The organism is Pseudoalteromonas sp. UG3-2 (genome assembly GCF_037120705.1).
Lineage (GTDB): Bacteria > Pseudomonadota > Gammaproteobacteria > Enterobacterales > Alteromonadaceae > Pseudoalteromonas.
On the sequence record NZ_JAWLJU010000001.1, the window covers coordinates 692,058 to 749,728 of the forward strand.

Annotated in this window: 48 protein-coding genes (1 of these 48 only partly in view); 24 read left to right on the plus strand and 24 right to left on the minus strand. The window is 44.4% G+C overall.

Going from position 1 to position 57,671, the window contains the following annotated elements:
• Positions 1 to 191: 191 nt before the first annotated feature.
• From R3P39_RS02765 to R3P39_RS02830, 14 genes are all read left to right on the plus strand, one after another.
• Entirely contained in the window at positions 192 to 2,105 is a 1,914-nt protein-coding gene (locus tag R3P39_RS02765) for a sensor histidine kinase (RefSeq protein ID WP_336565488.1), read from the plus strand.
• Positions 2,106 to 2,225: 120 nt separating this feature from the next.
• Positions 2,226 to 2,723: a YcgN family cysteine cluster protein gene (locus R3P39_RS02770; RefSeq protein ID WP_336565489.1), complete on the plus strand. Its 498-nt coding sequence runs from the start codon at positions 2,226 to 2,228 to the stop codon at positions 2,721 to 2,723.
• 302 nt (positions 2,724 to 3,025) lie between these two features.
• The gene (locus R3P39_RS02775) at positions 3,026 to 4,297 is read left to right on the plus strand and encodes a sugar MFS transporter (RefSeq protein ID WP_336565490.1); all 1,272 of its coding nucleotides are present in this window, start codon (positions 3,026 to 3,028) and stop codon (positions 4,295 to 4,297) included.
• A 428-nt stretch (positions 4,298 to 4,725) separates the two neighbouring features.
• The gene (locus R3P39_RS02780; RefSeq protein ID WP_336565491.1) at positions 4,726 to 6,615 is read left to right on the plus strand and encodes a methyl-accepting chemotaxis protein; all 1,890 of its coding nucleotides are present in this window, start codon (positions 4,726 to 4,728) and stop codon (positions 6,613 to 6,615) included.
• 247 nt (positions 6,616 to 6,862) lie between these two features.
• Positions 6,863 to 7,612 (plus strand): DUF3450 domain-containing protein, encoded by a 750-nt coding sequence (locus R3P39_RS02785; RefSeq protein WP_336565492.1) that lies wholly within the window; start codon positions 6,863 to 6,865, stop codon positions 7,610 to 7,612.
• A 15-nt stretch (positions 7,613 to 7,627) separates the two neighbouring features.
• Positions 7,628 to 8,995, plus strand: coding sequence for a MotA/TolQ/ExbB proton channel family protein (locus R3P39_RS02790; protein WP_336565493.1), 1,368 nt, complete (start codon positions 7,628 to 7,630; stop codon positions 8,993 to 8,995).
• A gap of 2 nt (positions 8,996 to 8,997) precedes the next feature.
• Positions 8,998 to 9,525 (plus strand): MotA/TolQ/ExbB proton channel family protein, encoded by a 528-nt coding sequence (locus R3P39_RS02795; protein ID WP_336565494.1) that lies wholly within the window; start codon positions 8,998 to 9,000, stop codon positions 9,523 to 9,525.
• A gap of 20 nt (positions 9,526 to 9,545) precedes the next feature.
• A complete protein-coding gene (locus R3P39_RS02800; protein WP_336565495.1) occupies positions 9,546 to 9,956 on the plus strand; it encodes an ExbD/TolR family protein in 411 nt (136 codons plus the stop codon).
• A gap of 7 nt (positions 9,957 to 9,963) precedes the next feature.
• The gene (locus R3P39_RS02805; RefSeq protein WP_336565496.1) at positions 9,964 to 10,569 is read left to right on the plus strand and encodes an energy transducer TonB; all 606 of its coding nucleotides are present in this window, start codon (positions 9,964 to 9,966) and stop codon (positions 10,567 to 10,569) included.
• Between the two features lie 20 nt (positions 10,570 to 10,589).
• Positions 10,590 to 11,894, plus strand: coding sequence for a tetratricopeptide repeat protein (locus tag R3P39_RS02810; protein WP_336565497.1), 1,305 nt, complete (start codon positions 10,590 to 10,592; stop codon positions 11,892 to 11,894).
• Positions 11,895 to 12,090: 196 nt separating this feature from the next.
• A complete protein-coding gene (locus tag R3P39_RS02815) occupies positions 12,091 to 13,776 on the plus strand; it encodes a hypothetical protein (RefSeq protein WP_336565498.1) in 1,686 nt (561 codons plus the stop codon).
• A gap of 77 nt (positions 13,777 to 13,853) precedes the next feature.
• Positions 13,854 to 16,541 carry a TonB-dependent receptor plug domain-containing protein gene (locus R3P39_RS02820; protein WP_336565499.1) on the plus strand — a complete coding sequence of 896 codons (2,688 nt, stop codon included), beginning with the start codon at positions 13,854 to 13,856 and terminating at the stop codon, positions 16,539 to 16,541.
• A gap of 437 nt (positions 16,542 to 16,978) precedes the next feature.
• Positions 16,979 to 18,097, plus strand: coding sequence for an aspartate-semialdehyde dehydrogenase (gene asd / locus R3P39_RS02825; protein WP_336565500.1), 1,119 nt, complete (start codon positions 16,979 to 16,981; stop codon positions 18,095 to 18,097).
• A 137-nt stretch (positions 18,098 to 18,234) separates the two neighbouring features.
• Complete coding sequence (locus R3P39_RS02830) at positions 18,235 to 20,037, plus strand: DUF885 domain-containing protein (RefSeq protein WP_336565501.1); 1,803 nt, start codon at positions 18,235 to 18,237, stop codon at positions 20,035 to 20,037.
• A 48-nt stretch (positions 20,038 to 20,085) separates the two neighbouring features.
• Here R3P39_RS02830 and R3P39_RS02835 read toward each other — a convergent pair whose 3' ends face one another.
• Genes R3P39_RS02835 through R3P39_RS02845 form a run of 3 tightly spaced genes read right to left on the minus strand, consistent with a single transcriptional unit; the run spans position 20,086 to position 22,863 of the window.
• Positions 20,086 to 20,586: a DUF4240 domain-containing protein gene (locus R3P39_RS02835; protein WP_336565502.1), complete on the minus strand. Its 501-nt coding sequence runs from the start codon at positions 20,584 to 20,586 to the stop codon at positions 20,086 to 20,088.
• Positions 20,587 to 20,644: 58 nt separating this feature from the next.
• A complete protein-coding gene (ilvN, locus tag R3P39_RS02840) occupies positions 20,645 to 21,142 on the minus strand; it encodes an acetolactate synthase small subunit (protein ID WP_336565503.1) in 498 nt (165 codons plus the stop codon).
• Entirely contained in the window at positions 21,142 to 22,863 is a 1,722-nt protein-coding gene (locus R3P39_RS02845) for an acetolactate synthase 3 large subunit (RefSeq protein ID WP_336565504.1), read from the minus strand. Before R3P39_RS02845 ends, ilvN begins: the two co-directional genes overlap by 1 nt.
• A gap of 360 nt (positions 22,864 to 23,223) precedes the next feature.
• Here R3P39_RS02845 and R3P39_RS02850 point away from each other — a divergent pair, with 360 nt between their 5' ends.
• Complete coding sequence (locus R3P39_RS02850; protein ID WP_336565505.1) at positions 23,224 to 26,208, plus strand: immune inhibitor A domain-containing protein; 2,985 nt, start codon at positions 23,224 to 23,226, stop codon at positions 26,206 to 26,208.
• Between the two features lie 24 nt (positions 26,209 to 26,232).
• Here R3P39_RS02850 and R3P39_RS02855 read toward each other — a convergent pair whose 3' ends face one another.
• The 6 genes from R3P39_RS02855 to R3P39_RS02880 all read right to left on the minus strand — a co-directional run bounded on the left by R3P39_RS02855 (position 26,233) and on the right by R3P39_RS02880 (position 33,307).
• Positions 26,233 to 27,240 carry an isocitrate dehydrogenase gene (locus R3P39_RS02855; RefSeq protein ID WP_336565506.1) on the minus strand — a complete coding sequence of 336 codons (1,008 nt, stop codon included), beginning with the start codon at positions 27,238 to 27,240 and terminating at the stop codon, positions 26,233 to 26,235.
• Between the two features lie 196 nt (positions 27,241 to 27,436).
• Positions 27,437 to 29,128, minus strand: coding sequence for a hypothetical protein (locus R3P39_RS02860; protein WP_336565507.1), 1,692 nt, complete (start codon positions 29,126 to 29,128; stop codon positions 27,437 to 27,439).
• Positions 29,128 to 29,514: a DUF3192 domain-containing protein gene (locus tag R3P39_RS02865; protein WP_336565508.1), complete on the minus strand. Its 387-nt coding sequence runs from the start codon at positions 29,512 to 29,514 to the stop codon at positions 29,128 to 29,130. The genes R3P39_RS02860 and R3P39_RS02865 overlap by 1 nt, the downstream gene beginning before the upstream one ends.
• Positions 29,515 to 29,617: 103 nt before the next feature.
• Positions 29,618 to 30,391 carry a flap endonuclease Xni gene (gene xni / locus R3P39_RS02870; RefSeq protein WP_336565509.1) on the minus strand — a complete coding sequence of 258 codons (774 nt, stop codon included), beginning with the start codon at positions 30,389 to 30,391 and terminating at the stop codon, positions 29,618 to 29,620.
• Positions 30,392 to 30,400: 9 nt separating this feature from the next.
• A complete protein-coding gene (ppnN, locus tag R3P39_RS02875; RefSeq protein WP_336565510.1) occupies positions 30,401 to 31,744 on the minus strand; it encodes a nucleotide 5'-monophosphate nucleosidase PpnN in 1,344 nt (447 codons plus the stop codon).
• Between the two features lie 30 nt (positions 31,745 to 31,774).
• Entirely contained in the window at positions 31,775 to 33,307 is a 1,533-nt protein-coding gene (locus R3P39_RS02880; protein WP_336565511.1) for a diguanylate cyclase, read from the minus strand.
• Positions 33,308 to 33,483: 176 nt separating this feature from the next.
• Between R3P39_RS02880 and R3P39_RS02885 the strand changes: the two genes are divergently transcribed.
• Complete coding sequence (locus R3P39_RS02885) at positions 33,484 to 35,262, plus strand: M61 family metallopeptidase (protein WP_336565512.1); 1,779 nt, start codon at positions 33,484 to 33,486, stop codon at positions 35,260 to 35,262.
• 126 nt (positions 35,263 to 35,388) lie between these two features.
• Here the strand turns inward: R3P39_RS02885 and R3P39_RS02890 are convergent, their stop codons facing one another.
• The 11 genes from R3P39_RS02890 to hisG all read right to left on the minus strand — a co-directional run bounded on the left by R3P39_RS02890 (position 35,389) and on the right by hisG (position 44,915).
• The gene (locus tag R3P39_RS02890) at positions 35,389 to 35,937 is read right to left on the minus strand and encodes a YkvA family protein (protein ID WP_336565513.1); all 549 of its coding nucleotides are present in this window, start codon (positions 35,935 to 35,937) and stop codon (positions 35,389 to 35,391) included.
• A 156-nt stretch (positions 35,938 to 36,093) separates the two neighbouring features.
• On the minus strand, positions 36,094 to 36,882 hold the full coding sequence (locus R3P39_RS02895) for a glycosyltransferase family 25 protein (protein WP_336565514.1): 789 nt from the start codon (positions 36,880 to 36,882) through the stop codon (positions 36,094 to 36,096).
• Positions 36,883 to 37,235: 353 nt separating this feature from the next.
• Complete coding sequence (locus tag R3P39_RS02900) at positions 37,236 to 37,745, minus strand: hypothetical protein (protein ID WP_336565515.1); 510 nt, start codon at positions 37,743 to 37,745, stop codon at positions 37,236 to 37,238.
• 157 nt (positions 37,746 to 37,902) lie between these two features.
• Positions 37,903 to 38,514, minus strand: a complete 612-nt coding sequence (gene hisIE / locus R3P39_RS02905) for a bifunctional phosphoribosyl-AMP cyclohydrolase/phosphoribosyl-ATP diphosphatase HisIE (RefSeq protein WP_336565516.1) — start codon at positions 38,512 to 38,514, stop codon at positions 37,903 to 37,905.
• Positions 38,508 to 39,284, minus strand: coding sequence for an imidazole glycerol phosphate synthase subunit HisF (gene hisF, locus R3P39_RS02910; RefSeq protein WP_336565518.1), 777 nt, complete (start codon positions 39,282 to 39,284; stop codon positions 38,508 to 38,510). Before hisF ends, hisIE begins: the two co-directional genes overlap by 7 nt.
• Positions 39,266 to 40,000 (minus strand): 1-(5-phosphoribosyl)-5-[(5-phosphoribosylamino)methylideneamino]imidazole-4-carboxamide isomerase, encoded by a 735-nt coding sequence (gene hisA / locus R3P39_RS02915; RefSeq protein WP_336565519.1) that lies wholly within the window; start codon positions 39,998 to 40,000, stop codon positions 39,266 to 39,268. The genes hisF and hisA overlap by 19 nt, the downstream gene beginning before the upstream one ends.
• Before the next feature lie 9 nt (positions 40,001 to 40,009).
• On the minus strand, positions 40,010 to 40,600 hold the full coding sequence (gene hisH, locus R3P39_RS02920) for an imidazole glycerol phosphate synthase subunit HisH (protein ID WP_336565520.1): 591 nt from the start codon (positions 40,598 to 40,600) through the stop codon (positions 40,010 to 40,012).
• Positions 40,597 to 41,658: a bifunctional histidinol-phosphatase/imidazoleglycerol-phosphate dehydratase HisB gene (gene hisB / locus R3P39_RS02925; protein WP_336565521.1), complete on the minus strand. Its 1,062-nt coding sequence runs from the start codon at positions 41,656 to 41,658 to the stop codon at positions 40,597 to 40,599. Before hisB ends, hisH begins: the two co-directional genes overlap by 4 nt.
• Positions 41,655 to 42,722 carry a histidinol-phosphate transaminase gene (hisC, locus tag R3P39_RS02930; RefSeq protein ID WP_336565522.1) on the minus strand — a complete coding sequence of 356 codons (1,068 nt, stop codon included), beginning with the start codon at positions 42,720 to 42,722 and terminating at the stop codon, positions 41,655 to 41,657. Before hisC ends, hisB begins: the two co-directional genes overlap by 4 nt.
• A 2-nt stretch (positions 42,723 to 42,724) precedes the next feature.
• Positions 42,725 to 44,011 (minus strand): histidinol dehydrogenase, encoded by a 1,287-nt coding sequence (gene hisD / locus R3P39_RS02935; RefSeq protein WP_336565523.1) that lies wholly within the window; start codon positions 44,009 to 44,011, stop codon positions 42,725 to 42,727.
• A gap of 4 nt (positions 44,012 to 44,015) precedes the next feature.
• Entirely contained in the window at positions 44,016 to 44,915 is a 900-nt protein-coding gene (gene hisG / locus R3P39_RS02940) for an ATP phosphoribosyltransferase (protein ID WP_336565524.1), read from the minus strand.
• Positions 44,916 to 45,249: 334 nt separating this feature from the next.
• Between hisG and R3P39_RS02945 the strand changes: the two genes are divergently transcribed.
• Positions 45,250 to 45,492, plus strand: coding sequence for a hypothetical protein (locus R3P39_RS02945; protein WP_336565525.1), 243 nt, complete (start codon positions 45,250 to 45,252; stop codon positions 45,490 to 45,492).
• A 66-nt stretch (positions 45,493 to 45,558) separates the two neighbouring features.
• Here the strand turns inward: R3P39_RS02945 and R3P39_RS02950 are convergent, their stop codons facing one another.
• Entirely contained in the window at positions 45,559 to 47,961 is a 2,403-nt protein-coding gene (locus tag R3P39_RS02950) for a PAS domain-containing hybrid sensor histidine kinase/response regulator (RefSeq protein WP_336565526.1), read from the minus strand.
• Positions 47,962 to 48,199: 238 nt separating this feature from the next.
• Between R3P39_RS02950 and R3P39_RS02955 the strand changes: the two genes are divergently transcribed.
• The 4 genes from R3P39_RS02955 (at position 48,200) to R3P39_RS02970 (ending at position 51,789) form a co-directional block, all read left to right on the plus strand.
• Positions 48,200 to 50,122: an ATP-dependent DNA helicase gene (locus R3P39_RS02955; RefSeq protein WP_336565527.1), complete on the plus strand. Its 1,923-nt coding sequence runs from the start codon at positions 48,200 to 48,202 to the stop codon at positions 50,120 to 50,122.
• Positions 50,112 to 50,798 carry a tRNA (adenosine(37)-N6)-threonylcarbamoyltransferase complex dimerization subunit type 1 TsaB gene (gene tsaB, locus R3P39_RS02960; protein ID WP_336565528.1) on the plus strand — a complete coding sequence of 229 codons (687 nt, stop codon included), beginning with the start codon at positions 50,112 to 50,114 and terminating at the stop codon, positions 50,796 to 50,798. Before R3P39_RS02955 ends, tsaB begins: the two co-directional genes overlap by 11 nt.
• A 48-nt stretch (positions 50,799 to 50,846) precedes the next feature.
• On the plus strand, positions 50,847 to 51,143 hold the full coding sequence (locus R3P39_RS02965; protein ID WP_336565529.1) for a hypothetical protein: 297 nt from the start codon (positions 50,847 to 50,849) through the stop codon (positions 51,141 to 51,143).
• A gap of 211 nt (positions 51,144 to 51,354) precedes the next feature.
• Positions 51,355 to 51,789 carry a hypothetical protein gene (locus R3P39_RS02970; protein ID WP_336565530.1) on the plus strand — a complete coding sequence of 145 codons (435 nt, stop codon included), beginning with the start codon at positions 51,355 to 51,357 and terminating at the stop codon, positions 51,787 to 51,789.
• Between the two features lie 77 nt (positions 51,790 to 51,866).
• Here the strand turns inward: R3P39_RS02970 and R3P39_RS02975 are convergent, their stop codons facing one another.
• A complete protein-coding gene (locus R3P39_RS02975; protein WP_336565531.1) occupies positions 51,867 to 53,162 on the minus strand; it encodes an alkaline phosphatase in 1,296 nt (431 codons plus the stop codon).
• 148 nt (positions 53,163 to 53,310) lie between these two features.
• On the opposite strand from R3P39_RS02975, the gene R3P39_RS02980 reads away from it, so the two are divergent.
• The 3 genes from R3P39_RS02980 to rnd all read left to right on the plus strand — a co-directional run bounded on the left by R3P39_RS02980 (position 53,311) and on the right by rnd (position 57,242).
• Positions 53,311 to 54,204: an alpha/beta fold hydrolase gene (locus tag R3P39_RS02980; protein ID WP_336565532.1), complete on the plus strand. Its 894-nt coding sequence runs from the start codon at positions 53,311 to 53,313 to the stop codon at positions 54,202 to 54,204.
• Between the two features lie 196 nt (positions 54,205 to 54,400).
• Positions 54,401 to 56,053 carry a long-chain-fatty-acid--CoA ligase FadD gene (gene fadD / locus R3P39_RS02985; RefSeq protein WP_336565533.1) on the plus strand — a complete coding sequence of 551 codons (1,653 nt, stop codon included), beginning with the start codon at positions 54,401 to 54,403 and terminating at the stop codon, positions 56,051 to 56,053.
• 61 nt (positions 56,054 to 56,114) lie between these two features.
• Complete coding sequence (gene rnd / locus R3P39_RS02990) at positions 56,115 to 57,242, plus strand: ribonuclease D (RefSeq protein ID WP_336565534.1); 1,128 nt, start codon at positions 56,115 to 56,117, stop codon at positions 57,240 to 57,242.
• A gap of 111 nt (positions 57,243 to 57,353) precedes the next feature.
• Here rnd and minE read toward each other — a convergent pair whose 3' ends face one another.
• Together minE and minD are read right to left on the minus strand one after the other, a co-directional pair.
• Positions 57,354 to 57,614 carry a cell division topological specificity factor MinE gene (gene minE / locus R3P39_RS02995; RefSeq protein WP_336565535.1) on the minus strand — a complete coding sequence of 87 codons (261 nt, stop codon included), beginning with the start codon at positions 57,612 to 57,614 and terminating at the stop codon, positions 57,354 to 57,356.
• 1 nt (position 57,615) lies between these two features.
• Positions 57,616 to 57,671, minus strand: the 3' portion of a protein-coding gene (gene minD / locus R3P39_RS03000; RefSeq protein WP_336565536.1) for a septum site-determining protein MinD. 754 nt of this gene lie beyond the right edge of the window; only the last 56 of its 810 coding nucleotides appear in the window; its start codon lies off the right edge, out of view; it ends in the stop codon at positions 57,616 to 57,618.

The following is a 57,671-nucleotide window of genomic DNA, read 5'->3' on the forward strand; positions in this document are numbered from 1 at the left end:
ACCGTTGAGCTTGGCCATTTTTTGCACTTCGGCAATAAGCTAACAGCTGATAATGTCGTTTATATGACTGATTTTAATGAAAAGAGTGACCACTTTCAGAAATCAAATAAAAACAAAAAAATGGCGTCCATATTTACTCCATGTTTGCGTTTTACTCTTTTGTATATCTAATTGCACACAGTGTTGTCATCATGCCAATTGTTATCTTGCTTATTAGCTTCATCTGTAGCGCTGCTATTGCCTCCGAGCAACTTGAAGCACAGTTTCAACCGTTATCACACTCAGAGCTACAAAATACAGTGCAATTACAACCAAATCAGGTGATTGAACTGCTATCCGAAATAAATACCAAGTCAGCCTTTATTACGGGTCAAGACTACCAATGGACCTTGATTAAGCGCAGCGATATAGCGCACTATGACAATGCAACGTTAGCGTTTGGCTTCTCACGCTTACCCTGGTTGGACATTATTGCAATACGAGATGGCGAAATTATTGCTCGCCAAGAAATGAACCCCTTTGCCAATTTCTCAGAGCGTAAAATTGTCGCGCCACTGTTTTACTTACCATTGCAATCATGGTTCTTACAGGCAGACGCCGTGTTGCTTCGCTATCAAACTTTTGCAAATGCCACAGCAGCGCTGACAATCCACGAGAAGCAGCAAGTGCAACAGCAAATCGCCCAGAGTTTGATAAGTAATACTGCGCTTGCAGGAGTAATATTTGCTGTGCTGTTGATGGTGTTCATTAATTTTATATTTAATCGCAATAACACCAACCTGTACTATTGTATTTGGACAGCACTGTTTTTGTTTATTGTGCTGGATATGTCAGGGCTTACCTTTCAGTATTTATGGCCACAACACGGCTTATTTGCCTGTGTTTTTAGTCTAACTTTGATGACCATAGCCCCAGTTTTCCATCTGTTGTTTATTAATGCCTTCTTACAACTAAAAAAACATCAAACCACCTTATGGCAGCTGTATCGTCTTTTTTGTCTGTTGTATGTGCTACTTATTCCTATTGCTTTTTACAAACAATCGGTCAGTTATAATTTAGTGTTAAGCTTATTAGTGATCCCACTATTGCTGGTAACGGCAGTGTGGGCTTGGCAACAACAAGCCCCCGGAAGTAAAACCTTTGCTTTGAGCCTGCTTAACCACGTTATTTTTGTCAATATCATCGCCATCGGCAGTGCCACATGGTCAGGCTTTGGCGATGTGGCCACCATCACCGCCGCAATCAAAATCGGTTACTTTATTGAGGTGATGTTGTTTTCTCTGGCCTTAGCTCAGCAGCACAACTCAGTGAGAAATAAACTCATCAATACACTGCAAACCAAAGTAAACTTATTACAGCAATCAGCAAAAACGCAAAAACAGTTTAGCAAACGCAGCACCCAGGCCCTACAGCATACTGAAACACGTTTATTTACCGACTTATCTCACGAATTAAGAACGCCATTAACGGTAATGAAAGTACAAGTTGAGTCGTTGCAATACAATGTGGTGGAAAATGTCGAAGCCAGTTATGACAAGTTAATGGCTAAAATTGATGAATTAAACGGCTTTATTAACCGCTTGATGCTGGTGGCGGACAACCAACAGTTAACGACGTTGCTGTGTTTAAAGCGAGTTTGTGCTGAGGAGTTAAGCAATAACCTCTACGCCCAAACAGTGACTATTTTCCCCAAAGGGCAAAAGCAATTTAAGCTGGTCGTGAATAATACGCCACATACCTATGTTAACGTTGACTTGGATTACATCGCCAATTGTGTGATTGAAATCTTATCTAATGCCGTTAAGCATGGTGGCGAGCACATAACGGTAACTCTCAGCTGTTTAACCACAGCAGATAAATTTATCATTGCCATCGAAGATAAATTGACTCAAGTTTCTTATGAGGCGCATAAAAAACTGTTTTCGCCATTGTTCAATGGCGACTTAGTCTCAAGCTCTGGGATCAACAAAGACACCATAGGGATGGCCATGTGTAAAAAAATCATCGCCGTTCATGACGGCATAATTACATCGAAAAACAGTCAACAAGGTGGCTTATATATTGAAATTCAATTGCCTCTTATGAGCCAAAGTGCCTGTGCTTAAGTCAATGACTTTGCCAAATCGACTGCTATCTTATACACTGCGCGACAAATCAGTAGCCGGCTTCACGCAGTGGCTATACTGAAGAGGTATTTTATTAATCGCCACGGGTAGGTAGCGCAAATGAGCTTCTGGCAAGAAAAAACGTTAGCACAGATGAATCAACAAGAATGGGAAGCCATTTGTGATGGTTGCGGTAAATGCTGCCTGCATTCGTTTATTGATAGCGACCAAGAAGACGATGACGACTTTTCCAGTACCGACTTTTTACGGGAAGGAGAGGAGCTGTTATACACCGACGTGATTTGCCAGTATAACGATCCTGCTACTTGCGGGTGTGCCCGCTATAGCGAACGGCAACGTTTAGTGCCAAGTTGTGTGCAATTAACCAAAGAAAACCTCAAAGACATCTTTTTTATGCCCAACAGCTGCAGTTATCGCCGCCTTTATGAGGGCAGGGGCCTTGCCAGTTGGCATCCATTAAACCATCAAGGTTCAAAACAAGCAATGATAGATGCTGGGATCAGCACCCATGGCAAAACCACTTCTGAACTGAATGTCGATTTAGAAACTCAATTTGAAAGCCATATTGTCGAGTGGCCGAAACACGATTGCGATTGACCTTATGTTCGGTGTTCTTGAGCGCTAACTAAGTAACACATCCAATTAACCATTGTCATCACAGGCAAGTACCATATTCAGCCTGCGCTTTTGGCTAAACTTATTTTTTAGACCTTTTCTAGTTCGTTATTTTTAGTAACGCCTTTAATAAATGACTCTATGAGCAATATTTAATGATTAATTACGCACTAATTAATTACGCACTAAAAGTTCAGGCCTATTGGAACGTTCCAAAAGAACAATTGTGACTTTCATGTAACACTGTGTAGAATCAAGGTGAAGAATCCAATGGAGTTACTCTTGTGAGCGAAATAAACACACAACAATCATTCGCAACCAGTGGCAATAATGAAAATAACAATTATCGTCTGCCGCTCATTGCGATGACAACCCTGTTTTTCCTATGGGGTTTTATCACTGTTCTTAATGATGTCTTAATTCCACGCCTTAAAGGTGTGTTTGATTTAAGCTACACCGAAGCCATGCTCATTCAGTTTTGCTTCTTTAGTGCCTATTTTATCGTTTCCTTACCAGCAGGCTATTTAGTAAAGCGCTTTGGCTATAAAAATGGCGTGTTAAGCGGCTTGGTCATTGCATCACTGGGGTGTTTAATGTTTTATCCAGCCGTGGTCGTGCATGAATACTGGTTGTTCCTCTCTGCTTTATTTGTCTTAGCGGCAGGTGTGACCATTTTGCAAGTCTCAGCTAACCCATACGTAGCCGCACTGGGCGACCCAAAAACCGCTTCCAGTCGACTCAACTTAGCGCAAGCGTTGAATTCACTCGGTACCACCGTAGGACCCATTGTTGGTGGCTTTTTACTATTTGGTGCAGCCGGCTCGCTCACTGTCGATGCCGCCACTGCCGACTCAGTGAAGATCCCTTACTTAATGCTCGCTGCAGCGTTACTTACCATTGCTATTGTTTTCGCATTTTTGAAACTACCGGTTATCAAAGAGCACAATGAAGCGAGCGATTGTAAGGCGCAAAACCACAGCTTAATGGAAGCCCCTCATCTCGTAATGGGGGTTGTTGGCATATTCTGTTATGTGGGTGCTGAAGTCGCCATTGGTAGCTTTTTAGTTAACTATTTCGCCGATCCGAATATTGCGGGGTTAGAAGAGCATACTGCAGCTAAACTCATTGGTTATTATTGGGGTGGGGCAATGGTTGGCCGTTTCATTGGCTCAGCCGTGCTTAAAACCGTAGCCCCATCTAAAGCTGTGGCGTTTAACGCTGTCAGTATTATCTTATTATTGCTCTTAACCATGAGTTCAAGTGGCAATATTGCCCTTATTTCCGTATTGGCAATTGGTTTATTCAACTCAATTATGTTCCCAACCATCTTCTCTATTGCCATCGAAGGCCTAGGCTCACTCACCAGTAAGGGCTCTGGCTGGCTTTGCCTAGCCATCGTTGGTGGTGCTTTGGTGCCTTTACTACAGGGGGTTGTGGCTGATAATTTTGGTATTCAAATCAGCTTTTTAGTGCCGTTGGTGTGTTATATCTATATCGCTTGGTATGGACTCAATGTGGTTAAGCTATCACAACTATGGCAGCAAAAACTCGGCTAAATACCACGCTGAATCTATTTGCTTAAAAGGTGAGCTTAGCTCACCTTTTTTATTGCCGTAAAAGCAATGAACCCAAACACTTTAAATGGTTATAAACCAAACCCTGAATACGTATTCATGTTAAAATACCGCAGAGCCATTAGGAACGTTCCAATAAAGTAAGGCAATAAACAAGTGCAGCAACTGAGGTAAAAACAGCCGTTTGTTAAGCAACATCAAAACCTAACTAAACTTTTCAGTTATCAAGTCGATAAACAAAGACAATAACCATAATATTTGGTAAAAGTGGAATTAAATCGCATTAACAGCATACGCAGCTCGTTTAGATGCGCAGATAATAATAACTCTCTGAACCGTTTTTTTGATTGTTGGGCAATCTTCAAACGCTCGTCAAAATCAGGTTCGAAACTAACGCATGCAGGATCGGAATGTTTAAAGCGCTCAAATTTACAACTAAGGTCACCGTAGCCGCCTCGCTGGTATTAGTACTCGTTCTTGGCTTGTTCACCGTAAATAACTTTTTGGTTATGCGCGATCAAACGCAAACTCGTTTAACCTTGGTGCTGCAAGAAATTTCCAGCTCAGTATCACAAAACATCGCCAATTGGCTTAACTCACGATTAGACATTGTGGTTTCGGTGGCCGAGGGACACCAAGGCAACGACCGTCTGGAACAAGTGAGACGCCGGCTCAAAACCGCCGATCAAGCGGGTGACTTCAAAAATGTGTACATTGGTACTCAAGATGGCACCTTTATTCTTGATGACCCAAGTATTGTGCTACCCAGTGACTTTAATGCCACAACAAGGCCTTGGTATCGTTTAGCGCAGCAAAAACAAGACACTGCCTTCACTGCGCCATACATCGACGTTACCACCAATGAATTTACCATTTCGGCTGTGGTGCCAATTAAGCAACAAGGTCGTTTTGCCGGTGTCGCTGGTGGCGATATCGACATGAGTACCATTACCAAGATAATCAATGAAATCGACTTCCTCGGCTTTGGTTACGCCTTTTTGTTAGATGGTTCCGGTAAAATTCTTAGCCATCCTAATACCCAATTAAATGACAAACCCATGACTGAGCTGTTTGGCAGCAAGTTAGCATTGAGTCGCGAATTCAGCGAACTTGAAATCGATGGCCAAGAAAAACTGGTTTCTTTTGTGCGCATGAAAGGCATTAAAAACGTAGATTGGTACCTGGGTGTGGTGATCAATAAAGAAATTGCTTACTCATCAGTATCATCGTTCCGCAATATGGCAGCTATTTATATGTTGCTTGGGGTGATAGCCATTGTCGCCATGCTGCAGTTCTTATTACGCTATTTAATGCGCCCTATGTATAACTTAACCGCGGCCATTAAAGACATAGCACAAGGGGAAGGGGATCTCACCCGGCGCTTAGAAATCGACAATCAAGATGAATTTGGTGAACTGTCGGACTATTTCAATCAGTTTGTCGATAAAATTCACGGCTCGATTACTCAGGTTAAAGACACCACAGTCACACTTGAAAATGTCGTCAATAGTCTGGTGGCACAAACACAAGACACACTGTCAATGTACACCGATCAATCAAAGCGTACTGACAGTGTCGCCACCGCAATCAATCAATTATCATCCAGTGCACAAGAAATTTCAGGCAACGCCAATCATGCTTCTGAATTAGCCAGTAGCGCAAACCGCTTATCGGTGGAAAGCCAAAATGCCCTCACGGAAAATATTAACGAGATAGCGGCGTTAACGGATAAGATGTCACAAGCGCAGGAAACCCTAGATGGTCTGGATAAATTATCCGGCAGCATTGGCCAAGTGCTTGAAGTGATAAAAGGCGTCAGTGAGCAAACCAATTTATTGGCACTGAATGCTGCCATTGAAGCCGCAAGGGCTGGCGAGGCCGGTCGCGGATTTGCTGTAGTGGCGGACGAAGTGCGCCAGCTTGCCCAGCGTACCCAAGAGTCCACTCAAGAAATCGAAGACACCATTGTTAAATTGCAGCAAGGCTCTGCTTCAGCGGTAACGGTGATGAAAGCCAGCCTAGAAGATTCGGCTCGCAGTGCCGATCGCGCCAATGCCTCTGGTCAGAAAATGCATGAAGTCAGCAACTCCATCGATGCCATTGATGGCGTTAACCATGCTGTGGCCAGCGCCACCAATGAGCAGAGCTCGGTGATCCAATCTTTAGATAGCGACATTCATCACATTAGCGATTTAAGCGCACAAGGCAGTAACAACCTGAAAGCCACTTTGGATGAATGTAAGTCCCTAAAACAGCAATTTGATGAATTGGAACAAATGGTACTTAAATTTAAAGTTTAACGTACCTTGCAGTCATAGCAGCCGCTTTAACAAAAGCGGCTTTTTTATGATCATTTTATGACAAAGGAGCGCAAAACTTCCTGCAACAGAACAACACCATATTATAAATCAATAAGTTACCTCATTAATGCCACTTTTATTACAGGCGTAATATTTACGACACATTAGCGCAACACGGTTGTCATGTTCGCTCTTTAGACTGCCCTCAGTTTTTAGCAACTAGCAATAATTTTATAAGGTGTATGCGATGAAGTGCGTTAATCACTTGCTTATAGCAGGTATGCTGGCAACGGCATCAGCCGGTGCAAACGAATTAAACCAAGTCATGGATAAAAGTGCAGCCATTAATGAGTCTGCAGCAAAAACACAAAGCAAAATCGATGGCATTGCCGATAGCATGCAATCGCGTTTACAAAAGTTCAAGACGCTAAATAAAGAGATTGATGGCTTAGCCGTTTATAACGCGCAATTGGATAAGCAGATCCGTAGCCAATTAGAAGAAATGGCGGCGATTAATGAATCCATGGATCAAGTTTCCGTTATTGAGCGTCAAATCACACCATTAATGCTGCGCATGATCAAAGGCCTAGAGCAATTTGTTGCCCTTGATGTGCCATTTCTACCAAAAGAGCGCGCTGAACGCATCAGCCAACTTAATACGTTAATGGACCGCGCCGACATTTCTTCCAGTGAAAAGTTCCGCCGCGTACTAGAAGCGTATCAGGTTGAAGTCGACTATGGTCGTACCATTGAAGCCTACACAGCACTGCTCGACATTAATGGCCAAGAGCGTGAAGTCGATTTTCTGCGCATTGGCCGCTTAGAATTACTTTATGTCACCAAAGATGGCAAACAAGCTGGGTTTTGGAATAAAGACAGTAAGGCATTTGAAACCCTACCAGATACCAATATTGGCCAAATTAACAAAGGCATTCGTATCGCACGCAAGCAGTTGGCACCTGACATGCTAACACTTCCCGTTCAGGCTGCAGAGTAATAGGTAAGAGTAACAATGAACTTCTTAAAAAAATTCACTAAGACAGCAATTATTGCAACAACATTCACACTGTCAGCCAATGCCTTTGCGGAGCAAGCACTGGATTTAGACTCACTATTAAAAACGCTCGAACAAGGTCAAGCAGCACAAAGTGCTCAAAACCAACAACGTGAAGCGGAGTTTAAGGCGAAGCAAGATCAACAAATGCAAATGCTTAATCAACTGACAGTCGAGCGTAATGAGGCATTAGCGCGCTCTGAACGGTTAGAGACTTCGTTTGAAGAAAATGAAATTAAGCTCGCCAACTTGAGTGATACCCTAAGTCGCCGTATGGGGACATTAAAAGAGCTATTCGGTGTGTTACAGCAAGTTGCCGGTGACAGCTCGAATAAGTTTGCCACCTCAGTGGTGTCGGCAGAAATTAACGGCCGTGACGACTACATGAATGAGTTGGCGAAGAAAATGGGTTCTACTTCTCGCCTTGCTTCCATCGAAGACATCGAAAAAGTATGGTTCGAGATGCAACGTGAAATGACTGAGCAGGGCAAAGTGTCACGCTTTAACACTGAGGTCATCGTTGCAGGTGGCGAAAAGCAAAGCAAAGAAGTCGTTCGTGTCGGTGCTTTTAACCTTATCTCTGATGGTAAATACCTCACATACAACAATGAGACAGAAACACTGTCTGAGTTAACGCGTCAGCCATCGTCACGATTTACAGCTACGGCGGCGGACTTACAAGATGCCAACAGCGGTGTCGTTGATTTTGCACTCGACCCCACCGGTGGTTCTATTCTGGGCTTATTAGTGCAAGCACCTAATACCGAGGAGCAGGTCCATCAAGGTGGTGCTGTTGGTTACGTGATTCTAGGTGTGGGTTTACTGGCATTACTTATCGCACTGGAGCGTTTTGTTTCATTGATGCTGATGGGCGCGAAAATCAAACGTCAATTAAAAGAAACCACGCCACGTGATGACAACCCGCTGGGTCGCGTAATGAAAGTCAAAGAGCAATACCCAGATGTTGCTTACGACACCCTTGAGCTGAAGTTAAGTGAAGCCATCTTACGTGAAATGCCAAAAATTACTCGTAACTTAACGCTTATCAAGATTATTTCTGTGGTCGCACCGCTGCTTGGTCTACTGGGTACGGTAACGGGTATGATTAATACCTTCCAAGCAATTACCCTGTTTGGTACTGGTGATCCAAAATTAATGGCTGGTGGTATCTCGCAAGCACTTGTCACAACAGTACTGGGCTTGGTTGTCGCTATTCCAACGGTGTTCTTATACACCTTGCTTAATACACGTTCAAAGAACTTATTACTTATCTTACAAGAGCAAAGCGCTGGCATTATTGCTGAGCGAAGCGAGAAAGGAGCGTAATCGTGGTTATATTGCTTGATGCAATTAACGCTTTACGTGAGTTCCTTGATACGGGTGGCCAGGTTCTCCTGGTCATCGGTTTCGTCACCTTCGCTATGTGGTTACTGATTTTAGAACGCTTTATGTATGTGTTTGGACGCTACAGAAGCTACAAAAAAGAAGTACTACACACTTGGAATTCACGAGCAGAGCGCAATAGTTGGAACGCCGAGCAGATCAGACAAGCGATGATCTCACGCGTTGGTATTAACTTACACGCCAACCTCTCATACATCAACGTGATGGTGGCACTGTGTCCGTTACTTGGACTGCTAGGAACGGTAACAGGCATGATTGAAGTGTTTAACGTCATGGCCATTACAGGCTCTGGCAGTGCACGTTCGATGGCATCAGGGGTATCCAAGGCAACCATCCCCACCATGGCCGGTATGGTTGGCGCGTTATCAGGGGTATTCGCTTCGACCTACTTACAGCGTAAAGCCAAGCGTGAAGTTGAATTGTTAGAAGATAAATTGCTACTAGACCATTAAGGGCTAGTGAGGAAAGTATTATGAGAGCTCCATTAGCAAAAGTATTCCAAGAAGAAGAGTCTGAAGAAATTAACATGACACCCATGTTGGACGTTGTCTTTATCATGCTTATCTTCTTTATCGTTACCGCATCATTTGTAAAAGAAGCGGGTATCGACGTAAACCGCCCAGAAGCAGCAACGGCGGTTAAAAAGCAAAGAGCCAATATTTTGGTGGCAATCTCCGATAGCGGTGAAATCTGGATCAATAAACGCCAGGTAGATATTCGTGCTGTACAGGCCAACATAGAACGCCTTAAAGCCGAAAACCCTCAGGGCAGTGTGGTTATCCAAGCAGACAAAAAAGCCACCACAGACACCCTAATTAAAGTGATGGATGCATCACGTGCTGCCGGCGCGTTTGATGTTTCAATTGCAGCACAGGAGTCATAAGACAGCCATGCGTTACTTAATTTCATTAGTAATTGCAGGTGTCGTCACCTTCTTTCTTTTCTTGGGTATGCAGGCGCTTATCCAAGGAGGGGAAGGGGCAATGACGGAGCCTGTAAAGGGTCAAGTGCTTGACTTTGTACGTCTCAAAAAAGAAGAGACGGTGGAAAAGAAAGAGCGAAAACCGCAAAAGCCACCTAAGCCTAAGGATCCACCACCACCGATGGACGCACCGCAAACGCAAAATAACAATCTAGATGCCGCTGCCGGTAACTTTGATTTTAGTGCCAATGTTGAGGCGGATGTTGACTTGGCGGGTGGCTTAGCGCTGGAATCCAGTGATGGTGAGTACCTACCTATTGTTAAGGTAGCACCCGTTTACCCCAGAAGAGCACTTTCTCGCGGTATTGAAGGCTATGTCATTGTGGAGTTTGTTGTGACAAAAAATGGCACCGTAAGAAATCCTGTGGTGGTACGTGCTGAACCTGAGGCAATTTTTGATCAGGCCGCTTTAGATGCTGCACTTAAGTTCAAATATAAGCCGCGGGTAGTTAACGGCGAGCCGGTTGAAGTGGCCGGTGTACAAAACAAAATATCATTTCAGATTAATGGGTAAACACCATTAAGGACGCGATTATGAATATAGCAACTAAATTAACGCTGGTATCTGCGTTATTTACAACAGGTTTAGCAGCGCCGAGCCTGCTTTCAATGTTACCCCAGATCAACGTATCTGTGGCCTACGCCGATACCAAAACAAAACGAGTGCCCGCACTTCGGGAAAAGGTATATAGCCAACTCGCTCGAGCACAAAAATTAGCAGACGAAGGACAAGTCGCTGAAGGTTTAGCCGCGCTTGATTCGGTAAAAGAGCGGGCATCGAGTATGAACAGTTATGAAATCGCCATGATGCATAACTTTTATGGTTTTATTTATTACAATGAAAACAAGCTCGATAAAGCCATAGCTTCGTTTAAAGCGGTAATTAGCGAAGAAGCCATTCCAGAGTCTTTGCGGTTATCGACTACCTTTAGCTTGGCGCAACTTGCCATGGCTAATAATGATTTTCAAGCCACACTGGAGTTTTTACAAAAATGGCAGGCGGTGAGTGAGCAAGCGCCCAAAGCAAACTTTTATTTGTTACGTGCACAAGCACAGTATCAATTAAAACAGTATCAAGATGCCATTAAAAATATTAATACGGCTATTAATTTAGCCGAAGCTGAAGGTAATACACCAAATGAAAATTGGCTGGTATTACAACGCGCAATATACTACTCGCTAAACCAGCCTAAAAATGTCGTTGCAGTGCTTGAGAAAATGGTAAAGCTGTACGACAAACCACAATATTGGATCCAACTAGGTGGTATGTATGGTGAAGTAGGCAGTGAAAAAGAGCAACTGGCCACCTTTGAGACCGCTTATCAACGAGGTTTTATTAAAACTAAATCTGACTTTATGCAGCTGGCGCAAGTTTATTTAATGAGCGGCTTACCTTTTAAAGCGGCACAAACATTAGATAAAGGCATTCAAGCGGGTGTGGTTGAAAACACAGCAAAGAACCTCACTTTTATCGCGGAAGCTTTTGTTCAGGCTCGAGAAGATGATAAATCCATTCCTTTTTTCATTGCCGCAGCGGATAAAGTAGATCATGGTAATTTAAATCAAAGGCTTGCTGAAATATACATCAACACCGAACAGTACGCTGAAGCGGCAGATCAAGCACGAATGGCGTTAGAGAAAGGGGACTTAACCTTTGAGTCTAATGCTTATGTTGCCCTGGGTATGGCACAATTTAATTTACAAAATTTTGATGCCTCTATACTGGCCTTTGAACAAGCAGAAAAACACAAAAAGTCAGAAAATTTAGCAAAGCAGTGGATTAAATACGTTAAGCGAGAAAAAGTACACGCTGAGACGTTAAAACAAGCTTTACTATAAAATTATAATCGCAACACCAAAGCCGCCTTCGGGCGGTTTTTTTATTTATAAACAAAATAAAAGTTCAATATTAAATATGAAACTTTGGTTACAACTATTTTATGTAATCTTGTCGTAATAAAACCCCTTTAATTTAGTCACATCAAATAAACACAGCAAATAATAACTTATTTTAAGTCTACTACTGGAGTTAGCAATGGAACTAAAAAACCTCTTTAAAGTGTCTGCAATCGTCGCAGCAATGGCCCTTACTGGTTGTGGTGGTGATATCGAAGTAACACCGACTGTCAATGACAACAGTGTTAATAATTCAAACAACACAACAAACAACGAAGGCAACGGCAATACTGGCGGTGACACAGGCGGCGACACAGGTACAACTAACCCTTGTACAGCTCGCACAGTTGGCAGCACTGAGGTTCAAGGTCAATTCCAAGCACCACACTGTGTGTACAGCACAGAGTTTGCTTCTAAATCACTCGAAATTGAATCAGACATCACCTTCTCTGCACTGGAAAATGGTGGCGCACACGTATTCAAGGGTGCACTTCTAATCGGTAAAGACTGTAATACATCCACCGGTTGTACTATCGATGAGAACGGTCCAACGCTAACCATTGAGCCAGGTACTGTAATGGCATTCACATCAGGTGAATCAATCGTACGTATCGCACGTGGCGCTAAAATTGATGCCGTTGGTACTGCCGATGCTCCTATTCGCTTTACATCTGCAGCTGAATTTGAAGCGTTTGACCTAGCTGGTACTGGCGCTCAGTTTGCTGACTGGGGTGGCATCATGGTAAACGGCTTTGGTCTAACTAACGAATGTACTAATGCCGAGCGCGATGCTAACAACTGTAACTCGGATTCAGAAGGTATCACCAGCTACTATGGCGGCAACAATAACGCCGACAGCAGCGGTCAAATCAAATACGCTCACATCTGGTATGCCGGTTCAGGTCCTCGTGATGGCGGTGCCGGTGACGACTTAAACTCATTGACGTTAAACGCAGTGGGTTCAGGTTCTAGCTTTGAATTCCTTCACATTCACCAAGGCTTTGACGATGGCATCGAGTTCTTCGGTGGCGCAGCTTCAATCAAGAACATCGTAGTAACAGATACACAAGATGACGCGGTTGACGTAGATGCCGGTTGGCAAGGTAAAGGCCAGTTCATCTTGGTTAAACACGGCACTATCAAAACGAAACAAGACGTTACATACTCAGATGATGACGGCAACGCTCAGCTAATTCCAGCAGGCACTGAAGGCTTCATGGGTAACAACGGTTTTGAAACCGATGGTGAAAAGAACGGTGGCGCAGATTATGACCAAGCACCAGCTTCTACTCTTAACTTCGCAAACGTGACGGTTCTAACTACAGACGGTTCATCTATCCGTGATAACAGCGCATCACAAGGTATGAAGTTCGACGATGCTATTCGCGGTATGTACTACAACGCGCTAGTAGTAAAAGCAGAAGCTGCTAATGGCACTGAATGTCTAGAATTTAAAAACTCTGACAAAGACGAAGCGGCCAATGCCGAAGCGGATAACCTAAACTTTGCTAACTCAGTACTGGCTTGTGCTGCGAACTTCAAAAATGGTTCTGAAACATTACCTCAGGGCGAAGGCAAAGAAGAGTGGTTCCGTAACGACGGTTCTAACTTAATCCTAGGCGGTGCTGAAGACGTACTTGCCGCTGACGGCTTTGCAACTAACACCAGCTCAACTGCAATCACCATTGACGCTAACGACCTAAGCGCTCTTAACGATAATTTCTTCACCACGGTTGACTACATCGGCGCAGTGTCTGACCAGGACACTTCTTCAGAGTGGTATCAGTGGGCTAAGAAAGCAATCGACGCTTCAAACGCTGACTAATAATCGGTAGTAACGCCCGTTATTACCACTGAGGCGCAGTCGTTGCGCCTTTTTTATGATTTTTGGCAGGATTGCAAATGGATACTCAAATGAAATTTAAAAAAGTAGCTTTAGCGATAAGTGCGTCGCTAACAGTTGCGACTTCTATGCCTAGTATCGCAGAAGAAGAGCAAACTATCGAAGAAGTTGTTGCGGTAGGGACTCGATTGCAAGGTAGTGCTGCAGCCGTGATTGAAGAAAGAAAGAACCAAGCGTTTGTTGCCGATATTTTAGGCGCAGAGCAACTTTCTCGCACCGGTGATAGTGATGCTGCTTCTGCTTTGCGTCGGGTAACAGGCCTGACCCTGGTAGATGGCAAGTTTATTTATGTGCGTGGCTTAGGTGAGCGCTACTCCAGTGCGCGCTTAAACGGTGCGGCAGTGCCAAGCCCCGACTTGACTCGAAACGTTATTCCACTGGATATTTTCCCATCCAGTATCATTGAGAGTTTAGCGGTACAAAAAGCCTATTCTCCTTCAATGCCAGCAGCCTTTGGTGGCGGTAATATTGATATTCGCACCAAGTCGGTGCCGTCTGAGTTTACCGCAGGGATTGAAGTGGGGGTAGGCCAGAACTTTAATTCCGACGAAGGGTTTGTATACAGCGGCGCCGCCGAAGGCGTGCCACAGGTATTACAAGATGCGGTTATTAAGTATCGCGGTGATTTTCGCCTAGGTGAAATCGTTGCAAAGGACGGTATTACGGATACGGCCGACGCCACTCGCGCTGAACAAGCAGCCAGCATTGTTAAAGGCTTGGTTAAGTCACTGCCTCGTGATTTGAAAGTAGAGCAAGAATCCCTAGATCCAAACTTTGATGTTAAAGCCAATATTGGCGACAGCTTCGACGAGCCTTGGCTTGGCGGTACGGTTGGCGTTATGGTGGCAGGGTCTTACGATAATGACTGGAAATACAGCGACCGTAAAACCGGCGTGATTGACGATACCTTGTTAGAAGGGTGTACTACTACCCTTGAGAGCGCAGAAGACGCATCGGCATCATGCTATGTGACATTAAAAGAGTCTAAAGTCACCACTGAAACCGAGCGCATGAATGGCGTATTCAACTTGGGCTACAAGCTTGATATGCACAGCGTCACTTATTCTAAGATTTATCTTGAAGATAATGAGCGTGAATCGGATATCTCGGTACTACAAAGCCCTAACGGCAGTACCGTGCGCACCATTGCTGGTACTGGTGAAGCACAACGTAGCCATGAGTTCGATTACGAAGAGCGCACGCTGAATATTGATCAAGTCATTGGTCAGCACACCTTCTTGGATTATTGGGGCTTAGGCATTGACTGGCAATACACCGAGTCAAAGGCTGAAACTGAAATCCCAACCGAAATCGACTACAAGTTTATCGACGGCTATGATGAGTCTGGTGCTTACCAAGATTCAATTGTTACTGGTGACGATAACCGAGTTTCGTATTCATTCACGGACATGGAAGATAACGTCAAGTCGTACAGTGGTAATGCCACTTTACCACTGACCTTCTCAGGAATTGAAGTAACACTGAAGGCCGGTTATGACTTTATGGACCGTGCTCGTGTCTACAACACCAGTAACTTTGTGGTGAACAATAACACCGGTATCCCAATTCCAATTAACTTTGATGCCAGCAACATTAATTCAATGACGGGCTATCTGAGTGATGAGTTTGTTGATAACAATAATTTCTTATTAACCTTCAACGAACCGCAAGCACCTGCTGCGGATGACTACTTAGCGGCGCAAAAAATTGATGCCGGTTATGCTGAATTTGATATGTTCTTCGATAACACCTGGCGTGTAAGTGGCGGTATCCGCTATGAAGACTTTAAACAAGTGTCTATCGGTACTTCAAGCTTGATCTTTGACCGCATAACCATGGAAACCATCTATGACCAAGATCGTATCCTTGCTGGTACGGTTAATGAAGATGACTTCTATAATGCGCTGTCGTTCACATACTTGTCAGATGGTGATTATCAAATCCGCTTGGGTTATGGTGAAACCACGGTACGTCCTGACTTACGTGAGCTGGTTCCAGTGGCGTTCTACGATCCGCTTACCGATATTCGTACTTTCGGTGTCTCTGGCTTACAAAGCAGTGACCTGAAAAACTACGATGCTCGCTTCGAGTATTATATGGATAACGGTGACAACTTCTCGGTAGCCGCTTTCTATAAGGATATCACCGCGCCAATCGAAACCGTTTTACGTGTTGGTGATGAAGACTACACCGCCACCTTTGTTAACGGTGAAGAGGGCGAAGTGTATGGTATTGAGGCGGAATGGTTATACGACTTATCCTCCGTAGTCAGTGGCGTATTTACTTCAGGTAATATTACCTTAAGTGACTCTGAAGTGGCCATTGACCCTGCTAAGGCAGGTAACTTAACCAACCCAACCAAGCGTATGACCGGTCACTCAGAATACGTGGTTAACCTACAACTTAACTATGATTCTGCTGACGGCCAACACAGTGGCTCGTTGGTATACAATGTCTTTGGCGAGCGTATTTTGGCTTCCGGTATCGGCGGTCGTCAAGATGCCTTCGAACAGCCGTTCCATTCCTTAGATCTTGTGTACACTTGGTATCCTGACTTCAACTCGAAAGTGAAGTTCAAAATCAAAAACTTGTTAGATGAAGATCAGGAAGTCACTCAGTCAGACATTATAGTTCGACAAAAGGATGTGGGTACTGGCATTAGCGTAAGCTACAGTTACGAGTTCTAATGAACAACTAAGCTTTAATCAAAGCCAAGGCCTGTCCTTGGCTTTTTTGTTTGAGATCAACTAGTGTTAAGTTTTTACGACAGTCATCATTTTTTCCTAGACGTGCAGATGTAACTATGTGTATAGTTGCTATAATAAAATATATTCAAATACTTCATTAAGTTACACAGATTTAAATGTCTGTGTCAGATACGCCTGCTAGGCTTTAGTTGATAAATATAAGAAAAATTTAGCCGTCATTGAACCGAGTTCTTTTAAACGCTAGGCGTTTAATTAGGACAACCTTTACATGTTGTATCCAAACCCCGCTCTGCGGGGTTTTTTATTGCAAATAATCTCTTTTTCACTCTGGCTCATCGAATTATTCCCTGCTATTGTAGACGTCTAGACATACGACTCACGCAATGATCCGTATTAACCAGAATGAAGGCATAAATATGAAAAAAGTAGGACTCGTCGGCTGGCGTGGCATGGTTGGCTCTGTACTGATGGAGCGTATGCAACAAGAAAATGATTTTAGCGGCATTGATGCCCATTTCTTCACTACCTCACAAGCTGGCCAACTTGGCCCTTGTTTTGCAGGTACAGGAGAAGCAAAACCACTGCTGGATGCCACTGATACCGAAGCATTACAGCAAATGGACATTATTATTTCTTGTCAGGGTGGCGACTACACCAACGCCGTATACCCGTCATTGCGTGAACAAGGCTGGGATGGCTATTGGATAGACGCAGCATCGGCATTACGAATGGCCAATGACAGTATCATTGTACTCGACCCGGTCAATCGCGATGTTATTGAACAAGGCTTGGAGCAGGGCGTGAAAACCTTTGTCGGTGGCAACTGTACCGTTTCACTGATGTTGCTTGCTCTGGGCGGTTTATTTGAACAAGACTTAATCGAGTGGGTCAGTCCAATGACCTACCAAGCCGCTTCTGGCGCTGGTGCTCGAAATATGCGTGAATTATTAACTCAAATGGGTGAAATTCACAGCTCAGTCAAAGCACTGCTCGATGACCCCAGCTCAGCTATTCTGGAAATCGATAAGCTAGTGGCCGATAAAATTAAAGACGAGGCATTACCCCAAGATCAATTTGGCGTACCACTGGCTGGTAGCTTAATTCCTTGGATTGACGTTGCCATGGAGTCAGGCCAAAGCAAAGAAGAATGGAAAGCCGAGGTTGAAGCGAATAAAATTCTTGGTTCGGCAAAACAGCCTATTCCAGTGGATGGCTTGTGTGTCCGTGTGGGTGCCATGCGTTGTCACGCCCAAGCGCTAACAATAAAGCTACGAGAGAATCGCAGCGTTGCCGAAATAGAAGCCATACTGGCCGAGCATAATGAGTGGGTCAAAGTCATTCCTAATGAGCGTGATGCCAGTACTCAACAATTAACGCCTGTGCATGTCACTGGCACCTTGGATATCCCCATCGGGCGCATTCGTAAGCTCAGCATGGGCGATATGTACATAAGCGCATTTACTGTGGGCGACCAATTGCTTTGGGGCGCCGCTGAGCCACTTCGCCGCATGTTAAAAATTATCGTCGGCGCGTAATTCTAGGGTGTCGCCTGTTGTGGCGGCACTGTCATTTTCTGCAATTCACCTAGCACATCTTGCGTTACAAAATAAGCATGCAATTTTGATTCAAACTCTGGCAAACTAGTTACTAACTTAGTTCCAAGAGAAAAACAATGAAAGCCATTTCCCTAACCGCAGCGGCCATTCTAGTGGCGCTAACTGGATGTCAAACCATCAATCACAACACGGAAGTTGTTGCCACACAACAACAAACAATCAGCCAAAATCAACTGGTTAATGACTTAAGTGAGCAATATTTTGCAGAGTCACTGGCGATGAGCCCAGTGTATGGTACTTACTTAGGTAAGCCTAATGTGAACCATAAATTTAACCCTCCAACCACAGCAGAAACACTGGCGCAGAGCAAAGCATTGCTGCAAAAGTACCAAGCCAAACTAAACCAGGTAGACGCCAGTAAACTCAGTGGCCAAGCAAAACTAAGCTATGAAATTCTTAAGCGCGATCTTGCTTTTAGTTTACAAGGCTTTGAGTTCCCAAGTCACCTAATGCCAATCAACCAAATGTCAGGCATGCATAACATTTTTGCCGGCTTTGGCTCAGGGCAAAGCGCGCAGCCATTTAATAGCGTAAAAGACTATCAAGACTTTATTCAACGTGCACAAGGCTTTGTCGTCTGGCTTGACGGCGTAAAGACTAATATGCGCCAAGGCATAGAAGTGGGCGTAGTGTTGCCAAAAGCGCTCACAAAAAAACTCATCCCGCAGTTTGAATCTCATGTGGTAAGCGACGCAACGAAATCCGTTTTTTGGGGCCCAATCAACAATTTCCCAGAAAGCTTCAGTGACGCTGAAAAACAACAGCTTAAGGCGCAATACCAAGACATGGTGGTGAACACCTTGGTACCTGCCTATCGTGATATGACCGACTTCCTTAAACAAGAGTATTTACCCAATAGTCGTGACTCTGTTGGTTACAGTGCTCTGCCGAATGGCAAAGCCTGGTATGAATATCAAATCGCTAACCACACCACGCTGCAATTAAGCGCCGATGAAATCCACCAATTAGGCCTAGAAGAAGTCGCGCGGATCCGCAGTGAAATGGAGTGGGTTAAAGAGCAGATGCAATTTGATGGCGATCTTCAAGCTTTCTTTACCTTTCTTCGTGAAGATGAACAATTCTATTTTAACTCCGCTGATGAGCTCATCGCCGCTTACGAAGACGTAAAACAAAAGATCGATGCACGAGTACCACAATTATTCAATATTCAGCCAAAAGCAGATTACGAGGTAAAATTGGTTGAAGCGTACCGAGCGCAATCGGCGGCAGGAGCATCCTATGCTGCGCCAGCACCAGATGGTAGCCGACCCGGCGTGTTCTACATCAATGCCCATAATTTAAAAGCACAGCCAAAATTTTTAGTGGAGACCCTTTCAATCCACGAAGCGGCCCCCGGCCACCATTTTCAGATTGCTTTACAGCAAGAAGTGGAGGGGTTACCGAGCTTTAGAAAATTTGGCGGCTACACGGTATTCGCAGAAGGTTGGGCATTGTATGCAGAGAGTTTAGGCAAGTCTTTAGGGTTATTTACCGATCCTATGATGTGGTATGGCCGTTTAGTCGATGAGCAACTTCGTGCCATGCGTCTTGTGGTTGATACCGGTATTCATGCTAAAGGCTGGAGTCGCGAGCAAGCCATTGAATTTATGCTCGACAATTCTTCCATGGCAGAGTCGGATGTTACCGCCGAGGTTGAGCGATACATAGGCTGGCCTGGTCAAGCGGTCTCTTATAAGGTAGGGCAATTCAAAATTCAAGAATTAAGAGACTACAGTGAAAAGGCCTTAGGCGACAAATTCGATATTAAGGCATTTCATAGCCAAATTTTAATTGATGGCGCATTACCCATGCCCATTCTGGAAGATAAAATTAAAGCCTGGGTACACAGCCAGATTTAGCCACAATTTGCCGCTAAGCCAGATCACGTTGGCTTAGCTGTTACGGCTTTACCCTAACCAAAACTGCGCATATAGCTTGGGAAGTTCGGCTTTGAGTTGCTTGGGTTTGTTTTTAAACTTTTTACCTTGCGGAGGAAAGTTGATCACACTGTGGTAGGGTAACTCTGCGTCGCTCTTTTGCTCATACAATAAACCAGCGACCAAATCGAGCTCGTCAATAAACGGGTAGGGTAGATCATCTTTATAAGCAATATTGAATTTCTCTGCCAGGTTATCAGGCTCTGCGGTTAACACACTGACGGCATCTGGCCCGCGGCTGATCACCCAATTGCAGAAATCAAGAAAATCATATTCACTGTTGCAGCCGGCAATCACATAGGCCACTTTCCAATTATCCCAATGCCATAAAGCTCTAAGCTCTTTACTGTAAATGCCATCGAACTTTGCGAGCTCTTCACTTGAAAGCACTTGCAGTCGCTCATTGAGGTAGCTGTTGTCGTTACATTGTGTTGGTGCTGTCACTAGTTGCCAAAATCGCGCAAGTTCCATGTTATTACCTTATTGCGAACAATTGCGCGATTATAGCCAGTTGTGCTTTTAGAGTAAATTAGCCTTTCAGTGCTTTGTCACCGCGACCAATACCTACGGCGCCAGAGCGTACCAATTCAATCAGGTCACTTTCATGGCGTAATAAATCCAAAAACGACTCGAGCCGCTCGCTGTCAGCCACCATTTGCAAAATATAACTTTGTTTACCCATATCGATGATCACAGCCTGAAAAACATCCGCGACGCGGTTAATGGCCGCGCGCGTGGCTTCATCGCGAGCAAATACTTTCACCAACAGCAATTCGCGCTCGATATGCTGCATTTCAGTTAAATCGATGACTTTGAGTACATCGACAATTTTGTTTACTTGTTTGGTGATCTGCTCAACAATTCTGTCATCCCCTTGCGTGGTAATGGTGATCCGCGATAAGGTTTTATCCGCTGTAGTTCCCACGGTTAAACTGTCAATGTTATAGGCCCGTTGCGAAAACAGTCCCACAATTCTAGACAGTGAACCCGGTTCGTTTTCAAGTAAAATGGACAAAATTCTTTTCATTATGCTCTTACTCCCTTTTTCAACCACATTTCGTCCACAGCACCTTGCTTTATTTGCATCGGATAAACATGCTCTGACTCGTCGACCAAAATGTCTAAAAACACCAATCTATCTTTGATTGCAAAGGCCCGTTCAAGTGCTGGCGCTAATTGCTCTGGTGTATCAACGCGGATCCCAACATGGCCGTAACTTTCTGCTAGTGCGACGAAATCAGGTAAAGATTCCATGTAAGAACTGGAATGACGACCTTCATACATCATGTCTTGCCATTGCCTTACCATGCCAAGGGAACGGTTATTTAGTGAAACCACTTTGACAGCCAAACCATACTGTAAACAGGTGGATAACTCTTGTATGTTCATCTGAATAGAGCCATCGCCAGTAACACAAAGCACTTCGTTGTCAGGAAATGCCATTTTCACGCCCATCGCGGCCGGCAAGCCAAATCCCATGGTGCCAAGGCCTCCGGAATTAATCCATTGCCGTGGTGATTTGAATGGATAATATTGCGCGGCAAACATTTGGTGCTGACCGACATCGGAGCACACGTAAGCATTGCCATCGGTTAACTGGTAAAGCGACTCAATGACAGTTTGTGGCTTAATTTTTTCAACCCCTGGGGTGTATGCCAAGCATTGTTGTGAACGCCATACCGTGATTTGTTGCCACCAATCCTCTTGCGCAGCTCTATCAATGCGCTTTTCACTGCGCTCTATCCCAGTAAGTAATTGTTCTATCACGGTGTCTAAACAACCCACCACGGGAATGTGCGCTTTGATGGTTTTTGAAATAGACGTGGGGTCGACATCAACGTGAACAATTTTAGCGTTAGGACAAAACTTTTTAACGTTGTTGGTGACGCGGTCGTCAAAGCGTGCACCGAGTGCCAAAATAACATCGGCATTGGCCATGGCTTTGTTGGCTTCTAAGCTGCCATGCATGCCTAACATACCAATGAAATTAGGGTGAGTGCCACTGATCCCCCCCAAACCCATCAAGGTGTTGGTGATAGGCGCATTAAGTTTTTCAACCAACTCGGTAAGCTTCTGTGAAGTGTTGGACAGTACTACGCCGCCACCGGAATAGATCACCAATCTTTTGGCTTCAATAATGGCATCAACCGCTTTGCGGATCTGTTTCGAATGACCTTTAACATTAGGGTTGTAGGTGCGCATTGATACTGTATCAGGCATGATAAAATCAAAACCTAGTGCGGGATTCAATATGTCTTTAGGCAGCTCAACCACAACTGGCCCAGGCCGGCCTGAACGAGCAAGGTAAAATGCTTTTGCTAACACCGCCGGAATTTGCTCAGCATCGCGACAGTTAAAACTGTGCTTAACAATGGGTCTAGAACAACCGACAATGTCTGTTTCTTGAAAAGCATCGTCACCAATCAGGTTAGATGGAACTTGGCCTGAAAGCACTACCATAGGAATAGAGTCCATATAGGCGGTAGCGATACCGGTAACACAGTTAGTCGCACCAGGACCGCTGGTGGCCAACACCACGCCTACTTCGCCTGTTGCTCTGGCATAACCATCGGCCATATGGGTAGCCGCTTGCTCATGGCGCACTAGTACATGCTCGATGTCATTTTGCTGAAACAGTGCGTCGTACAAGTCCAGCACCGAACCCCCAGGGTAACCAAAGATATACCTTACATTCAGTGCGCTTAGCGCTTTTACCACCAGCTCTGAGCCATTAAATTGCTCTGCCATTGCCTCATTCCTCGTTGCTGTATTGCTGTTATGTTTGCTTTTTCAATAAAAAACCCCGCTGGTTGCGGGGTTTGTGATTTATTTCAAGTAATAGCTCCCCGCTGAACTCTATGTTGAGACCAGTACCACCACGAGAACGATTAGTTGAAATAAATGTTGCATGACCATTACCTGTTATATTTGACTGTTAACTAGCCTACACAGTATTGAATAGTAATTCCAGTTAATACCATTTCAAATAATGAAATATAGCATTTCAATTTAAAATTAACTTTCCTGTGAATTTTTTATTCCTTTATCAAGGGTGTGGTTACCAATAACACTGCTAAACTAACAACAGGTTCATCAAGAGGCATACTCATGCAACTTTCACCTACTATCATTTTTTGGCTTAGCATCTTATTTAGCTCTGTTACTGTGGCACAAACAGTCAACCCTGAACGCATTATTTATTGGCACGAAAAGCAATTAGGCAGGTCAGTAAGCGACTATGAGCGTGAGCAAATTCTAAAACGCTACGTCGCCGACTTGACCCCAAAAGCAGCCATCAGACCGCCTTTTGTTGTCAAAGCCCAGGCAACAATAACTAATCGCTGGCAACAGCAAACTATCAACAGCAGTGCCACCGTTTTAAACCAAGCGCGAGTACTGGCCATTTTGGTGGACTTTTCCGATCTACCCCATGATGACAATCAGTTACAGCCGTCTGACACGGATATGTATTATCCAAGCTACCCCAGTAGTCATTATAACAATTTGCTTTTTAGCGATACTGGCTACAGCGGACCAAATGGTGAAGTGTTGCAAACGGCCACCCAATATTATCAAGCAGCATCTGGGGGCTCATTACAATTAACCGGCGCGGTAATTGGTTGGATCCGTGCTGACCAAAACGCCGCCTATTATGGTAAGCGAGAAGGCGAAACGCGTGATCTTAGAGCAGAAGAGTTGGTGTTTGAGGCCATCAGTAAGGCTGTTGCCAATAATGACATCGATTTAGCAAGCTTTGATAACACCGACCTCCATGATTTAGACGGCGATGGTAACCGCTTCGAGCCGGACGGTGTTATCGATCACGTAATGCTATTTCATTCCAGTATCGGCGAGGAGGCAGGAGGGGGAGTGTTAGGCACTGACGCCATTTGGTCGCACCGTTTTTTCGTCTTTAATAACAGCAATCAACCCCGCGATATACCGGGAAGTGACTATAAGGTGTTTAATTACACCATTAACCCCATTGATGCCGCGATTGGTGTGGTGGTGCATGAGTTTGGCCATGAGTTGGGACTTCCGGATGAGTACGACCTCAATGACAATACGATTGGCGAGCCAGTTGCACTATGGTCTGTGATGTCTTCTGGTAGTTACGTAGGGGCGTTATCAGGGGATAAACCGAGTCAATTTTCAGCAAAAAATTTAGAGTACTTACAGCAACAATACGGAGGAAACTGGTTAAATCAACGCACATTTACATTGCCAGAATTAAGCGCGGGCCAAACTCTCACTCTTTCTGACAGTAGTGTTAATAATGGTCAGGTCAATCAAGTTAAAATAGCACTTCCCCCATTGTTAGAAGAGTTTGTTCCGCCATTAGCAGGAGACTACCATTATTACTCCGGGCAAGGGGATGGACTTAACAATCAAGCTAGCTTTGTTGTTCGCCTACCCGACAGTGATGAACTTACCTTGTCCATGTTAGCCAACTACAGCATTGAGCTTAATTACGATTTTTTCCAAGTGCTGGTTAACGGCGAAGCCATTGCCGGCAATACCACTTCATCAAGCCACCCGATATACCCCAGCATTAAGCATTACATGGATGGTGAGTCTGCGGTATTTGGTGCCAACCCAGTAACATTAGAGTTTGATTTATCCTCTTATCGCACTCAAGAAGTGACGGTAACACTCAGATATCAGACCGACGCCATTGACACCCTCAAAGGGGTTTTGGTGGATAATTTGCAGATAAGTACAGCAACAGAAGTGATTTACAGCAATACCGCTGAACCCGGTTTCAACCTCAATTATGCTGGCTTTCGTAAGTTGGCAAGCTATCGTGCCATGGCGCCACACGCCTATTATGCCCAATTACGTTCACACCGTGGACTGGATGCGGGCTTGGCTCTGGCCAGTTATAATACAGGGGTGTTAGCTTGGTATAGTAATGATAATGTTGATAATAATTCAACTTCGCTGCACCCAGGTAGTGGCGATCTGTTAGTGGTTGATGTCGATCAACAACCGATATACAAAGCAGATGGCACCAGCCCAGCGAGCAGTATTATTCAAGTAAGAGATGCCGCCATGCGATTGGCTCAACAACGGCCGGGGCTCGGCGATCAGGATTTAGCAGCAATAAGCTTGTTTGACGACCGAGAAAATTATCAGTTTGCCATACAGCCAGAATCTGGGGTGAAACTGCCGGCATTCGGCGCCGCGATAGAACTCACTGCCATAACAGAGGATGCCAGCGCAGCTGAAATATTACTGAGCTACCAAAGTTCACCTAGCATCAACAGTGAAATAAACCAAAGCATCGTTGACTTTAGTACTTCGGGCTTACTGTTAAATGAAAGCGATCAGTTTTTATGGCGGTTTGGTGATGGTAATAGTAGCGATAGGTTAACGACGACACATAATTATCAATCGCCTGGGGTGTATGACGTTACATTTACCCAAACAGATCAACTGGGCAATGCTGAAACCTTAGCAACTCAGGTGACTATCACTGACGTTGTGCAGACGCCACTTAGCTTAAGCGATTTAACTGTGACGCAAAGCGGCCAAAGTGTGCTTTTCTCAATTGCCGTCTCTGGCGGATCCACTCCCTATCAAATTGAGTGGCAATTTGGTGAAGGCAATAACGCCACTGGTGCCGTAGTAGAACATACTTATAGCCTAAGCGGTGACTATCAAGTAGAGGTGACAGTTAGCGATGATGACAACCAATCACGCTCGCAAACCACAACCGTATCCATAGAGGTGCCAATTACTTTAGAAGCCAGTGCCACAACCAACAACCTTTCTGCTACTTTCATGGCAGCCGCCACTGGCGGGGATGGCAATTATCAAGCAAGCTGGGATTTTGGTGACGGCCAACAAGGGCAGGGGTTATCTACCAGCCACAGTTACGCCACTGCGGGGACATATAATGTAGTCTTGAGCTTAAGTGACGGTCTTGGACAAACGGTAACTGGAAGCGTAGAGATCACCGTTACAGCTGCACCAACAACGCCGCCGCCAACAGACGAGCAGGGCGAGTCAACGGGTTCATCAGGAGGGAGTATGAGTTTCGTAATTGCACTAAGTGCGCTGGTGGGCTTTATAAGAAGGCGGTACAAATAGCTACCGCCTAAGCTCTGACTTTTATTATAGGCGTTCAATTACCGCTTGAGTGAAGTCAGTTGTACCATGGCTGCCGCCAAGGTCACGGGTTGTGCGGTCACCTGTTTTAATTACATCCGCGACTGCCGCACGGATCTTCTCTGCTTTATCCGCTTCGCCAAGGTACTCTAGCATTTGGATTGCAGCTAAGATCACAGAAGTTGGGTTAGCTAGGTTCTTGCCTGCGATGTCTGGTGCACTGCCGTGAACCGCTTCAAAAATGGCAGCGTCACTGCCAATGTTAGCACCTGGAGCCATGCCTAAACCACCAACTAGACCCGCACACAAATCTGACAGGATATCACCAAATAAATTAGTGGTAACAATCACGTCAAACTCTTCAGGAGTCATAACTAATTTCATGCAGGTTGCATCAACAATCATTTCTGCTGATTCAATCTCTGGATAACGCTCACCTACTTCACGAGCCACTTTTAAGAATAGGCCTGAGGTCGACTTAAGGATATTGGCTTTGTGTACCGCAGTTACCTTTTTACGACCTTCACGTTTAGCCAACTCGTATGCAAAAGTTACGATCTTCTCGGCACCTTCACGAGTGATTTTGGACATGGCTTCCGCTTCGTTGCCGTCTTCTGACACTACTTGACCTAGACCTGAGTACATGCCCTGAGTGTTTTCACGAACCGTGATGATATCAATGTCATCATAACGTGCTTTAGTACCTTCAAAAGATTTAACAGGACGAACATTGGCATACAAACCAAAGTGCTTACGAAGTGTTACATTGATTGAAGTAAAGCCTTCACCCACAGGAGTCGTTAATGGGCCTTTTAGGGTGATTTTATTACGCTCAATCGCTTCAAGCGTGGCTGGTGGTAGTAACTCACCGGTTTTTTCTAACGCAGCAAGGCCGGCGTCTACGTATTCATAGTCATAGTCACAACCAACGGCTTTTAAGATCTCAATTGCAGAATCGATAATGCTTGGGCCAATGCCGTCGCCACGAATAACTGTGATGGTTTGCTCTGCCATGTTTTTTCCTTTATCAAAAGTAGTGTTACACCCAAGGGTAAATGCTGTCTAAGTGTAGTATAAATAGCGTTGGGTGTGTGCTCGCTTGTTTAAACCGCGTTTTATAGCAATTAATTTCGCCTTATTCCAGTATGGAATGACAAATAATCATATCTTATATTTATGCTTGTTATTAATTCTATTTATAGAATAAATATCAGCCTATATATGAATAAAAACCCGCCTCTTGGATGGCATTAGCAAAGGATTTACCATCGTCAAAGCGACTGTCTGCGATTACTTCAGTCATCAACTGCTTTTGCCAGCTACTTGGCTGCCAATCCGGGGATAAAATCTGCATCAGTTGTAACTTAATAAAGATAAAGGGCTTGGTTTGTGAGTTTACCTGTGAGCGAGCGTTTAACTCGCTGTCGAGTAGTGCTTTATGTAAGATACTGCCTTGAAAATATTGCTCAGTGAAATCCGTAAGCTGATCTTTGTTAAGCTGCTGAATGCCAAATAATTGAGCAATGGATATGACCTCATCGGAGAAATCTTTAAGTTGTTTGGCCATGGTATGCTGCACTTCAACCCCTTGCTTTAATACAATAAAAGCAACCACTGCAGCAAAAGGAGAGAGTAAACGTTCAAACTTTTCACCATAATTATCACCTACATAAAGCGCAATTAATTGGGTTAATTGGCCATATTTATGCAACACATCTTCACTAAATGGAAGTTGCTGCGCCGTCATTACCTGTTCTAATAACACCCGTTGTGATAATAACCCCGCAGCATCAAGCCCAACCATAGCCAGCGAGTGGCGAACTGAGGAAGCCTTGAGGTTTTCTCTGTTATATTGTCTAGCAGCCACTTGAATAGCACGGCTGACGCTATCAAATTGGCTTATTAGGTTTTCCAGCGCGCGGAAACTTTGAAAATGACTCTGCGATAAAGCCGCAACGGCCTGCAATAAATGACTCTGATCGATCCCAAAAGGCTGTTTCCTTTCTAATAATGCCCGTTGCCACACTTTAAAGCTTAGTTGTGGACCACTGACGGTGGTGCAGCCACAGTGAAAGTCAAAACGCCGATTGGCTTTTGCCAATTTTCGCGCTTCATCATTTTCAATTATCGCAAGCAATTTTTCTTTGCCGCTAACATGAACCAACAAGCCCGTCTGTTGATTAAGCTGGCAGAGTAATGCAGCTGGGTGCTGAGCGAAACGTTGTGCTATGGCACTGAGTATTTTCAATGCAAAGCTATAATGTTGATTGCAATATAAAAGCTTAATAGCTTTATCGAAAGCCAGTTGTTTGGTTTTGGCATTGGGCGTAATAAACATGGCCAGTCGGTGCGCGACGGCAACCACTAAAGAGGCATGATCGTTAAAGCGATGATGGCTAGAAGCGACCAACCTAGCATCATAGCTGGTTAACCGTGACAACACCCGTAAGCATTGTAAATTTGGCGTGTTGGCATCGGCGAGGATTTTTACGGCAAACTGATGACGCCGAAGCCAGAGTTTTTCTTGTTGTGGGTTTAGCTTTTTGCCTGCAGCCCGTTTGTCACTTTCCTTGGCGACACATAAATAATCGGCAAAACTGGCCAACAATAATTCTTCCGTCACTTCACGAGAGTACTTAAGACCATGGCAAGCCATGCAGACCAGCACATTTTGGTTGATAACCAAATTGCTACTGTAACCTAAATCTTTACTGTATAAACCCAATTGCGCATGCATGGCACCGGGTGCCGCTTCATAACAGTCAATGTAAAGCTGAGCAAGCTTGACTAGGGTAGGGTAAATGGTTGGCCACTTTTCTTTATGGTAATATAGACGCAATACTTTATGAGTGCCAGTGGCGATTGCGGCCAACGTTCTGCTGACAGAAAGACGTTTATCCATTAGTTCGACGCTTTATCAAAAGCAACTCGTGCTCCTGGCCCCCACAGTTTCAGTACGTTGTTTTCAAACAACATGCCCGTACACTCATCCTCTGTGGTAATGCCGTCAGGTTTCACCAATTGGGTGCGATAGAACAAGATTTGTAAAACCTCGCCATCCACCTTTTTTACATAAGTAAGATCTGGGCTGCCGAGCGTGTCTAAGACATCTGCTAACTCAGTTTGCTGTTCTAAGCTCAGGTTTTCTATAAAACGATTATTAAATGCCTCACGGTCTTGCCAAATCATCGCTTGTGGATCGTCTTTGTAGTAATTGATCACTAGAAATACCACAGTGACGTATACCGCCAAGCCAAGAAATATGTACTGTAAAATTTTTCTAATCATCTCACTACTCAGTTTGCTAAGGCATGGCCTTAGTTCCACTTATTTGCCACCACTATCACTGCCAGCCTAACCGACTCTGCTATGCTGGGCAACGACTATGCGATTAGCTAATACGAAGGTCTTTGAGGCTGAAGCCTAATTCGATGTCTTGTCGCAATGTCACCAATGCTAAACTCACAACGAAGTCATTGCCACCAGCTTGCAATTTGCCTCGCTGCGATTCAGTGAGTTGCTCGGCACTGAGCATAGCATCATAGTCATTAAAACGTGCCAATAATTCTTTAGCTGTTTTTATACCAATACCACTGACCCCAGGAATATCATTGGTTCTGTCACCGCTTAAAGCCCAAAATAGCGTCAGCTTTTCTTTGCTGACCGAGAAGCGACTTTTGACATCCTCGCTAGTAATAAATGATTTTTTAAAATGATCATAGACACTTATCTGCTCACTCAATAGTGGTAAAAAGCCTTTATCCGTGGAGACCACGGTGGCAGCAATTCCAGCCTCAGCGGCTTTGCTCGCCAAGGTCGCGATAACATCATCGGCTTCATCATTATCCGGGGAAAAACTGCTCACCCCAGCGGCGGCAAACGCGGCCATAAACTTGTCGAGGTTGTTTTTTAATGTCTCGGGCATGGGTTGACGGTTCATTTTATAGTTTGGATAAAATTCATAACGCCAACTACGTTCACCATCAAACACTGCAACGGCGTGACTTGCAGCCATTTTATTAAGTAATGAACGCACCGCCTTCTCAACCCGCAGACAACAGGCTTTAAGGTGCACCTCTTGCTCTGTTGCGGATTTTGGCTCATGAACAGCATAGATGCGCCGAATTAGGTTGAGCGCATCTATTAATAACAGCCTTGGTTTCATGGTAATGACTTAGGCTTTAATCTCATAGCAAGGAACATATTTGCTGCCTGGTAGTTTCATTCTACCTTGGGCAACAAATGCGCCTAGCAATTTATCCATGTCTTGCATCAAGCTTTTGTCTCCGCTTAGGGTATAAGGCCCATGGTTACGAATGGCGTTTATGCCTTCGTCTTTGACATTACCGGCTACAATTCCCGAAAATGCTCGGCGCAAGTTGGCCGCCAATAGCTGCTTAGGCTGTTCTAAGTGCAAGTCCAAAGCGGCCATGTTTTCGTGGGTTGGGGCGAATGGCTGTTGAAAATCATTATCAATTTTGAGCGTCCAATTAAAATAATAGGCGTCGCCTTGATGCTTACGATATTCTCGCACTGGGATCATCGATTGCTTTAACTTCTGTGCTACACGCTCTGGGTCATCAATAATCACTTCAAACTTCTCTAATGCTGCTTTGCCAAGGGTCTTTTCAACAAAAGCGCTCAGCTCTTGGAAATACGCTGCAGACTCTTTAGGACCGGTTAAAATCACCGGTAGGTGCTGTTTCTGGTTTTCTGGGTGAAGCAAAATCCCGAGTAAGTACAACAGCTCCTCGGCAGTGCCCGCGCCTCCTGGGAAGATGATGATGCCATGAGCAACGCGAATAAAGGCTTCGAGACGCTTCTCAATGTCTGGCAATATCACCAACTCATTGACGATAGGGTTAGGTGGCTCAGCCGCAATAATGCTCGGCTCGGTCAGGCCGAGGTAGCGGTTGTTGGTAATACGCTGTTTCGCATGACCTATAGTGGCCCCTTTCATTGGCCCTTTCATTGCTCCAGGGCCACAGCCTGTACAAATGTTTAAACCGCGCAAGCCCAGTTGATAGCCTACTTGTTTAGTGTATTTGTATTCGGTTTCGTTAATTGAATGGCCGCCCCAGCAGACAATCATGTTGGGGTCTTTATTCACTTCTAAGGCGTCGGCATTTCTGAGCATATCAAACACCATGTGCGTGATTGCTTCAGCAGACTCGCTTGTTCCCTGGTATTTTTGGCAAATAAATAAAATATCTCGAATAACCGAGAAAATATGTTCATGGATCCCGGTGATTATCTGACCATCAACAAAAGCGGATTCAGGTGGGTTATCTAACGCTATTTTTATGCCACGCTCACGGGCGAGCAGTTGAATATCAAAATTTTTATATTTATCGTAGATTTCGGCACTTGAGTCGGTGTGACTGCCAACATTTAACACCGCTAATGCACAGTTTCTGAATAGCCTATAACGCTCACTGGTGGTCGACTGTTGTAGTAAGTCCACCTCTAACTTTGATAATAAATTCAACACCCCAGTAGGGTTGAGTTCTACTCGCATCGGCTTACTCCTTGTGGTTGTGCCAAGCGTTTATTTGAGACAAAGCCTGTCTCTACCGCTATTCTTTGCTTCATAGAGGGCAGCATCAGCACGGTCAAAGACCGTTAAGCTAGTATCACCTTGCTTAAATTGTGTCGCCCCAAGAGAAATAGTAATAACTACTTCGTTTTCTTTAAATTTAAATGGTATTGATTTGATGACTTGCCTGACTTTTTCAAGTGGCTTTTGAGCATTATTGAGCGACATGCCTGGCATCAATAACACAAACTCTTCTCCACCATAGCGGGCAATAAAGTCACTTTTGCGAATGGATTTTCGCAAAGCTCTGGCAATGACTTGCAGTGTTTTATCCCCAGCACTGTGACCGTACTGGTCGTTTATAGATTTAAAGTGATCGACATCGATTACCACTAGGGTAATGTCACTTTTATTCACTTCAAACAAATGCAGTTCTTGATTTAAACGCTCATCAAACGCGGCGCGATTAGGCAGCTTAGTCAGACTATCCAATAGGCTTTTGTACTTTTGTTCATTTAAGCGCCGCTTATAACTGCTAACCTTGGACTCCAGGGTATTAATTCTATGGTTAATGGCATCAAATGAATCCAACAAGGCTTCACGCTCATTGCGCTCTAATTTGTCGCGCTCAATAAGTTCAGCACTGAGTTGTTTCAGTTCGTTATCTACCAGTTGTTTGAGTTCAGTGATGGACTGTGCACTTTGAGTTTTCTCATTCAACGTTTGAATCTTGTTTTCAATGCGCTCATTGAGGGTAGCTAACTCTTTCGAAGTGGACTTTGAACGCGCCGTGGTTTCAACCACTGAACGGTGCAGCTCTTCTAAGGTTTGGTTCAACGACACCAAAAAGCCCTGCGCCGATTGCCGTTCTTTGGCGATGGCATGGGCTATGATTTTTATTACTTGGGCTGCGCAATCATAGAGGTTTTCTAGGCTGTCATTGGCCAAAATACTACTGCGGATCTCACTGACTTGCTCCAGCATTGACTCTTCAAAAATGAGCTCATTGATCAGGGCCAGTAAATCCGAGGCCAAATCTGGGAACTTACCGGCTAAGGTATCCTCGGATACTTCAACTTTCGACTGTAAAACTTGATGGTATATGCTGACTAACGCTTCTAAAACTGGAAGAAAACCATTGGTAGAATTAATATCTTGTAATTCACTATCGAGTATTGTGCGCAATTTGCGTCTAGCATCATCCGGCACGCCCTTTACTTTTTGCAGTGATCGTCCACTTTGCTGAATAGCTTGCACTAAAGCACGATGATTGGCGTTGTTGGTGCTTTCTTGTTGTTTTAACGGTTCCGATATATTTTCGATAAGTGGGACTAGGTGTTCAAAGTCTACGCCTTTGTTTAAGGCGCTGCGAAACTTTGCCAGCTGGTTATCCAGTGAAACGTCCTGACCTTTACAAGCAAGAGAGAGTTTTGACACAAACTGAGTTAATAATTCTATTTGTTGTTTTCTAGCATCCTCGAGCGTTTTTCTAGCTGCAATCGCTTGATTGAGTTTTTGCTCGAGTTTTACGGCGTTGTCAGTCACGAAATTCCAGTCTTTTATTAATATCTTAGTCTATAAGTCTACAACAATTTACGACAATGTGCGCGATATTTTAACGGCGTAAAGTATCGAATTGTAACGGCTATTCATCGATATTCATTAGCGCCATTTAAAGCTATCTGCTAGATTGCCAAAAAATAATAAAGCACCTCAAAATTATGAAAAAATCTTTTCTCAGTCTATTAGGGATGATAGCGCTCAATGCTTATGCCACGGTCGAATACAAAGTGTCATTCGAACAACCTGAGCATCACCTTGCTAACGTCGAAATGACCTTCCCAAAAACAAGCCAGGCCAGTTTGGATATTAAACTGCCTGATTGGCGCACAGGTCGTTATGAAATCTTAGATTTGGCTAACGGCATTCGCTTTTTCAGTGCCAGCACTGACGACAACGAGCCATTGCAATGGCAAAAAATAGATAAAAACACCTGGCGTGTACATCTCAAAGAGCCAACCAAAGTCCATGTTCAATATCAAGTGTATGCCAATGAACTGGGCTTACGGGCGCGGCATGTGGATGATAGCCATGCTTTTATCGACGCTTCAGGCTTTTTTATGTTCAGCGACGCTTTTCGCAGCGAGCCGGTGACGGTGGAATTAGCTGTTCCTAGCGGTTGGCGTTCAGTCTCTGGTATGCAGTATGGCGATACAAAACACAGTTTTAAGGCTGAAAATTATGATATTTTACTTGATTCGCCAATTGAGACGGGTATCAACCAACTACATCAATTTAGCGTTGACGATCGTGACTACGAGCTGGTGATTTGGGGTGAAGGAAATTACGACGTAGAAATGATGATTTCGGACCTAAAAAAATTGGTGCAAACGGGTTCGCTTATTTGGCACCAATACCCTTACCAACGTTATGTCTTTATGGTACATGCGACCAGCGGCGCAAGGGGCGCGACAGAGCACCTAAACTCCACCATTATTCAACGCCATCGCGATAGCTTTAAAGAACGCGAAGACTACGTAGGCTTTATTGCCACTGCAGCACATGAGTTTATCCATACCTGGAACGTTAAAAATTATCGCCCAGCTGGGTTAGTACCCTATGATTATGTTGCGCCTAACTACACGGATTTATTATGGCTGGCTGAAGGATCTACCAGTTATTTTGAAGATTATTTACTGCTGAGCGCCGGGATCACCAGCAATGATGAATACCTAGACATGCTTACCAAGCGTATCAATCGTCACCTTGAAACACCTGGACGCACAGTACAATCGGTAGCCCACAGCAGTTTTGATAAATGGATCAACCAAGGTGGCGATCACGGCCACAACTTCAGCACGAATATTTATTCTGAAGGCGCTTTGGTGTCCATGGCCTTAGATCTTGATTTATTAATCCACTCAGAGGGCAAGGTTAGTTACCGCGATGTCCACCGCGAGCTATATAAACAACACAAATTGCCAAACAGCTTCACCAGTGAGGACGTTAAAGCGATTTTAAAACAACTGTCTGGTCGTGACTACAGTGATTGGTGGCAACAGTATGTTGATTCTCCGGCAAAGATTGATTTTGCTGGGTTACTGCAAAAAGTAGGACTGAACTTTGCTTATCCAGAAGACAGCCAAGTAGTGGCAGGCTTTGATGGCAAAGCAAGCAAACTGGGTGAACTACTGCAACTGCAACGCGTCGCTAAAGATGGCAATGCTTGGCAAGCGGGACTGACAGCGGGTGATCAAATAGTGTCCTTCGATAGGCACCATGTACGTGAAACTTTAGCCGCCAGCTTACAGCATTTTAATCCGGGGCAAGAAGTTACCGTACACTTTATTCGTAGAGATAAATTAATGACTACCGAGCTAACCTTGGCAACCAAGTATGATAAGCCAAGAAAAGTCACTCCAGTGACAACGCCAACGGCTTCGCAACAACGCCTTTATCAAGCTTGGATGGGAGTTGCACACCCACACGCAAGCAAGTAAACCGAATAGATAAACTAAGCAAAGGGAAGACCAACTACCATTGGCTTCCCTTTTTTCGTATCTAGGTGTTCTCGATTGTGTTTATTTGCTCTTGTTACTGAGCCTTTGTGGCCAAGATAAAAAAGATTACATAATACGAGAGAAGAATCTTGAACGGTTTTTGGTGCGACCACGGCGCATCGAAGAACGGATTTGCGAGCGGGTACCCGCCAACCAGCTTTCACGGTCTACCTTGGCACCTTCGCCACGGCGGGCCTCTTCGGTGGCTCTAAAACCACAGAATTCGCGGTATGCTTTGAGATCTAATGATAACTCTTGAAGTACAAGCTCAATCATAATGGCATCATCAATGAAGCCTAGTACCGGAACATTATCAGGAACAATGTCTTCTGGTTCACTAAAATAAGCAAGAGATGCCATGATTTCACGCTTTTCATCTTCGGGCATTTGCCACTCTTCGTCGAGCACAGCATCAATTAGAGTTTGAAGAGACAGCAAACGAGTACTGACAAATTCAGGTAAGTTGGATTTTTCCATCGATGCCACCAGCTCTCTGGCTTTAGCAATGATTTCGCTATCGCTCATTTGGCTATTTTTTTCAATCGCCGCTTTCATCATGCCGCGAAAGTGTTCTAAATCTGCATCTGATAGTTCAAAGTTTATTTCGATAGACACAAGGTGCTCCCTCAACGTTATTATTATCAATGGATTAAACAAAAATTATACTTTTTGCAATAATCTTAAATATTAGCATATCTTCGTTATAAGTCTTGTTTAATTTAGCCTTTTTGTAGTCCAGTCTCTAGTAAAAAATCACATTATTTTTACTGCTTATTGATGTAAGTATGCTTGGTATTTAGCACGGTTCTGAGCTTGATAATGGCGGTTGCAAATAAACTTTCTGATCTGAAGCCACTGCTTTTTAAAAAAACGGCCCCTTTTGGATTTAGGGTCAGACTGAGCAGCAATGGTACTTGCAAAATGAGTTCCCTGAAGCACTGGGTGCGGCTCTAACATGAATATGTCGAGATCTTTTTCCCAAAAATACTGTAAGTCGGTGTCAAAAGGCCTACCAAAAGGCTGTGCGGCTAAGATTTTTTTGGCGCCATCGAGGCTGATTAAATGGGCACATGCTCCAGTCGATACTTTGCGTTGACTCACTAGCTGCTCACCACTGGGCAATGGAATAGCAAAATCGCTGTGATAACTTTTTTTGCCATAAGGAGCGAGCTTTATCACGTCCCACTTAAATGGAATGGTGCTTGGCAAAGATAAACAATGGCGAAACTGAGGCTGCAACTGGAAATCATCTTCAAAAATAAAGGCGTAAGGCAGTTGCCGTGCGACAATCTGCTCCAGCGCTTTTAAATGACTAATATAACAACCAATCTCACCTACACTAAGGGGTCGGTAAAACTGCCTAGCATTCAACTTAGCACAGTAATATTGATTTAACTGCTGTGGTGACAGCGCCTTACCATACACCGCCTCGATACGTTCAAAGGCAATACCAAAGGCCTCAAACTGCTTGCTAGCTGCGGTAAGTCTGTCTTTGCTACTGGCTAAATTTATTAAAAATAGTTGTGCTTGGTTAGTATACTCAGCGCTATTGTGTACCATGTTTATCTCGACAAATTAGATCGCATCTAACGACGCTTTTCATTTGTCGAGTTATATTATTGTCTATGCATGTCACTGTTATGACAAGAGTGCGAACCGCCAACTCTTAACTTTGCGTCCACCACAGTACGTAAACAAAACGGTTATACCAATTCGCTTAATTAAGTGGTCTATTTGAGGCAAGAAAATTCTGTCGATAACACCGCTCTCGCGTCCTGCTACCGCCAAGGTACCTACATCCGTGTAGGCAAGGCGAAAATTTTGCTATTTAGTTGTTCTAAATAAGAAATTTTTAACGTAGTTAGCGTCGAATTTGCTCCCTCAAATTGAGCAGGTATTAATGCGGATTGGTATTATTCGCTGTTGCTTGCTGTGACGTCGAGTGTCAATTGCCAGGGCGATCTTTTACTCAAACTTTGCGCTAAAGATAAGCTGATTGTCGCGCTATTTTCTGCACCATGATAACGAGTCTGATACTTAGGTAATGGTCGTTCTAGCTGTTTTTGCCAATCTCCCCCCAAACACTGTGACAAAAGGCTTTCACCATACTGTAGCATGGTCACCGCGTCGTCATAATTGGCAAACGACTCTACACAAAGGTACTTCTCGCCAGCTTTTAGCGGCGCCACAATTTGGCATTGTTCGCCCACTAGGTGTGCTTTGGCTTGCCAAGACTTTAACAATTTAGCTCCAACCTCAGCGCCTTTTAAATCAGCAAAGCCAACCTGACTTTGCTTGATAACAACTGCTAGTTTATCGCAACCGTCTAGTTGCGATACTTGCTGCTGTTGTTTCGGGGTTAGGGTAGAGCAGCCCACTAACATAGTGGGTAATATAGTAATGAGCAGTTGCTTTGAGTTCATGTTATATATTGCATTCAGTCTAAGTATTACCCAAGCATAATAAAAAATCATAGAAATGCCTGTGTTTAATACAAACCTTAACTGGCAGACGCTGTTAGAGCGGGACGGATGTACAATAAAGTGGCTGCGGTGACAGCCACTTTATTGGCTCATGTTGTTATTTATGCCGTGAGGCTAGGGTGGTTGCCACCTCTGCTAAGGTTAGACCTTGGCGCTGTAGCAACACAATGAGATGATAGAGTAAATCAGCTGACTCATTTAACAATTCTTCATTGTCATGTTTCATCGCCGCCAGGGCGACTTCAACTCCCTCTTCCCCGACTTTTTGACAGCTTCGACTCAAGTCTTTAGCAAAAAGACTCGCAGTGTAACTGCTGTCTGGCGAGGCATTTTTACGCTCGGCAATGACTCGCTCTAACTTGCCTATAAAAGCCAGCTCAGGGGTGGCTTCAGCAAAACAGCTTTCGCTGCCCAAGTGGCATGTAGGTCCCTCAGGCTCAGCAAAAATAAGCAGGCTATCAAAATCACAATCGGTATGCACTGAGTGTAACCGCAGCACGTTATTGGAGCTTTCTCCTTTGGTCCAAAGTCGTTGCTTTGAGCGCGAATAAAAAGTCACCAATTGCTTTTCAAAGGTTACGGCTAAAGCGGCTTGGTTCATAAACCCTTGCATTAGCACCGTCCCCGTGGACACATCTTGTACAATTGCTGGGATTAACTCCGACTTGGCAAAGTCTACCTGAGTCATATTTTCCTGAGTAATTAACATAGTCGAGTCGCCACCTTATTGTCGGCTAAAAAGTGTTTTAGTTCTGGAATGTCGATAATACCTTTGTGGAACACGCTGGCGGCAAGGGCGCCATCTACATTGGCTTGCTCAAACACATCAACAAAATCTTGCATACTGCCCGCACCACCGGATGCGATCAGTGGAATGTCACACTGGCTTCTGATATTTGCAAGCTGCTCAATGTCATAGCCTTTTCTTACGCCATCTTGATTCATACAATTTAACACGATTTCACCGGCACCAAGTTGCTGTACCCGCTCCACCCACTCTTGAGTTTTGTAACGGGTACGGCTGGAGGCATTAGGGTCGCCAGTAAGTTGGTAAACCAAGTATTCATTGGTTTCGGCATCATAAAAGCTATCAATTCCGACCACCACGCACTGCTTACCAAACTCATCGTGCAACTCTTTAATAAGCTCTGGTCTGGCAATAGCCGGGCTGTTGATGGAAATCTTATCAGCACCTTGCTCTAATACTCGAGCCGCATCGGCAACCGACTTAATGCCACCGGCTACGCAAAATGGGATTTCAATGTGTCTGGCCACTTCGGCCACCCAGTTTACGTCCAACAACCGCTTTTCAACGCTGGCACTGATCTCATAAAACACCAGCTCATCGGCACCAGCGGCACTGTAGCGTTGGGCTAAATCCAAAATATCACCAACGATTTCATGGCCCTGAAACTTTACACCTTTAACCACTTGACCATTTTTAACGTCCAAACAGGGAATTATGCGTTTTGATAACATGCCAACGCCTCCTCAACCGTAAACACCCCTTCAAGTAGCGATTTACCCAGTATTACTCCTCCAGCGCCTTGCTGTGCCAACTGTTCAATATCACTTAAGCTGCTGACACCGCCGGATGCCTGCACCTGAATCTTGCTATTGTGATTAACAATATCTTGGTAAAGCTGGAAAGAGGGACCGGTCATGGTGCCATCTTTACTGATATCCGTACATAAAAAGTTAACCACACCCTGTTGATAATAGTAATCCAGCAATTCAAATAAATCGTGTTCAGCGTCATTCAACCAGCCATGGGTAGCAGGCTGCCACCCTCTGGCAGTTTTGTTAACATCCAGGGCAATCACGAATCGCTCTGGGCCAAATTGAGCAATCCAGTCGCTCACCATTTGCTGCTGCTCTACGGCCATGGACCCAATCACCACTTGCGCGGCGCCAGCTTCTAACCACTGTGCAACATCCTCCTGACGACGAATGCCACCACCTACTTGATAAGGAACCGTTAACTGTTGAGTTGCCTGCTGGATCACTTGCCATTGTTTTTTATCTGGATCACGGGCGCCCTCTAAGTCCACCAAATGCAGTTTCTGCGCCCCGGCATCCTGATACTCAAGCAGTCGTGCTGCCAGTTCAAAAGGGTAGAATTGTGCGGTTTCGTATTTACCTTGGTAAAGACGCACAATGTTGTTATTTAATACGTCCAACGCGGGAATAATCATGTGTCGTCCTTATAGTTGCCAATTAATGAAATTTTGCAGCAAAGTGGCCCCCACTTTACCACTGCGTTCAGGGTGGAATTGCATTCCTGCGTAATTGTCTTTTGCCACAATGGCTGAGAACGTTTCGCCATATTCGCCACTGACCAAGGTGGACTGGTTTACGGTATGAGCAAAACTGTGGACAAAATACACTTGATCTTGAGCCGTAATACCTAACGCAAGAGGGTGCTGTTGCTGAACCTGTAAGTTATTCCAGCCCATGTGGGGAGCGGTTTGGCCTTGGGTATCGAGTAATTTAACCTGACCAGGTATCTGACCAAGACAGTCAATGCCGCCTTCTTCAGTCGATTCGCACAACAGCTGCATGCCAAGACAGATCCCCATCAGCGGCCGCTGATATTCTGCAATAGCCTGATCCCAACCTTGTTGCCGTAAACGCTGCATGGCAACATTGGCGTGGCCAACTCCGGGCAAAATAGCACGATCAAATTGCGCTAGTTTTTCTGGTGCGGTGATCACTTCCGGTGTCACCCCTAAACGTTCAAAGGCAAAACGTACCGAGTTGATATTGGCACAGCCGGTATTGATTATGGCAATCATAAACACCCCTTAGAACTTGCCGTTTGCTGAGATTCGTCCACTGCGATGGCCATTCTAATGGCACGGGAAAAGGCTTTAAACAGCCCCTCAACTTGATGGTGGGCATTGCCCTGACTGACACTCAGAATTAAGCTTACTGCGGCATTATCAGCAAATGATTTGAAGAAATGCTCTACCATCTGTACGTCTAAGCCGCCCACTTTTTCACGACTGAAGTCGGCGTTTAGCACAAATGAAGCCCGACCTGACAAGTCCAACTGACATTCTGTTTTACACTCATCCATTGGCAAAGCAAAGCCATAGCGTGCTATTTTCGACTTGGTGCCCAAAGCTTGTTTAAACGCCACGCCTAAAGCGATACCAATGTCTTCGACTAAGTGATGCTCATCAATATGGAGATCTCCCTTCGCTTGCACGGTCAAACCAATGTTGGCGTGGGTTCTGATTTGATCCAGCATGTGATCAAAAAAGCCCAAACCGGTAGTAATGCTACCATTGGCTTGTTGATCCAAATTGACCTTCACCGCTATTTGCGTTTCTTTGGTATTGCGAACAACCTCGGCTTGACGATTGGCTGTGGTTAATTCGGTCACGATGGCAGGCCAATTATCTTCATAGCGTATGCCTTTAATGCACAAATTCTCAGCCAGCTGAAGGTCGGTATCACGGTCACCAATCACCGCTGACTTGCTAAGGTCAACCTTGCCTGAACGCATAAGCTCAGTGAGCAAACCAGTTTTGGGTTTACGACACTGACAGCCATCACTATCAAAGTGCGGGCAAATAAGTACGTCTTCGAATTGAATGCCTTGGCTGGTTAAAATTTGCATCATTTTATCTTGTGGGGCATCAAAATCAGGCTTTGGAAAACTGGCGGTGCCAAGACCATCTTGATTCGACACCATCACTAACTTGTAACCCGCACTTTGTAATGCCAATAATGCCGGAATGACATTCGGCAGTAAGGCGAGTTTTTCAAGGCTATCAACTTGTTTATCCGTTACCGGCTCTTCAATAATGGTGCCGTCACGGTCAATAAATAAATAGGGGGCGCTCATGATACTTCCTTTACTGGTTGGCCTTGCTCTAGCCAACACTTAACTTGTTTTAACTCTTGCTCATTGCCAATGGAGATCCTAAGCCAGTTATCCTGACCGTATAACACAAAGGGTCGCATGATCAGACCTTGCTCCATGGCTGTGGTAATAAATTGCTTGTCACTCAGTTGTAGGGTGACAAAGTTGCCTTCACCCACTAATACTTGAGTGACAATATCGCTTTGCTCTAACCAACTAATAAGCTGCTGTTTGGCGAGATTCAAAATACTCACTTGGCGCTGCATTTGGGTAATAGCATTAACGGTTAACGCTTGCTCAGCTATTTGCGCCACCACAGTGGAGACCGGGTAGGGCGCAATTACTTTACGAATAGGTGCGAGTAACGTTTTACTGGCAAGCATAAAGCCCACGCGCAATCCAGCCAGAGCAAATGCCTTTGACAGTGTTCGTAGCACCACAATATTACTAAACTCTGCAATTAGCCCTGCAGCCGTTTGCTGGTAACAAAACTCAATATAAGCTTCATCGACAACCACCAAGGCTTGCCCTTGTAGACGTTTTGCTAAAGCGGCAATGCGCTCAACACTTTGCATCGACCCTGTGGGATTATTTGGGTTACAAATAAACACCAACTTAGCTCCAGCTATGGCCGTTACCAGTTCATCCACTTCAAGCTCAGCTAAATCATTCTGGCTCAGTTCATTAATGGCCACATTGTGGGTATCGGCTGTGACTTTATACATGCCATACGTTGGCGTAAAAATGGCGATACTGTCTTGGCTCGGCTGGCAGAATGTCCGCACCAGTAGCTCTATCCCTTCGTCGGCGCCACGGGTCATTAACACTTGTTCGGCGTTGACGTTAGCGTAGCTGGCATAGGCTGCAATAACCGCTTGCGGTTGCGGATCTGGATACCGATTTAAGTCCTCGAAACGCTGCTCTAACACCTTGTTATAAGGGCTCTCATTGGCATTCAGCCAAGTGGTACCAGTCAGCTTTTCACTTTTAGCTGAGCTATACGCTTTCAGTTGTTCAATGTTCTTTGGTAACGATATATTGCTCATTTTTACTTCTCCAAGCGTACTTTCACGGCATTGGCGTGGGCGTCTAAGCCCTCGGCCTCAGCAATAGGCAAAATGGCGGAACTTAATGTCTGTAAGCCAGACTTTGAAATAGTCTGTACCGTATAGGCCTTATAAAAATCCATTAAATTCAAGCTCGAATAAGTTTTAGAATAGCCGTACGTTGGTAGTACGTGGTTGGTGCCAGAGGCGTAATCACCAGCTGATTCTGGGCTATAGTCGCCAACAAACACCGAACCTGCGTTTTTAACTAAGGGCAGGTATTGCTCAGCATCACGAATTTGTAAAATCAGGTGCTCAGGACCATACTCTCCCGAAATAGCAAACGCTTGGCTTAAATCGGCCACTAAAATCAAACTGCTATTTTCGAGTGCGGCGCGGGCAATGTCAGCACGGCTGAGCGTTTGTAACTGCCGCTCAAGTGCCGCTTGAGTTGCCACTATCGTGCGTTCACAATCGCATAATAGTATCACTTGAGAATCACTGCCGTGCTCTGCCTGAGAAAGTAAGTCTGCGGCAATAAACTCAGGGTTAGCGCCATTATCAGCAATCACTAACACTTCAGAGGGGCCTGCCGGCATATCAATAGCAAGACCAGGCACCGATTGTGATAGCAGCTGTTTTGCCATGGTGACAAAGCTATTTCCTGGGCCAAATATTTTGTTTACTTGTGGCACGCTCTCGGTGCCAAACGCCATAGCGGCAATGGCTCCAGCGCCGCCACACTCCACTACCGTGGTGACTCCGCAGAGTTTCGCTGCATATAAGATAGCTGGATTGATGCGCTCATCGCCCTTAACTGGGGTGGCTAACACAATGGTGCTGGCGCCACTTAATTGCGCACATACACCTTGCATCAACACCGATGAAGGCAATGGTGCACTGCCTCCTGGAATGTATAACCCCACTGCGGCAATTGCTTGATAGCGTAATTCACAACGCACACCAGGTTGGGTATCAACTACAACCGGTTGCGGCTGCTGTTGCTCATGGAACTTTCTTATGTTGCCATACGCTTGCTCGATTGCCGATTTTAGCTCAGGTGATAATTGCCTTTCACTGTCATCTATTTCTTGCTGTGGAACGACAATCCTTGGGGTTGTACGCTTATCAAATAACTCAGCGTAGTAGAGTAGGGCGTCATCACCGCGCTGTTTAACATTGCTGATTATCTCTTCAACGCTGCTTTTTACCTCCTCGCTCACTGACACAGCAGGTCGATTAAGGCTAGCAGCACGTTCACTGGCAGAGGCTTGTTGCCACACTAGCATGACTTTACTCCATCATCTTTTCAATTGGCATAACAAGAATGGAATTGGCACCGAGCGCTTTGAGCTCTTCCATGGTTTCCCAGAATAAGGTTTCAGAGCTGACCATGTGCAAGGCTACGTAGTCATCGCTGCCAGCTAAAGCTAACAAGGTTGGTTGACCTGTGCCAGGTAATAGCTCACACACTTGGTCCAATTTATCCTTAGGAGCGTGCATCATGATGTATTTGCTTTCTTTGGCTTGTTTCACCCCTTTAAGGCGCGGCATTAAGGTATTAATTAACGACAACTTGCTGGTATCAGTTAAGTTGGCATTTTGAATTAAACACGCGTTCGATTCTAAGATGGTATCGCCTTGCATTAGGCCATTGGCTTCAAGGGTGGCACCGGTTGATACCAGATCGCAAATTGCATCAGCCAGCCCAGCGCGCGGCGCTACTTCAACAGAGCCCGTTAGCATAACGACGCTGGCGTCGATGTTTTCACGTTGTAAGTATTGTTTAAGGATTTCTGGGTAAGTGGTGGCAATGCGTTTGCCATTGAACCAAGCTTTGTCTTGTTGACCCAGCTCTTGTGGCCAGGCTAAGGCTAAACGGCAAAAGCCAAAGTCTAATTTAGAGAGCTTTTTCACGTCAGCAACTTGGTCGTTACGAACTCGCTCTGCTTGTACTTCTTCGAGCACGTTTTCGCCGACAATCCCTAAGTCACATACGCCATCCATTACCAGGCCGGGAATGTCGTCATCGCGAACTCGTAGGACGTCGATAGGCATATTGGTGGAGTGTGCAATTAGGCGTTGCTCGCGCAGGTTTAATTTCACCCCAAGTTGCTTTAAAAGCGCCTGACAGTCTTTTGATAGGCGCCCTGATTTTTGAATTGCGATTCTTAAACGGTTGTTGTTGCTCATAATTTATTTCCTAATTCTTAAAACGAAAAACCCCGAGGCGGAACCTCGGGGCGAAATAAACTTGGACTATTATGGTCTCGCCGGAGGTTCCTTTAAGGAATAACCCACCAGCGAAATAACTGACAGGTTATCCCGTATGATGATGGTGATGATGAACGGCTGTCAGTGTGATAAACATAATAAAACCTTGAAATCTGTTTGCTGTCTAATTAAGTACATTTATAGATAAACATACTAACATGAGTGTTGGCAATCATTTTTTTAATTTATTTAAAGTCTAGCTTATAACTGCCGATAATAAGTAGATACAACAGAGAGTTACTTGAGGTGAAATATGGATGCATATAAACCCTTTTTAGGGCCAATTGTCAGGCTGGATGTCAGTCACAAACCAACTTTTCATGTTGCCGGGGTGCAGCACTACAAAGTTGAGAAAGTAAAAAACGATTTAAAAGCAGAAATGGCGTTAAAGCGTCAACTGGAAAATGAGGATAAAATCCCCGACAGCGATGAAGAAGATGAGGAAAATAAACATCATGAGGAAAACAAAGGCGAAAATTTGGATACGTGGGCGTAAATTTCAAGCTAAGCGACCTTGTCTCAATGAAATATAGAGCTCGTTAAAAGTATTAATACCGAGTCATTAAAAGGTATAGTTCTTGATAACTCCATACAACAAATTCATATCTAATGGCTTTGCAAGATGATATACAAACCCTTGGTTAAGGTAGCATGCTACGTCTTCTGGCATAACATTCGCGGTTAAGGCAACAACGGGTATGTTTGGGTTTATTTTTGCAATCTCTAGCTGTGCTTCTTTGCCGTCCATCTCTGGCATGTGGATATCCATCAAAATTAAATCAAAATTCTCACTTTTTACGGCATGTAAAGCCTCAACACCATTTTCTACTATGGTTAACGCCGCATTCGTTGGTTCGAGCATGCTGCGAATAACGACTTGATTAATTTTGTTGTCCTCTGCGATTAATACTTTCTTTCCTAAAAGTACTGGGGCATTTAAATGTTTAATGCGTTGATTTTTGTTAATAAGGCTGGTTTTATCCAATGGCAGAATAACTGTCACTGACGTTCCGAGCCCTTCCTTACTCGTTAACTCGATTTCGCCTCCCATCAATTTAACTAAACTAAGCGTAATTGACATGCCCAAACCCGTACCACCATGTTTGCGAGTTGTAGACGCGTCTGCCTGAGTGAATCTATCAAATATTTTTGACTGCATATCGGTTGACATGCCTATGCCTGTATCGATGACTTCAACTTTTAGCGCTTGTCTTCCTTGTTGTTTATGAGTGGACAGTTTAATTTCGACAGAGCCTTGGTTAGTAAACTTAACAGCATTTGTCACCAAGTTTAAGATAATTTGTTTTACTCTAACAATGTCGCCAACCCAATGCTCACTAACGGATTTATTCATTGTTATAATTAAATCTATGGCCTTATTACTAACCAATGCATCAACATCGTATTTGACTGACTCTAAAACCTCTACAACAGAAAAAGGCGCTTTTTCAATCACTAATTTGTTTGATTCTATTTTAGAAAAATCAAGTATATCGTTAATGATCGATAGCAGGCTTTGAGCCGAAAATGCTGCATTATCAAGAACCTTACTGTTATTATCACTTAAATTCAGCTGCTGCAATAATTGTAAGCCACCTAAAATGGCATTCATGGGGGTCCGGATTTCATGGCTCATATTCGCTAAGAACTCTGTTTTTGCTTGAGCCGCAGACTCTGCTTTGAGTTTTTCCGATTCTAATACTTCAAGCGTATTTACTCTTTCCGTAATATCATAATTTACGCCGACCACCCTAACTGCGTTTTGCGAATCATCATGTATGACCTTGGCATTGGCCTTAATATGCTTAGTTTCACCACCTGTGCCAGTAATACGAAACTGTGTGTCAAATGCTACGTTTTCCCGTATTGCCTTATTGAGCAGAGCCTTTGTTTTATCAATGTCATCTGGATAAACAGCACTTTCCCATGCATCAAAAGCCCCAGAAAATTTTGCCTTATCAATGCCATACAACTCATACATCCAATCATCCCAGTGCAATTCGTCTGTTTTAAGATCCCACTCCCAAACACCTAAACCCAGTGCATCATTGGCTAACTGTAATCTAATGGACTCCGCTTCTGCTCTTTCTCTCATCAATTTTTCTTTTTGTTCAATTTCTTTTTGCCGAGTGATATCTTGAAAAACCCCAAAAAGACCTACACATTCTTCATTTTCAAACATGGGTTTGCCCAGAGCTTTAACCCAAATAGAATTGCCTTTATAGGTAACCAACTCGAGTTCTAAATCCCATGATTTACCTTGCTCAATCCCGAGTGAGACGGCTTCTGTTATCAACTTCTGGCTCTCTCCGGGTTTATAAAAAGCGATTCCTGATTCAATAGAAGGCTTATAGTTGAAAGGGACTTCGTGTATTCGCTTGGTTTGTTCACTCCAAATTACTTCGTTGGTCTTAAGATCCACTTCCCAAGTACCAATATTGGCTGTTTGTTCAAGCTCCTTTAATAGATCAGCCTGCTTCTGCAGCACAAGCTTTTGTTTTGTCGCTTGTTCTATTCGCTTGATTTCATGTTCCTTAAGAGCGGTAATGTCAGTATGTGCGCCCAACATTCTTATAGGCTTACCGTATTCATCACGAATAGCGATACCTCGACATCGGATCCACACCGTTTTGCCGTTTTTGTGGGTATATCTCACAATTTGATCATAGGGGTGGTTTGCATCGTTGCAGTGTTTTTCAAAGTTTTCTAATGCTAACGAAAAGTCTTCTTGATTGATTATACCCTGCCACTCTGAAGCAAGGTGTTTCATATCCTCAGCACTATAACCCAAGGTTTGCCAAAAAGTCGGGCTCATCCACTCGTTTTCAGGTTTTTCTAGGTCCCAGAACCACATACCATCGAGTGAAGAACTCTCTATAAATTCAAATATTTTGTCGTCGGATTTTAGCAGCTGCTTGAGCTCAGTATAAAGATAATGTTCGGTGTTAACGCTGGCCTTGTTCAACGTATATTCTCTCTATTACAGAATTGATCTTATACTCAATCTTAATGATAGCAGCAAAAGTGACCAGCGCTGATTGATAGGCGCTGTTTTTATTAAAAGACAGCATTTATTGAGAAACAATATTACTCTTTATTCACCATAACCTCTTAACTTATCATTACGATTTGGCTAATGGTTGCCATTTAGGCGTTAGAAACATACAATTTCGCGATTCATCATTTGTGGTCCAAGATTCACTTTGTCAGTCACTGCGATATTTTCATCTCAAGGCCCTTTGGCTAAACATTTTCCAGGTTACCAGCCGCGCCAAGCTCAGATCGAAATGGCAGAGGCCGTTGCTAAAGCCCTCGATTCAAGACAGCAATGCGTGGCAGAGGCCGGCACCGGCACCGGAAAAACTTTCGCTTACTTAGTGCCGGCCTTTAAAAGCAAAGGCAAAGTGGTGATTTCTACCGGTTCAAAAGCGCTACAAGAGCAACTCTTCCACCGCGATGTGCCCACCTTAAAAAAGGTTCTTACCAGTGGCAAAAAGGTCACCTTACTAAAAGGGCGCGGTAACTATTTATGCCCTTATCGCTTGTCGCAGCATCTCAGCCACGTGCCCACAGATGACCCCGATGTTATGCACCAATTAGCCATGGTGGCTAAATTTGCCAGCGAAACCCAAAGTGGCGATTTAGCCGACTGCGTTGGTATTGAGGAAGATGCCAAGGTGTTGCCTTATGTCACTTCTACCGCCGATAACTGCTTAGGCAAAGAATGTCCTGACTACCAAGAGTGTTATATTCGTAAGGCGAGACTGAAAGCCATTGATGCAGATGTTGTGGTGATCAATCACCATTTATTTTTTGCCGATATGGCGGTAAAAGACTCTGGCTTTGCCGAATTAATTCCTACCGCTGACAGTTATATTTTTGATGAGGCTCATCAGCTTCCTGAAATCGCCAGTGATTATTTTGGTGAAACCATTAGCACCAAAGCCCTGCAAGCCTTAGTCAATGATATTAGAGTAATATACCGCTCTGACATTCCCGATATGTTGCAGCTTGGTAAAACCCTCAATAAATTGGAAACCAGCTTAGCGGACCTACGCCTGGTGTTTAATGCCGATGGTGCTCGTGGGGATTGGCGCGAGGCACTATCAAACAAACCCATCTGCGATGCCATGCACCGAGTGATCGCCAATCTCGACTTTTTATATAAAGTATTGAAACTGTGTTTAGACCGCAGCGAAAAAATTGAACATCCGTTCGAGAAAATCATGCAGTTTAAAAACCAGTTTGAACGGGCTTTTGATACCGCGCAAACCGGATTTAGCTATTGGTTTGAGACTACCCGACGGTTTTTATCCATTCATATTACACCGTTGGATGTATCTAATAAATTTGCTGACATTATTAACACCACCCAAGCCAGTTTTGTTTTTACCTCAGCAACGCTTTCTGTTGATAATTCATTAAATCATTTTAGCCGCAGTTTGGGGCTTAAGCCTAGCGCCGAATTTATTGTTGATAGTCCCTTTAACTATGGCCAACAAGCGTTACTTTGCTTACCTAGGTATTTACCAGAGAGCCGAGATGATCTGATGCCCCATGCCTTGGTAAAAATAGCCAAACAGATCATCAAGGCAGCAAAAGGGCGCACTTTTTTATTATTCACCAGCTACCGCGCTATGCACCTTGTTTACGAGGGGTTAAGTACGGCATTGCAGTATCCCGTATTTATGCAAGGGCAAGCATCCAAACGGATTATACTGGAACAGTTTATTCGCCACGGCAACGCCGTGCTGCTTGGTACCGCCTCGTTTTGGGAAGGGGTTGATGTGAGGGGCGATACACTCAGTTGCGTTTTAATTGATAAATTACCGTTTGCATCACCGGATGATCCCTTATTGCAAGCACGTATGCGAGATGCAGAAATGCAGGGCTTAGAGCCATTTGAAGCCATTCAGTTACCCCAGGCCGTGATCGCCTTAAAACAGGGCGTGGGGCGCTTAATTCGTGACGCCCAAGACCGTGGGGTATTGATTATTTGCGATAATCGTTTAGTTACGAGAAAATACGGCCAAACATTTTTGAGCAGTTTGCCAGATATGTCACGAACTCGAGACCTCAATAAGGCAATTCACTTTTTAGAGAACATAGACAACAATGAAACATAACCTATTGGCTATCGACGCTTCCACCGAGGCGCTCAGTATCGCTCTTCATTTTGAAGGCAAATTTATTCGACATTTTGAAGTCTGTCCGCAGCAACATAGCCAAAAGATTTTGCCTATTGTTGAGCGCATTTTAAGAGAGGCCGAAATTTCCTTAAGTGAATTAGATGGTATTGTATTTGGTCGTGGTCCGGGCAGCTTTACCGGCGTTAGGATCAGTACCGCCGTCGCCCAAGGGCTGGCTTATTCCAGTAATTTACCTTTGGTGGGTGTCTCCACATTGCAAGCCATGGCGCAACAAGCCTATATGGATCATGGCCAGCAACAAGTGGTGGCGGCTATCGATGCCCGCATGGGAGAGATTTATCTGGCTCAATATCAAAGTGATGAAAGCGGCTTAGTGCAACCTTTGGCCGCAGAGCAAGTCATCAAGCCTGAGCAACTGCAATTGGATGCATCGGGCTACCATGGCGTTGGCACCGGCTGGCAGGCGTTCGAGCAATTAGCAGAGCAACTCAACGTTAGCGTGATTGATACCATTACTCTACCAGATGCTTATTATATGCTTTTTGTCGCAGAGGCCGCCTTTAGCAAAGGGGAAACGGTAACCGCTGCTGATGCGCAGCCGCAGTATGTTAGAGATACCGTTACATGGAAAAAGTTGCCAGGACGCGAATAAAGGCGTATTTTTATACTATAAGTTGTTTGAGGTTACCCGAGCTCACCGATGAATTTAAATGCCATTGTTCAACAAGCTGGTACGTATCAACCTAAAGCACTGCCAAAAAAGGCGGTGCAACCTGTTGCGTCCGAACCTCAAGCAGCCCAGCAAAATAACCCACAAATTCGCAGCAGTGATAAAGGCATCGCGCTTGTTGAACAAATGCAAGCGCAGCAACGCTCCACCATATACGACCAACCCAGCTATAATAACGGCAAAGCCATTGGCGAGTATCGCGCCATTGCCATGGAATCCCGCCGAGAAGAGATTAAAGACTTAATTGGCGTATCGGTTTACGCTTAATTATATCTGCTTCACACAAAGTAAATTTACGCCTTGTTTCTAAACGCCGCCTTTTATAAGTGGTTAACTCCTATTACAGAACGATCTCGCTAAATACCCTATTAAAGGTACTTATTTCTTCCACTTAGCAACTATTTCAGGTACTTTACTCGCTTCAATAGGTAGATATTGCATGTAATAGAATTTGCTATGAAATGTATTAAGGACATGGATGAAAACAATTACAAAAACTATAAGCCAAGCACTGTGCTTTGCCGTTGCGCTGGCAACAACAGGCTGTATTGGCGTTGCTTTAACTTACCCAACAGACAAAACATCAACTCGTTATAAATCACTTACGATGGCTGACATGGAAGTACACTTTGGCGAGCCAGATACCGTCTACGGCTTCGGTGACTCCGTTACTTGGGTGTATAACAATAGAGGAGAAGAGGATGTTGGCTTAATCCTTGGGCTAGGGGTTGCTGTACCATTGATGTTTTCAGTGGATAAAAAAACCAAAATACACTTCGCCGATGGTATCGTGACCAAATTAAGCTACGTAAATGACGATAAAAAAATGGCTGGCTTAATCTGTGTGCCAACAGGGCTGATGACAATGCATGGACCATCTGGATGGAACTGGCAATGTTCCTCGGGGGGCTAAACTAACAAGTACGACAAATAACCATTGCGAATAAATGGTAGAGGGCTGCATAATAGCAGCCCAGTTAAAAAGTGCTATTACTGCTTGCGAATAAACTCAATGAGCTTATCCGCAATCGCGGTATTGTTGTGCGAGCCAATAAAGGCTTCATAGCCCTTACCGTAAGCATAAACAGGCACATCAATGGCAGTGTGTCCGCCAGTAGTCCAGCCCGTGAATGAGGCTAAATCGATTGCTTCTTTCACTACCTTTTCTACGGCCTTGTGGTTGTTTTTCAGTGCGGCTTTTAACTTAAGCTCCGTCGCGCTGTCATACTCAAGCCCTGTGGTGGCTTGCCATACGGCTTTAACGTCTTTAGCTTGGCTTAACTTCTCAGCGATCACTCGCGCTGAGCCCGTTACCTTAGCAACCACATCTCGCTCCCAGCGATACTGGCCATGAGCGCCTAGAGTTAGCCCTCCCGTTGAATGATCTGCTGTGATCACTAAAACGGTGTCTGGGTTGTTATCAACGTAGGCTTTTGCCAATTTTATTGACTCAGCAAAATCGTCCATTTCAGCCATAGCACAGGCAATATCATTAGCATGACCACACCAGTCAATTTGACTGCCTTCAATCATCATAAAAAAGCCAGCATCACTGCTGTTATCAACCAGCTTAAGTGCCTGTTTTGTCATGGCGGTTAACCGCATTGGCGCTTCATCAAGCGCATGGGGAAGGCCTTTTTCAGCAAATAATCCCAATGCAGGCAATGACGAAATAGAATCTAAAGCTTCTAAGCTATCAATGTATTGGTAACCTGCTTGCTTAAATTCAGCCACTAGGTTGCGGTCTTCACGAATAAAATAACTGGTTCCGCCGCCTAACATAAGGTCAACCGCCGGCTTGTCATTAATTTTTAAATCCATGTAATCATCAGCGATTTCATTGTAGTTGCGACGTGACTCATTGTGGGCTGCAAAACTTGCCGGTGTGGCGTGGTTTATTTGTGAGGTGGCCACCAAAGCGGTTGTTTTGCCTTGCTTCTTGGCCATTTCTAGCATGGTTTCCAAATGCGCTTTATGAGTGTCTACGGCGATTGCACCGTTATAGCTTTTGGTTCCAGTGCTGAGCGCTGTGGCTCCCGCAGCACTGTCCGTTACTATGGTATCATCGTCTGGGTAGGTGTGAGCCATGCCCACCAGCATGGAATCAAAAATAGTTGGCTCCACCACCTTGGTGTTAGCGTCATCTTTAAAGTAGCGGTAGGCCGTGGTGTAGGCAGGTCCCATACCATCACCAATCATATAGATAATATTTTTCGGTGCAGCGATGGCCTCTGGTGTCGACAGCAGACCCACCATGGCCGCAAGTAAGGTTGTTTTTAATTTCATTGTGTTTCCCGTGTTGGCAAATTGACGAAGCGAAAGCAGCGCTTTGATAAGCACACTTTACACATAAAGTGCACACCATTAAATTTCATCAAATCAATGTAGTAACTTCGAATATGTCACGTTAAGATGATAAATCAATGATAAAACAATGAACACTAAAAAGAACGAACTGATGTCCCAATATGCGATAAAAGAACAGAAAATAGGGCCATATGCTTTTCAGCAGTGGGGCCAAGGGCAAGAGACCGTGGTTTATTTGCATGGTTGGCAAGACAATGGCAATAGTTTTTTGCCGCTTCAGCCGTTTACTAACCCAGCCCAACGCCATATCGCAGTGGACTTTTTGGGGCACGGTAGGTCTGACTGGAAAAGTCCCGACAGCTATTATTATTTTATTGACTACGTTTATGACTTAAAGTGCTTTTTAGACGCTTTGGAAATTGAAACATGTCATTTAGTTGGCCACTCGATGGGCGCCATGGTAGCAAATTTATTTGCCGCTTGTTATCCCAAGCGCTGTGACTCTTTGGCGCTAATAGAAGGGATTGGTATTGTTTGCAGCAGTGAATCGCAAACCCAGCAACAACTTATTAATGCGTTTACCTCAAGGGATAAACTTAACACTGCTAAGCCTCGTGCTTATGACAGTTTAGAGGTGTTAGCCAAGGTCAGAGCAAAAGTAGGGGACATTGATAGCGAAGCGGCAAAGACTTTAATGCAGCGTAATACCCACGCAAGCGCTCATGGCGTGGAACTACTGACTGACCCGAGACTGAAACACCACTCTGGCTTTCGTTATTCATTGCCACAAGCCAAAGCCGCACTTGGCGACATCAACACCGCCACGTTATTTATTGCCGCAGAGCAGGGATTCAATATGATTAAGGGCCAATTAAATCAATTTCGCGATTGTTTCAGCGACCTTAGCATAGAAAAAGTTCCCGGTGGCCATCATTGCCATATGGAAAACCCTGAAATTTGCTATAAGCTAATTGCAAAGCATCAAGCACAACTTGAAAACAGCAACACTGGAATGGAATAGAGTAAAGAATACACTATTGAGTAAATTATGCGCTCACATTACGCCCAAGCGCGATGTTTAACAGGTATCTAGATTGTAAATCCTAAGATTATGTGGGAATATGGCGATTTTAGAGTATTTGCTCAATTGTTAAAGTGCCTTACATCGATTATGGTTTAGGGTGAGTATAAAAATAACGAGAACACAGGAGCTAAGAGTGGAAAAAATCTGGCTGAAGCGCTATCCAGAGGGTATGCCTGAATCAATCGACCCAGAGCATTACGACTCGTTGCTTGAAGTATTTGAAAAGAGTTTCGCGGATTATGCCGATTACCCGGCATATACCAACATGGGCAAAACGCTCACTTATCAACAAGTAGATGAAAAAACCAAAGCCATTGCGAGCTATTTGCAAAACGACCTGAAGCTGGGTCGTGGCGATAAAGTAGCCGTTATGATGCCTAACTTGCTGCAAACACCCATTAGTATTTTAGGTGTGTTACGAGCAGGGTGTACTGTGGTCAATGTAAACCCACTTTACACTGTGCGTGAGTTAGAACACCAACTTAACGACTCAGAAGCCAAAGCCATTTTTATCTTGGCAAACTTTGGTCACACACTAGAACAAGCACTACCTAACACTCAGGTTAAGCATGTTGTGTTAACTGAAATTGGTGACATGTTAGGTGGCATTAAAAAGCACCTGGTTAACTTTGTCGTCAAACACTTCAAAAAAATGGTACCGGAGTTTCACCTTAAACAAACCATCCCATTTAAGCAGGTCATCGCTGCTAACCCAGCGGACTATAAAAAACCAGAAATTAACCTTAATGACTTAGCATTCCTGCAATACACAGGCGGCACAACCGGTGTGTCGAAAGGGGCAATGCTAACTCATGGCAATATGGTAGCCAACCTTGAGCAAGTGTCTGGCTGTCTAGATAAGGTGCTCGATAAAGGAAAGGAAGTCGTGGTCACGGCCTTGCCGCTATATCACATCTTTGCATTAACGGCGAACTGCTTAACCTTTATGAAGTATGGTGGACACAATATCTTGATCACCAACCCTCGTGATATGCCTGCATTCGTTAAAGAGCTTGCTAAATATCCTTTTACCGCCATTACTGGGGTAAACACCTTATTCAACGGCCTATTAAATACTTCAGGCTTTGCTGAACTGGACTTTTCCAACTTAAAAATGTCTTTAGGTGGCGGCATGGCCGTGCAACGACCTGTGGCTGAGCGTTGGCAGAAGGTCACCAATACCAAGTTGATGGAAGGCTATGGTTTAACTGAGTGCGCGCCACTGGTGACTATTTGTCCTTTTGACTTAGATGCTTACAACGGCTCTATTGGTTTACCTGCACCTAGCACTGAGATCAAACTGATTGACGAAGAAGGTAATGAAGTACCAAAAGGGGAACCGGGCGAGCTCTGTGTTAAAGGCCCACAAGTCATGGCTGGTTACTATAATCGCCCAGATGCCACTGCAGAATGTTTAAAAGATGGCTGGTTTGCCACCGGTGATATTGCCACCTATGACGATGACGGCTTCTTTTATATTGTTGACCGCAAAAAAGACATGATTTTAGTGTCTGGCTTCAACGTGTTCCCAAATGAAATTGAAGAAGTTGTTGCCATGCATGACGGCGTGCTTGAAGTTGCCGCCATTGGTGTTCCGCATGAAGTAAGCGGCGAGCAAGTAAAAGTTTTTGTTGTCAAAAAAGACCCTTCTTTGACAGAAAAGGATATAATTGCTCATTGCCGTGATAATTTAACCAACTACAAGGTACCGAAAATGGTGGAGTTTAGAGATGAACTGCCAAAAACCAATGTCGGTAAAATCCTGCGTAGGAAGTTAAAAGAATAATAACAAGAAAACCGGCGTTTGCCGGTTTTTTTTGCTCTAACCGTTTTCCATGGGAGACACAGTGCAGTATCAACTAATACAAAGCCAAGCCGCTTTAGATCAATTTATTTTAGCCATTTCTGATGCCAAGGTATTGGCAGTCGACACCGAATTTATGCGCCGCCGCACCTTGTATCCTGAAATTGCACTGTTGCAAGTATACGACGGCCAGCACCTAGCACTTATCGATCCGCTAAGTGAGTTGAATTTTGACAAGTTATGGCAACTCTTTGTTGATGAGGCGGTATTAAAAGTACTGCATTCCCCCTCAGAGGACATAGAAGTATTTTTGAAGTTTGGCGGTTTTATTCCAAAGCCCATTTTCGATACACAATTTGCCTTACAACTATTAGGCGAGGGCAATTGCATCGGCTTTGCTAACATGGTGAAACAGCTACGCGATGTTGAAATCGACAAAAGTGAATCGCGAACCGATTGGCTGCGTCGACCATTAAGCCAAAAGCAACTCGATTACGCCGCCTCAGATGTGTATCATTTACTGCCCTGTTATGAGCAAATAGCCGAGCGCATTGAAGCACAAAATCTTCATGACATTGTGCTCCAAGAAAGTGAATTAATTGCTCAAAAACGCAGCTTTCGCCAACCCAATGAGCTGCTATACCTTGATATAAAAAACGTTTGGCAACTCAGGGCACGAGATCTGGCGGCACTGCGAGAGCTGGCAGCATGGCGCAGAGCAAAAGCTGAAAAGAAAAATCTAGCCCTAAACTTTGTCTTAAAAGAACATAACATGGTCGAAATTGCCAAACGTAGACCCAGCTCGTTAAACAGTCTACGCAATATACCTGGGGTTGAAACCATGGAAGTGAACCGCTCTGGTAAAGAGATCCTTGTTTGCATTGAGCGTGCCAAGGAGTTAACTGACGAGCAATGCCCAGCGCGGGTAAAGCGGTTAATTGACTACAAGGGGTATAAGGGTGCCTGTAAAGAAATCAAACAGGTTATCAATGAAGTGGCCAACGCCAACCAGATACCTGCTGATGTCTTTGCATCGAAAAAGCAAATAAACCAAGTGATTAGTTGGGCTTGGAAAAAGTCAGAACAAGAAAAACAACAATTGATGAAACCAGATTTAGCGCTAGGATGGCGTAAACAACTTATTGCTGACAAGCTTGATGCTTGGTGGTGAACTAGCTAGATTGAGTCATTTTTTGCCGGCTACATAACCGCAATACTTAAAACTCATTCGGCAACAACAAAAAAGAGGAGCTTAAGCTCCTCTTTTGCAAACAAACAACGCTTATTTTTCGTCGTCTGGCAAGGTGACGTTAAGCTCTAACACAGCTAAGTCATCTTCATTTTGTTCGAATTGCACATTTACAGCGTCTGAATCCACTTTCACGTATTTACGGATCACGTCCAAAATATCTTGCTTCAATTGTGGCAAGTAGTCTGGGGTACCGCGTTTTGAACGCTCATGGGCAACGATGATCTGCAAACGCTCTTTGGCAAGCGATGCACTGCTTTTCTTTTCTGAGCGGAAATAATCTAGTAATGACACCTTATCCTCCAAAAATCCGTTTGAAGATACCTTTCTTCTCAGTTTGTAAGAAGCGGA

Coding starts and splice junctions, on each gene's coding strand:
- R3P39_RS02845 (WP_336565504.1), bottom strand. CDS start 22,863: ATGGCAGAGCAATTTAATGGCTCAGAGCTGGTGGTAAAAGCGCTAAGC.
- R3P39_RS02810 (WP_336565497.1), top strand. CDS start 10,590: ATGAATATAGCAACTAAATTAACGCTGGTATCTGCGTTATTTACAACA.
- R3P39_RS02895 (WP_336565514.1), bottom strand. CDS start 36,882: ATGGTACACAATAGCGCTGAGTATACTAACCAAGCACAACTATTTTTA.
- R3P39_RS02830 (WP_336565501.1), top strand. CDS start 18,235: ATGAAAGCCATTTCCCTAACCGCAGCGGCCATTCTAGTGGCGCTAACT.
- R3P39_RS02900 (WP_336565515.1), bottom strand. CDS start 37,745: ATGAACTCAAAGCAACTGCTCATTACTATATTACCCACTATGTTAGTG.
- hisF (WP_336565518.1), bottom strand. CDS start 39,284: ATGTTATCAAAACGCATAATTCCCTGTTTGGACGTTAAAAATGGTCAA.
- R3P39_RS02815 (WP_336565498.1), top strand. CDS start 12,091: ATGGAACTAAAAAACCTCTTTAAAGTGTCTGCAATCGTCGCAGCAATG.
- R3P39_RS02805 (WP_336565496.1), top strand. CDS start 9,964: ATGCGTTACTTAATTTCATTAGTAATTGCAGGTGTCGTCACCTTCTTT.
- R3P39_RS02945 (WP_336565525.1), top strand. CDS start 45,250: ATGGATGCATATAAACCCTTTTTAGGGCCAATTGTCAGGCTGGATGTC.
- tsaB (WP_336565528.1), top strand. CDS start 50,112: ATGAAACATAACCTATTGGCTATCGACGCTTCCACCGAGGCGCTCAGT.
- R3P39_RS02860 (WP_336565507.1), bottom strand. CDS start 29,128: ATGGATAAACGTCTTTCTGTCAGCAGAACGTTGGCCGCAATCGCCACT.
- R3P39_RS02780 (WP_336565491.1), top strand. CDS start 4,726: ATGTTTAAAGCGCTCAAATTTACAACTAAGGTCACCGTAGCCGCCTCG.
- hisG (WP_336565524.1), bottom strand. CDS start 44,915: ATGAGCAACAACAACCGTTTAAGAATCGCAATTCAAAAATCAGGGCGC.
- R3P39_RS02790 (WP_336565493.1), top strand. CDS start 7,628: ATGAACTTCTTAAAAAAATTCACTAAGACAGCAATTATTGCAACAACA.
- hisB (WP_336565521.1), bottom strand. CDS start 41,658: ATGAGCGCCCCCTATTTATTTATTGACCGTGACGGCACCATTATTGAA.
- R3P39_RS02850 (WP_336565505.1), top strand. CDS start 23,224: ATGCAACTTTCACCTACTATCATTTTTTGGCTTAGCATCTTATTTAGC.
- R3P39_RS02970 (WP_336565530.1), top strand. CDS start 51,355: ATGAAAACAATTACAAAAACTATAAGCCAAGCACTGTGCTTTGCCGTT.
- ppnN (WP_336565510.1), bottom strand. CDS start 31,744: ATGCGAGTAGAACTCAACCCTACTGGGGTGTTGAATTTATTATCAAAG.
- R3P39_RS02800 (WP_336565495.1), top strand. CDS start 9,546: ATGAGAGCTCCATTAGCAAAAGTATTCCAAGAAGAAGAGTCTGAAGAA.
- hisA (WP_336565519.1), bottom strand. CDS start 40,000: ATGATTATTCCCGCGTTGGACGTATTAAATAACAACATTGTGCGTCTT.
- R3P39_RS02965 (WP_336565529.1), top strand. CDS start 50,847: ATGAATTTAAATGCCATTGTTCAACAAGCTGGTACGTATCAACCTAAA.
- R3P39_RS02855 (WP_336565506.1), bottom strand. CDS start 27,240: ATGGCAGAGCAAACCATCACAGTTATTCGTGGCGACGGCATTGGCCCA.
- xni (WP_336565509.1), bottom strand. CDS start 30,391: ATGAAACCAAGGCTGTTATTAATAGATGCGCTCAACCTAATTCGGCGC.
- hisC (WP_336565522.1), bottom strand. CDS start 42,722: ATGAGCAATATATCGTTACCAAAGAACATTGAACAACTGAAAGCGTAT.
- R3P39_RS02765 (WP_336565488.1), top strand. CDS start 192: ATGCCAATTGTTATCTTGCTTATTAGCTTCATCTGTAGCGCTGCTATT.
- R3P39_RS02980 (WP_336565532.1), top strand. CDS start 53,311: ATGAACACTAAAAAGAACGAACTGATGTCCCAATATGCGATAAAAGAA.
- hisH (WP_336565520.1), bottom strand. CDS start 40,600: ATGATTGCCATAATCAATACCGGCTGTGCCAATATCAACTCGGTACGT.
- R3P39_RS02885 (WP_336565512.1), top strand. CDS start 33,484: ATGAAAAAATCTTTTCTCAGTCTATTAGGGATGATAGCGCTCAATGCT.
- asd (WP_336565500.1), top strand. CDS start 16,979: ATGAAAAAAGTAGGACTCGTCGGCTGGCGTGGCATGGTTGGCTCTGTA.
- R3P39_RS02865 (WP_336565508.1), bottom strand. CDS start 29,514: ATGATTAGAAAAATTTTACAGTACATATTTCTTGGCTTGGCGGTATAC.
- R3P39_RS02975 (WP_336565531.1), bottom strand. CDS start 53,162: ATGAAATTAAAAACAACCTTACTTGCGGCCATGGTGGGTCTGCTGTCG.
- R3P39_RS02785 (WP_336565492.1), top strand. CDS start 6,863: ATGAAGTGCGTTAATCACTTGCTTATAGCAGGTATGCTGGCAACGGCA.
- R3P39_RS02820 (WP_336565499.1), top strand. CDS start 13,854: ATGGATACTCAAATGAAATTTAAAAAAGTAGCTTTAGCGATAAGTGCG.
- R3P39_RS02770 (WP_336565489.1), top strand. CDS start 2,226: ATGAGCTTCTGGCAAGAAAAAACGTTAGCACAGATGAATCAACAAGAA.
- hisIE (WP_336565516.1), bottom strand. CDS start 38,514: ATGTTAATTACTCAGGAAAATATGACTCAGGTAGACTTTGCCAAGTCG.
- ilvN (WP_336565503.1), bottom strand. CDS start 21,142: ATGAAAAGAATTTTGTCCATTTTACTTGAAAACGAACCGGGTTCACTG.
- R3P39_RS02835 (WP_336565502.1), bottom strand. CDS start 20,586: ATGGAACTTGCGCGATTTTGGCAACTAGTGACAGCACCAACACAATGT.
- hisD (WP_336565523.1), bottom strand. CDS start 44,011: ATGCTAGTGTGGCAACAAGCCTCTGCCAGTGAACGTGCTGCTAGCCTT.